43 protein-coding genes (1 of these 43 only partly in view) are annotated in these 57,671 nt (G+C 58.9%); 23 read left to right on the forward strand and 20 right to left on the reverse strand.

What is annotated here, in order from left to right:
• The 4 genes from cmk to P4G45_RS12690 form a co-directional block, all read right to left on the reverse strand.
• Positions 1 to 218: the beginning of a (d)CMP kinase gene (gene cmk, locus P4G45_RS12675; protein ID WP_348266842.1), read on the reverse strand. Its footprint begins 565 nt before the window's first position; 218 of the gene's 783 nt are visible here — the first part of the coding sequence; the start codon lies at positions 216 to 218; the stop codon falls past the left edge of the window.
• A complete protein-coding gene (locus tag P4G45_RS12680; protein WP_348266843.1) occupies positions 215 to 2,476 on the reverse strand; it encodes a hypothetical protein in 2,262 nt (753 codons plus the stop codon). The genes cmk and P4G45_RS12680 overlap by 4 nt, the downstream gene beginning before the upstream one ends.
• A gap of 571 nt (positions 2,477 to 3,047) precedes the next feature.
• A complete protein-coding gene (gene mutL / locus P4G45_RS12685) occupies positions 3,048 to 4,970 on the reverse strand; it encodes a DNA mismatch repair endonuclease MutL (RefSeq protein ID WP_348266844.1) in 1,923 nt (640 codons plus the stop codon).
• 105 nt (positions 4,971 to 5,075) lie between these two features.
• Positions 5,076 to 5,666: a PEP-CTERM sorting domain-containing protein gene (locus tag P4G45_RS12690; protein ID WP_348266845.1), complete on the reverse strand. Its 591-nt coding sequence runs from the start codon at positions 5,664 to 5,666 to the stop codon at positions 5,076 to 5,078.
• A gap of 343 nt (positions 5,667 to 6,009) precedes the next feature.
• Here P4G45_RS12690 and P4G45_RS12695 point away from each other — a divergent pair, with 343 nt between their 5' ends.
• Positions 6,010 to 7,365, forward strand: a complete 1,356-nt coding sequence (locus tag P4G45_RS12695) for a Gfo/Idh/MocA family oxidoreductase (RefSeq protein ID WP_348266846.1) — start codon at positions 6,010 to 6,012, stop codon at positions 7,363 to 7,365.
• Positions 7,358 to 8,413 carry a PmoA family protein gene (locus P4G45_RS12700; RefSeq protein WP_348266847.1) on the forward strand — a complete coding sequence of 352 codons (1,056 nt, stop codon included), beginning with the start codon at positions 7,358 to 7,360 and terminating at the stop codon, positions 8,411 to 8,413. Before P4G45_RS12695 ends, P4G45_RS12700 begins: the two co-directional genes overlap by 8 nt.
• Before the next feature lie 169 nt (positions 8,414 to 8,582).
• On the opposite strand, the gene pyk is transcribed toward P4G45_RS12700, so the two are convergent.
• The 3 genes from pyk to P4G45_RS12715 all read right to left on the reverse strand — a co-directional run bounded on the left by pyk (position 8,583) and on the right by P4G45_RS12715 (position 11,654).
• On the reverse strand, positions 8,583 to 10,112 hold the full coding sequence (pyk, locus tag P4G45_RS12705) for a pyruvate kinase (protein ID WP_348266848.1): 1,530 nt from the start codon (positions 10,110 to 10,112) through the stop codon (positions 8,583 to 8,585).
• Between the two features lie 77 nt (positions 10,113 to 10,189).
• Positions 10,190 to 11,089 carry a YihY/virulence factor BrkB family protein gene (locus P4G45_RS12710; protein WP_348266849.1) on the reverse strand — a complete coding sequence of 300 codons (900 nt, stop codon included), beginning with the start codon at positions 11,087 to 11,089 and terminating at the stop codon, positions 10,190 to 10,192.
• Between the two features lie 40 nt (positions 11,090 to 11,129).
• Entirely contained in the window at positions 11,130 to 11,654 is a 525-nt protein-coding gene (locus tag P4G45_RS12715; RefSeq protein ID WP_348266850.1) for a thioredoxin family protein, read from the reverse strand.
• Between the two features lie 342 nt (positions 11,655 to 11,996).
• On the opposite strand from P4G45_RS12715, the gene P4G45_RS12720 reads away from it, so the two are divergent.
• The 6 genes from P4G45_RS12720 to rseP all read left to right on the forward strand — a co-directional run bounded on the left by P4G45_RS12720 (position 11,997) and on the right by rseP (position 17,828).
• Positions 11,997 to 12,527: a helix-turn-helix transcriptional regulator gene (locus tag P4G45_RS12720; RefSeq protein ID WP_348266851.1), complete on the forward strand. Its 531-nt coding sequence runs from the start codon at positions 11,997 to 11,999 to the stop codon at positions 12,525 to 12,527.
• Positions 12,528 to 12,672: 145 nt separating this feature from the next.
• Positions 12,673 to 13,602, forward strand: coding sequence for a polyprenyl diphosphate synthase (gene uppS / locus P4G45_RS12725; RefSeq protein ID WP_348266852.1), 930 nt, complete (start codon positions 12,673 to 12,675; stop codon positions 13,600 to 13,602).
• A gap of 151 nt (positions 13,603 to 13,753) precedes the next feature.
• Complete coding sequence (locus P4G45_RS12730) at positions 13,754 to 14,617, forward strand: phosphatidate cytidylyltransferase (RefSeq protein WP_348266853.1); 864 nt, start codon at positions 13,754 to 13,756, stop codon at positions 14,615 to 14,617.
• 92 nt (positions 14,618 to 14,709) lie between these two features.
• On the forward strand, positions 14,710 to 15,066 hold the full coding sequence (locus P4G45_RS12735; protein WP_348266854.1) for a hypothetical protein: 357 nt from the start codon (positions 14,710 to 14,712) through the stop codon (positions 15,064 to 15,066).
• A 151-nt stretch (positions 15,067 to 15,217) separates the two neighbouring features.
• Entirely contained in the window at positions 15,218 to 16,432 is a 1,215-nt protein-coding gene (locus tag P4G45_RS12740; protein ID WP_348266855.1) for a 1-deoxy-D-xylulose-5-phosphate reductoisomerase, read from the forward strand.
• A gap of 40 nt (positions 16,433 to 16,472) precedes the next feature.
• A complete protein-coding gene (gene rseP / locus P4G45_RS12745) occupies positions 16,473 to 17,828 on the forward strand; it encodes an RIP metalloprotease RseP (RefSeq protein WP_348266856.1) in 1,356 nt (451 codons plus the stop codon).
• Between the two features lie 74 nt (positions 17,829 to 17,902).
• Here rseP and P4G45_RS12750 read toward each other — a convergent pair whose 3' ends face one another.
• On the reverse strand, positions 17,903 to 18,952 hold the full coding sequence (locus P4G45_RS12750) for a DUF2235 domain-containing protein (protein ID WP_348266857.1): 1,050 nt from the start codon (positions 18,950 to 18,952) through the stop codon (positions 17,903 to 17,905).
• 77 nt (positions 18,953 to 19,029) lie between these two features.
• Between P4G45_RS12750 and P4G45_RS12755 the strand changes: the two genes are divergently transcribed.
• The 9 genes from P4G45_RS12755 to P4G45_RS12795 all read left to right on the forward strand — a co-directional run bounded on the left by P4G45_RS12755 (position 19,030) and on the right by P4G45_RS12795 (position 31,718).
• Entirely contained in the window at positions 19,030 to 20,133 is a 1,104-nt protein-coding gene (locus tag P4G45_RS12755; RefSeq protein WP_348266858.1) for a glycoside hydrolase family 130 protein, read from the forward strand.
• A gap of 93 nt (positions 20,134 to 20,226) precedes the next feature.
• On the forward strand, positions 20,227 to 21,279 hold the full coding sequence (locus tag P4G45_RS12760) for an AI-2E family transporter (RefSeq protein WP_348266859.1): 1,053 nt from the start codon (positions 20,227 to 20,229) through the stop codon (positions 21,277 to 21,279).
• 199 nt (positions 21,280 to 21,478) lie between these two features.
• On the forward strand, positions 21,479 to 23,317 hold the full coding sequence (locus tag P4G45_RS12765; protein WP_348266860.1) for a phosphoenolpyruvate carboxykinase (GTP): 1,839 nt from the start codon (positions 21,479 to 21,481) through the stop codon (positions 23,315 to 23,317).
• Between the two features lie 293 nt (positions 23,318 to 23,610).
• On the forward strand, positions 23,611 to 23,946 hold the full coding sequence (locus P4G45_RS12770; RefSeq protein WP_348266861.1) for a BON domain-containing protein: 336 nt from the start codon (positions 23,611 to 23,613) through the stop codon (positions 23,944 to 23,946).
• A gap of 39 nt (positions 23,947 to 23,985) precedes the next feature.
• Positions 23,986 to 24,654, forward strand: a complete 669-nt coding sequence (locus tag P4G45_RS12775) for a general stress protein (protein ID WP_348266862.1) — start codon at positions 23,986 to 23,988, stop codon at positions 24,652 to 24,654.
• A 605-nt stretch (positions 24,655 to 25,259) separates the two neighbouring features.
• Complete coding sequence (locus tag P4G45_RS12780; RefSeq protein WP_348266863.1) at positions 25,260 to 25,406, forward strand: hypothetical protein; 147 nt, start codon at positions 25,260 to 25,262, stop codon at positions 25,404 to 25,406.
• A gap of 28 nt (positions 25,407 to 25,434) precedes the next feature.
• Positions 25,435 to 26,532, forward strand: coding sequence for a putative sulfate exporter family transporter (locus tag P4G45_RS12785; RefSeq protein ID WP_348266864.1), 1,098 nt, complete (start codon positions 25,435 to 25,437; stop codon positions 26,530 to 26,532).
• Positions 26,533 to 26,752: 220 nt separating this feature from the next.
• The gene (locus P4G45_RS12790; protein WP_348266865.1) at positions 26,753 to 29,920 is read left to right on the forward strand and encodes a carboxypeptidase-like regulatory domain-containing protein; all 3,168 of its coding nucleotides are present in this window, start codon (positions 26,753 to 26,755) and stop codon (positions 29,918 to 29,920) included.
• 112 nt (positions 29,921 to 30,032) lie between these two features.
• A complete protein-coding gene (locus P4G45_RS12795) occupies positions 30,033 to 31,718 on the forward strand; it encodes an MFS transporter (protein WP_348266866.1) in 1,686 nt (561 codons plus the stop codon).
• A gap of 33 nt (positions 31,719 to 31,751) precedes the next feature.
• Here the strand turns inward: P4G45_RS12795 and P4G45_RS12800 are convergent, their stop codons facing one another.
• Together P4G45_RS12800 and asnB are read right to left on the reverse strand one after the other, a co-directional pair.
• The gene (locus tag P4G45_RS12800) at positions 31,752 to 32,537 is read right to left on the reverse strand and encodes a hypothetical protein (protein WP_348266867.1); all 786 of its coding nucleotides are present in this window, start codon (positions 32,535 to 32,537) and stop codon (positions 31,752 to 31,754) included.
• A 321-nt stretch (positions 32,538 to 32,858) separates the two neighbouring features.
• On the reverse strand, positions 32,859 to 34,655 hold the full coding sequence (gene asnB, locus P4G45_RS12805; protein WP_348266868.1) for an asparagine synthase (glutamine-hydrolyzing): 1,797 nt from the start codon (positions 34,653 to 34,655) through the stop codon (positions 32,859 to 32,861).
• A gap of 422 nt (positions 34,656 to 35,077) precedes the next feature.
• Here asnB and P4G45_RS12810 point away from each other — a divergent pair, with 422 nt between their 5' ends.
• Complete coding sequence (locus P4G45_RS12810; RefSeq protein WP_348266869.1) at positions 35,078 to 36,154, forward strand: type III polyketide synthase; 1,077 nt, start codon at positions 35,078 to 35,080, stop codon at positions 36,152 to 36,154.
• A gap of 85 nt (positions 36,155 to 36,239) precedes the next feature.
• Here P4G45_RS12810 and P4G45_RS12815 read toward each other — a convergent pair whose 3' ends face one another.
• Positions 36,240 to 36,851, reverse strand: coding sequence for a PEP-CTERM sorting domain-containing protein (locus tag P4G45_RS12815; RefSeq protein ID WP_348266870.1), 612 nt, complete (start codon positions 36,849 to 36,851; stop codon positions 36,240 to 36,242).
• Positions 36,852 to 37,361: 510 nt separating this feature from the next.
• Between P4G45_RS12815 and P4G45_RS12820 the strand changes: the two genes are divergently transcribed.
• Positions 37,362 to 37,850, forward strand: coding sequence for a VOC family protein (locus tag P4G45_RS12820; RefSeq protein ID WP_348266871.1), 489 nt, complete (start codon positions 37,362 to 37,364; stop codon positions 37,848 to 37,850).
• A 52-nt stretch (positions 37,851 to 37,902) separates the two neighbouring features.
• Here P4G45_RS12820 and P4G45_RS12825 read toward each other — a convergent pair whose 3' ends face one another.
• From P4G45_RS12825 to P4G45_RS12860, 8 genes are all read right to left on the reverse strand, one after another.
• Positions 37,903 to 38,595, reverse strand: a complete 693-nt coding sequence (locus P4G45_RS12825) for an HIRAN domain-containing protein (protein ID WP_348266872.1) — start codon at positions 38,593 to 38,595, stop codon at positions 37,903 to 37,905.
• Positions 38,596 to 38,693: 98 nt separating this feature from the next.
• Positions 38,694 to 42,884: a DNA-directed RNA polymerase subunit beta' gene (gene rpoC / locus P4G45_RS12830; RefSeq protein ID WP_348266873.1), complete on the reverse strand. Its 4,191-nt coding sequence runs from the start codon at positions 42,882 to 42,884 to the stop codon at positions 38,694 to 38,696.
• Positions 42,885 to 43,073: 189 nt separating this feature from the next.
• A complete protein-coding gene (gene rpoB, locus P4G45_RS12835) occupies positions 43,074 to 47,561 on the reverse strand; it encodes a DNA-directed RNA polymerase subunit beta (protein WP_348266874.1) in 4,488 nt (1,495 codons plus the stop codon).
• A gap of 650 nt (positions 47,562 to 48,211) precedes the next feature.
• A complete protein-coding gene (rplL, locus tag P4G45_RS12840; protein WP_348266875.1) occupies positions 48,212 to 48,586 on the reverse strand; it encodes a 50S ribosomal protein L7/L12 in 375 nt (124 codons plus the stop codon).
• A 153-nt stretch (positions 48,587 to 48,739) separates the two neighbouring features.
• On the reverse strand, positions 48,740 to 49,513 hold the full coding sequence (rplJ, locus tag P4G45_RS12845) for a 50S ribosomal protein L10 (protein WP_348266876.1): 774 nt from the start codon (positions 49,511 to 49,513) through the stop codon (positions 48,740 to 48,742).
• Positions 49,514 to 49,607: 94 nt separating this feature from the next.
• Complete coding sequence (gene rplA, locus P4G45_RS12850; protein ID WP_373694201.1) at positions 49,608 to 50,306, reverse strand: 50S ribosomal protein L1; 699 nt, start codon at positions 50,304 to 50,306, stop codon at positions 49,608 to 49,610.
• 262 nt (positions 50,307 to 50,568) lie between these two features.
• A complete protein-coding gene (locus P4G45_RS12855) occupies positions 50,569 to 51,456 on the reverse strand; it encodes a 2-dehydropantoate 2-reductase (protein WP_348266878.1) in 888 nt (295 codons plus the stop codon).
• A 43-nt stretch (positions 51,457 to 51,499) separates the two neighbouring features.
• On the reverse strand, positions 51,500 to 52,507 hold the full coding sequence (locus tag P4G45_RS12860) for a hypothetical protein (RefSeq protein ID WP_348266879.1): 1,008 nt from the start codon (positions 52,505 to 52,507) through the stop codon (positions 51,500 to 51,502).
• Positions 52,508 to 52,645: 138 nt separating this feature from the next.
• Here P4G45_RS12860 and P4G45_RS12865 point away from each other — a divergent pair, with 138 nt between their 5' ends.
• Both P4G45_RS12865 and P4G45_RS12870 read left to right on the forward strand, forming a co-directional pair.
• Positions 52,646 to 54,094 (forward strand): glucoamylase family protein, encoded by a 1,449-nt coding sequence (locus P4G45_RS12865; protein WP_348266880.1) that lies wholly within the window; start codon positions 52,646 to 52,648, stop codon positions 54,092 to 54,094.
• Between the two features lie 424 nt (positions 54,095 to 54,518).
• Positions 54,519 to 55,550, forward strand: coding sequence for a radical SAM protein (locus P4G45_RS12870; protein ID WP_348266881.1), 1,032 nt, complete (start codon positions 54,519 to 54,521; stop codon positions 55,548 to 55,550).
• A gap of 61 nt (positions 55,551 to 55,611) precedes the next feature.
• On the opposite strand, the gene P4G45_RS12875 is transcribed toward P4G45_RS12870, so the two are convergent.
• On the reverse strand, positions 55,612 to 56,058 hold the full coding sequence (locus P4G45_RS12875; RefSeq protein WP_348266882.1) for a DUF3761 domain-containing protein: 447 nt from the start codon (positions 56,056 to 56,058) through the stop codon (positions 55,612 to 55,614).
• Positions 56,059 to 56,244: 186 nt separating this feature from the next.
• Between P4G45_RS12875 and P4G45_RS12880 the strand changes: the two genes are divergently transcribed.
• Together P4G45_RS12880 and P4G45_RS12885 are read left to right on the forward strand one after the other, a co-directional pair.
• A complete protein-coding gene (locus P4G45_RS12880; protein WP_348266883.1) occupies positions 56,245 to 56,433 on the forward strand; it encodes a hypothetical protein in 189 nt (62 codons plus the stop codon).
• A gap of 50 nt (positions 56,434 to 56,483) precedes the next feature.
• Entirely contained in the window at positions 56,484 to 57,407 is a 924-nt protein-coding gene (locus P4G45_RS12885) for a TerC/Alx family metal homeostasis membrane protein (protein ID WP_348266884.1), read from the forward strand.
• Positions 57,408 to 57,671: the final 264 nt, after the last annotated feature.

Consider the following 57,671-nt stretch of genomic DNA (forward strand, 5'->3'; position numbering starts at 1 on the left):
AGCAGAGGAGCCTCTTCGTCGAAGGCAAAATCGTTTTCGATCGCCTTGAGCGCGAGGGCGCGGTACATCGCCCCGGTTTCGAGATTGAGGAAGCCGAAACGGCGGGCGAGGTGGGCGGCCAGAGTGCTTTTGCCTGCGCCAGCTGGGCCGTCAATGGCGATGACGGGCCGCTGGCGTTTGCTGCGCTCAGGCTGAGAGGTAGCGGGGGATGGCGTCATTCGGCGGAGGCACCTTTTTCAGGTTTGAATTTACGCGCTGGCGCCCGTTTGCCGAAGGGTTTTTTGTTGCCCTTGAACTTATCGAAGGTGTTGGCCGGCTTGCCGGATTCGCCTGCAGCAGATCTGCCGTAGGGCTTTTTGCCGCCGAAGCTGCTGCCGGACTTTCCGGCGTAGCTTCCACCCGATTTGCTGTACGGCTTCTTCGCTCCGAAGCCGCCCGAGGGTTTGCCTGCGTAGCTGCCTGAACCTTCGGGGCGGAAGGGACGGCTGGGGCGTTCACCACGATCTGAGGAGAAGGGACGCGCTGGCCGATCCGGCCGGTCGGAAGAGAACGAACGAGCGGGACGGTCGGGACGATCGGATCTCTCCGGACGGTCGGAAGAAAATGGACGGGAGGGACGGTCCGAGAAGGGACGCGCAGGTCGGTCGCCCCGGGGTGCGTCGAATTTGCGGAAAGGCGGGCCGCTGGGGCGTTCACCGCGTCCGCTACGCTCGCCACGGTCATCGCGGTCGCGGGAGAAGCTCGGCTTGCCGCCGAAACGGGATGGGCCTGCGCCGCCTTCGCGGGGAGGGCGGGGGCTGAAGCTGCCGGTTGTGCGCGGACCTCCGAAGGCAGGCTTGTCGCCAAAGGTTCGGCGCGGGGGACGGGAGTCGCTGTCGCCCTCAGGACGCGGGGTGAACTCGCGGCGCGGCGGACGGGAGTCGCCAAAGTCACGACGCGGGGGGCGCGAGTCCCCAAAATCACGCCGAGGTGGGCGCGAATCGCCGAAGTCGCGGCGCGGGGGACGGCTATCCCCGAAGTCGCGACGGGGTGGACGGCTGTCGCCGCGATCAAAGGATTTTCCGGCGAAGCCTTCACGCTTGCGGTCGAAGGTTCCGGGTTTGGAGAAGGTACTGCGAGGCGGGCGAGAGTCGCCCGATTCGCCCTCGCGAGGGAATGGAGGCCGGCTGCTGGGACGGTCGCTGCGGAAAGCCGGTTTGCTGCCGAAGGACGGCTTGTTTCCAAAGGACGGTCTCGATCCAAAAGCAGGGCGTTTCCCTTCCCGGTCAAAGCTGGGCTTGCGGGTGTAGGGGCGAGGTGCGTCGCCGCTCGCCGCGTCTTCGCCGCGTACGGTCGAAGGTGTGCGCGATGCAGCGAGGCGGTCTGCCTTCTCCTCTTCCCAGGGCTTGGTGAAGCTGGGGCGGTCGGGGCGGTTGGACTCGCGGGTGAAGGGACGGCGCTCGCGGTTGGAGGTCTCAAACGGCTTGTTTACAAACCCTGTCCCGACCTTGCGAGGCTTGGGAACAAACTTCTTGATGCGGTCGGAGGATTCGGTTTCGCCTTCCGCTTCGGCGGCGATGGCAAATGCGTTGGCATCGTCGGGCGCGGGCGCGGCAATAGCGAGGAACTCGGGAAGTTCTCCGTTGACATGGAGGACGGTGCGGCCTTCGATGGCGATGGTTTCGAGCTGACGGGCCGACATGAGCGCGTGGACGACGTCACGGATTCGCGAACGGGCGGCTACAGGCGAGAGGAAGGTTTCTACGTCGTCTTCGGTGGCTACGATTGCCTGGCCAAGATAGAGAGAGGTGAGTGCCGAGAGTGCAGTCGGCTGGCCTGCGTTGGCTCCCGCCTTGATCTGCTTGGTGAAGCGCGTGGTGGTCAGCTCCCAGAGGGTAGCGGCACCATCGGACTGTGGGATAGGAATGACGCGGAGATGCTGCCAGAGTTCGGTAAGGGCGCGAAGGACGGCGGCCTCGGTGACCTCTTTGCCAAGCTGCGTTGCGAGGTCGTAGGCGCTCATAGTAATGCGCTCTACCAGCAGGTTGTAAGTGGCAAGGGCCAGCGGGGAGACTTTGGCCGCTCCGCTGGTGGTGGGAGGCTGCTTCCAGGCCTTGTCGCCGCGGAGCGTGAAGATGTAGGGGAACGCCAGGGGGGAGACGATGAAGTCTGGCGTCTCGGTGCCGGTGCCACTGGGAGTGCCAAGGAGGTTGAGCGGGATCGCTCCGCCGTCTGCGATGAGGCGGGCCAGGAGGCTGCGCGGCTCGTCGGTCTCGGCCAGTGTAGGCGCGGCGTTCGGTGTGCCGAGGATGGCCTCCACGAAGGTCGGCGCGGGCGATGGGATCTGCTGGGCGCGCGAGGTGTAGAGGACCAGGCCAGAGGCGTTGAGCCAGTCGCGGAGCATGTTGATGGTGAGAATGGGTTCGGCGTTCTGGTGCCAGTGGGTGAGGCGGGCGGCGGCGAGCTGGTCAGCCGTGGAGTTGCTTAGGTTACTCAAGGTGTTGCCTTCCTGCTGGGGCGAAACTACCGCGCGACAGCAATTCTCCAGCCTGAGCTGAAGAAGGACGATCTGATGATCTTTGGTTCGACGGGGAGGGTAGGCGATCTATTCGCTGAACCCCACCGCACATTTATAAGAATACTCAAGGTCGAGAGTCGGTCTGGGGGCGTTGAAGCCTTGGCAGGTATGTACCCCCCCTCCTACTTAAGTCCTAAAGTATTGGAACCAGAAGGTTTAAGTCTGGAATTCCATCCAGGCCATTTTTAAAACGAACACCCGGCTTGGCCGGGTCTCTGTCTTCTGTACTTGATTAAAGTTTACCAGCAATGTCAAGGATTGGATTGTGTGAACGGAGTAGGTTGCGGAATAAACCGTAGCCGAAAACCGTACCTCAGGGGCTAAAGCCCCATTCAGACAGAGCAGTTACGGCACGGCTGAAGCCGTGCCGTAAGCAAAGCTTGCTATTTGCGGTGAAGCCGTGCCCTTAAGCAAAACTGACTATTTCGCAGCCTGTGAAGGCGTGCCCTTAAGCAAAAGGGGAGATGGGCACTCTGCTCTGAGCACTGCCTTATATCCGCTGAAAGGCTTTAGCGATGTCTTTATGCGAGTAGCGCAGGGCGATGGGGCGGCCATGCGGACAGCTGGTGGGATGCTCGGTTTTTCCCAGTTCGGTGAGCAGCCAGTCGATCTTTGCGGGGTCGAGGGGCATGTTGATTTTGATGGCCGCGTGGCAGGCGATGCTGGCAGCGATGCGACGGCGGCGAGTCTCGGAGTTCTCCGCCTGCTGCTCGCGGTCGGGAACGGCGAGGACTTCTTCGAGCATTCGTTCGAGCTCCCTGCCTTCGAGGCCTACCGGAGCAGCCTTAATGGCGATGGTGCTGGGGCCGAAGGGTTCGGCTTCAAAGCCGTTGCGGTCAAGCTCGTCGGCAAGGCGGGCGAAGGTGACCATCTGTGCGGGGAGGAGATCGACCAGCACGGGCATCAGCAGACGTTGGCGCTGGACCTGCTCCACCTCACGGGCGCGGAGAATCTTCTCGAACAGGACGCGCTCGTGGGCGACGTGCTGGTCGACGATCCAGAGGCCTTCGTCGTTGACGGCGAGGATGAAGGAGTCGCGGAGCTGGCCCAGGGGCTTCAGTGTGGCGAGAGCGTTGAGGGTTTCGCTTTCGTTCGGCGATTCCTCAGTTTCGTAGCCGACGGGGATTTGCACTTCGGGGAAGGCGAGGCGGCCGGGGGATTCGGATACTTGGGGAGCAGCCAGATTGAAAGGAACGGTGTCGGCTGAGGTTGGATCGGCGTCGGATTGGGGCTGCCCATTTGGCTCAAAGACGGGTTGTGATGGGCCATCGCTCATGGGGCTTACATCAAGCAGCAACGAAGCGCTGGCGTGCGGAGTGTTGTGCAGAGCGGCGGCGAAGCTGGCCACAGGGCGGCTCTGCATGAGCGTGGTGCGGACGGTATCGCGGATGAAGTCGTGGACGAAGCTGGACTGGCGGAAGCGGACCTCGGTTTTGGCAGGATGAACGTTGACGTCTACCTCTTGCGGCGGCATTTCGAGAAAGAGGAGAACCACGGGAAAGGAGGTCGGCGGAATGATGTTGCGGTAGGCCTCGTTGAGCGCGTGGAGGACGAGCTTGTCGCGGACGAGGCGGTGATTGACGAAGACGTAGACGGAGTTGCGGTTGAGCTTTTGCAGCTCGGGCTTGGAGACGAAGCCGGTGATGCGGAGGTAGCCGGGATCGGGCGGCGTGTAGTCCTGCTCGCGCTTCCAGGGTGGAGGCTCGGGGAGACCAGCGCGGGTGAAGTCGAGCTCGGCGGTGGTGGGCAGCATGAGGTTCGAGGTCTCGCGGCCAAAGATCTGGAAGAGGCGGTCGGAGCTATTACTGACTGCGGGCGCTATGAGCAGGGCCTGAGTCGCGCTGTGCAGCTCGAAGTGTTTTGTCGGATGGGCAAGGGCGTAGTGAGTGACGAGAGCAGCGATGTGCGAGAGCTCGGTCTGCTCGGAGCGGAGGAATTTGCGGCGGGCGGGAGTGTTGAAGAAGAGGTCGCGGATGGTGATGGTGGTTCCGGCGGGCAGGCCCGCCTCTTCGACGCGGAGGATGTTGCCTCCGGCGATCTCGACCAGGGTTCCGGCTGCATCTTCCGCTGCGCGAGTTTCGAGGGTGAGTCGGGAGACGCTGGCGATGCTTGGCAGCGCCTCGCCACGGAAGCCAAGGGTGGCGATGGAAAGCAGGTCGTCGGAGGTGCGGAGCTTGCTGGTGGCATGACGCTCGAAGGCAAGCAGAGCGTCGTCCTTGACCATGCCGTGGCCGTTGTCGGCGATGCGGATGAGCTTGCGACCTCCGGCTTCGACCTCGATGCGGATGCGGGTGGCACCGGCGTCGATGGAGTTCTCAAGCAGCTCTTTGACGACTGAGGCTGGGCGTTCGACGACTTCTCCGGCGGCTATCTGGTTGGCTACCAGGTCAGAGAGGATTCGGATACGGCCCATAGAGTGCGATTGTACGGGAGCGCGGTGTGCGAATCCCGCTGGGATGGGGTGGGGGACAAAAAAGTGGCCGCCCCTGTGAGAAGGGCGGCCATAGGCGCTGGTTTGCTAAAGGGAGCGGATGGCCTGCGGCGCCATCCGGCGATAAAGGGTGGCTGCGGCGCCAAGAAGTCCGGTGGCGAACAGCAGAAGCGAAGAGGGCTCTGGAACCGGCGAAGGAGAGCCTGGATCGCCCTGGCCTGCGGTGAAGGTGCCATAGGAGGCAGCCTGGCCATTGTCGTAATAGAAGGCGTAGCCCGAGGTGGAATCGAGGGTGAAGCGGTTGGGAGTGGTTCCGATGGTCTCGGCGAAGGTGATGTCGTTGAGGTTCCCGTCAAGGAAGCGCACGAGGGTGGTTCCGTTCGCTCCAGCGAGGGAGAAGTTCTGGCCGTCGATATTGAAAGTAACGTCGAGCAGTTTGCCGTTGGCCTGGGTGTAATCGACCTGTCCGGTTGCGGGCGCGGCGCTGTCGACGGTGATGGTTCCGCTCCCACCGTAGAGCGAACCTGAGCCGGGGGTGAGGGTCAGGTCGTAGGTGACGGGTGAGGCGTGCAGGGTGGCAGGCGCGCCCAGAGCAAGAACGGCTGCGCAGAGGGTGATGAGGGTGGCTTTGATGATTGTTGCTTTGCGGTTCCGGCGAGTTCCAGGCAGAGAGTGCATTGAGAATCCTTCAAAAGAGATATGTACTGAATCACTGTCAACGTTCAGGTAGTAAGCATTTGGGTCGCCAAAGTTGCAGAAACGCTAATTTCAAAGAAAAGCTCAGTAAATGCAGATTGGGCTGTATTTGGCTCGATTTCCTGTCCCCTCATTTACCCACGTGTGCATTTTTTTGCCACTTCCAACCTAGACCGCTTGGTAGTTCCAAAAAATGGCTGGTGGCCAGACCACTTATAAGTTATGTACACTTCGCTGGCTGAGAACTCGATGATTTTGCACGGATCTATTTTTTGGCTGGAAAACGGTATGACCACGTCGATACGACACATCAGGGAGAGAATGCATGGCATCGCAGGACACGAACCGAAGGGATTTTTTGAAGATAGGCAGCTCGGCGCTGGCGGCTACGGCCGTCTCCTGGAATGCAACGAGCTACGCGAGCATTGTTGGAGCGAATGACCGGGTCAAGGTCGGGATTGTAGGCTGCGGCGACCGGATGAAGGGCGCCCTGATCCCTGCGTTTCAGGCAAATGCGAAGGACATGAACTTCGAGATCGTTGCGGTGTCCGATATCTGGAACCGGCGGCGGGAGGAAGGCGCTGCCTACATTCAAAAGCTGAGTGGCAACCAGATCGCGACGGTGCGGAACAATGACGAGCTTTATGCGCGCAAGGATGTGGATGCCGTTTTGGTAGCGACCGCTGACTTTCAACATGCTCGTCATGGGACGGAGGCTGTAAACGCCGGGCGCGATGCCTATGTTGAGAAGCCGACCGCCCACACGATGGAGGACGCTCGCCTGTTTCGCGCGGCGGTGCATAAGACGGGAAAGATCGTGCAGGTGGGTACGCAGCGGCGCAGCACTCCCAGCTATATGAAAGCTGCCGAGTACATCAAGTCGGGCAAGTTCGGCGACATCGTGATGGTGGAGATGACGTGGAATGTCAATCAGCCTGGGCGCTGGCGCAGGCCCGATGTGGTGCCGTTGTTGAAGGAAGAGGACACGGACTGGAAGCGCTACCTGATGAACCGTCCCTATGAGCCGTTCGATGCGCGGAAGTATCTTGAGTTCCGGCTGTTCTGGCCGTACTCCTCGGGGATACCCGACCAGTGGCTGGTGCACCAGATCGACACGGTCCACTGGTTCAGTGGATTGCCGCATCCGCGCAGCGTGGTGGCCAACGGCGGGATTTATCTGTGGAAGGACGGCCGCAAGAACTGGGACACGATGACGGCGGTCTTCGACTATGGCCCGCTGGATGATCTGTCGAAGGGATTTCAGGTGCAATATACTTCGCGCTTCACGAATTCAGCGGGCGGGGTAAAGGAGCTGTACTACTCGAATGGCGGGATGCTGGATATGTCGAAGCAGACGGTTACGCCTACGGGAGGCCTGACGGCGAAGTCGGCGGCCGAGATGAAGATGCAGCCGAATCTTCTGCCCAGCTTTCCGCTGGTGGAGCATGCAGAGGCGATGGAGACAGGCCTTGGCACCCACGTCGATTCGGAGACCTCGGCGAACATGCGCAACTGGATGGAGTGCGTGCGGTCGCGCAAGACGCCGAACGCCGACATCGAGGCCGGGTATAGCCACTCGATTGCGCTGTGCATGAATATTGCCGCCATCCAGACGGGGGAGAAGGTGACCTTCGACGATAAGACGCAGCAGGTGATGGCGGGGGGAAAGGTCCATGCATAAGTGGGTCTTGTGCGGCGTGATGGCTATGGTGGGAATGGGAAGTTCGGCTCAGGCTTTTGCAAAAACGGCGGAGAATGCTGTGAAGGTCACAGCGGATGAGGCGCAGCAGCGCGTCGATGTCACCATCGATGGCAAGCCGTTTACCTCGTACGTGTGGCCTTCGACGCTGAAGAAGCCGGTCTTGTTTCCGCTGATCGCGGCGGATGGCGTTACGGTGACCCGGGGGTATCCGCTCGCTCCTCGAGATGGGGAGCGGGTGGACCATCCGCACCATGCGGGTCTGTGGTTCAACTATGGCAACGTAAACGGGTTCGATTTCTGGAACAATTCGGATGCGATCAAGCCGGAGAACCGCGAGAAGATGGGCACGATCCATCAGGAGAAGATCGTATCCACCAAGAGTGGGCACGATCGCGGCGAGCTGGTGGTCGATTCAGTATGGGTTACGGGGAAGAATCAAAAGATTATCAACGAGACGACCCGCTACGTGTTTTCGCAGCATGGCGATGAGCGGGTGATTGATTTCATCACTACGCTTCATGCTTTGGATAAGGTGGTCTTCAACGACGACAAGGAAGGCGTGCTGGGAATTCGCGTTGCACATTTTCTGGAGTCGGCGACGGAGAAGGGCGGTATCTTTTCCGATGCCAGCGGACACCCAACCGAGGTGGCGGCTGGCAATACTGCGGGAGCGACTGGGGTCTACCTGACCAGCGAGGGCAAGAAAGGCGATGCTGTCTGGTCGACGCGAGGACGCTGGTGTGAGCTGACCGGCACCACGCCTGATGGCAAGACGGAGACGATCGCGATTCTCGACAACCCGACGAACCCGGGGTATCCGACTTACTGGCATGCTCGTGGATATGGTCTGTTCGCCGCGAACCCGCTGGGGCGGAAGATATTCGTTCCTTCGCAGACGGCGTTTGATTTCACCATCGATAAAGGGCAGAGTGCGACATTTCGGTATCGGGTGATTTTGCTCTCTCATGCTGCAACGGCCGAAGAGATGAATCGCGCGGCGGACCGGTTTGCCGCGGAGTACAAGTAGAACGTCGATTAGAGCGATTCTCCTCCAGATGTAGGTTGCGGTGATTCGAGCAAAACGCAGATTCCCTTCGGGAATGACAAACGAAGGAAGCTACACCTGAGAGGAAATAGCTATAAATAAATTGAGGGATGGGCTAATACCCATCCCTCAATTTGTTGTTTGGTTAAGATTACTTCTTCTTCAGCTTGGATTTGGGCTTGGCTTTAGCAGATCCAGTGTCGCGATCGCCGACCATATGTAGGCGCATGAAGTTGGTGGCGCCGGATTTGGTGCGAGTTCCGGCGACGATGCCTACAATCTGCCGAGGCTGAACGTGGCCGCCGCGTTCGAGGACCTCTTCGGCCATGTTGACCAGCTTGTCGGTGTCGCGGAAGCGGTCGCAGAGGATGGGATAGGTGCCCCACAGGAGCATCGACCGATTGATGACCTTCTCGAAGGGTGAGAGCGCGAAGATCGGCGGATCGGGATGGTACTTCGAGAGCAGGCGAGCGGTCATGCCAGTCTCGGTGAAGATGGCGATGGCGGCTACGTCGAGATCGTCGGCTGCGTGTGACATGCACTCGCAGATGGTCTCGGCAATCGAGAGCTGGACGCTGTGTGCGCGGCCAAGAGCGGGGCGAGGGTCGATGCGGATCTGGTGCTCGGTCTCGATGATGATCTTTGCCATCATGGCGATAGACTCGACGGGATACTTGCCGGCGGCGCTTTCGGCGGAGAGCATGACGGCGTCGGTGCCATCGTAGATGGCGTTGGCGACGTCCGAGGCCTCGGCGCGGGTGGGGCGTGGGTTGTCGATCATCGACTCGAGCATCTGCGTGGCCGTGATGACGGGCTTGCGATACTCGGCGGCGCGGCGGATGATGTGCTTCTGAATGGCGGGGACTTTTTCGGGTGGGACTTCGACGCCGAGATCGCCGCGGGCAACCATGATGGCGTCAGTGACTTCGAGGATGCTGTCGAGATGCTCGATGGCCTGTGGCTTTTCAAGCTTGGCGATGATCCATGCGTCGGACTTGAGAGCGGTAAGACGGTTCTTGACGTGGCGAACGTCGTCGGCGGTGCGGACGAAGGAGACGGCGATGGTGTCTACTCCCTGACCGACGGCGAAGATGAGGTCCTCTTCGTCCTTTTCCGTGAGCGAGGGAACCTTGACCGGGATTCCGGGAAGATTGATGCCCTTGTTCTCGCCGAGGGTGCCGCCATTGACGATGATGCAGGTTACGTCGCCGCCCTTGACCGATTCGACACGGAGTTCGATGAGGCCGTCCGACAGAAGGATGCGGGAGCCGGGTTCGAGGTTCTCGGCGAGGGTCTTAAAGGTGGTGCCGACGATGGCGGCGGTGCCTTCGATCTCGCGTGGAGTGATGGTGAGGCGCTTGCCTGCGACGAGCTGGACCGGCTTGTGACCCTTGAGCTTACCCGTGCGGATCTTGGGGCCCTGCAGGTCGGCGAGGATGCAGATGGGCTTGCCCTCTTCTTTGGAGACGGTGCGCACCATCTTGATCAGCTCGGCCTTCTGGGCGTGGCTGCCGTGGGAGAAATTGAGGCGGGCGACATCGAGGCCGGCGCGGACGAGCTGACGGAAGACTTCAGGGGTGCTGGATGCAGGCCCGAGGGTAGCTACGATTTTGGCACGACGGAGGCGTTCGGTACCGGTAAAAGAGGGGTCGTTCGAGAGGGGATTTGGAGAAGTGTTCATGAAATCGATTGCCGCATTCTTTCTAACCCCGCGTGGACCGCAAGGTATACCAGTGAGTTTTGCTACCGTTCGCAATTTTACCCGGTGGAAGGGCTCTGTGCGCCTGCGACGGTTGAATCAGCTTGAACAGATGGAAAAAAGTGGGCGTTGCACTGCGCGTTGAACTCCGCTCCGCAGAGCACGCTGAGCGAGATGATGTAAAGCCAGAAGAGCAACGCGATGCCCGCGCCGAGCGAGCCGTAGACCTGCGAGTAGTTGGCGAACCGGGTAACGTACCAGCCGAACGCCAGGGTGGTCAGGAACCACATGGCGGTGGCGAGGACGGCGCCGGGGATCGTCCGTTTCCATGACTGTCGCATGGGCGTGCCCATGTGGTAGATGAGAGCGATGATGCCGATGCTGCCGGTGAAGGCAATCATCCAGCGGGCGATGACGGCAATCACGTAGACCGGAGTGCGTGCAAAGGGCATCATGTGCATCGCCAGCAACGTAGTGATGAAGTGTCCAAAGACGACGAGCGTGCTGGCAATGGCAAGCGGGATGAGCGAGAGAGGGACGAGGACATAGGCCCGGACGCGGCGCTGCCAGAACGTCCAGCAATCGGGCGGAAGGCCGTGGGCGCGGCGAAAGCCTTCCATAAACGTGGCGATAACGCTGGAGGCTCCAGTAACGCTGACCAGGATGCCAATGATGATGGCGCGAATGGATTGCGGATTGTGACGCGTAGTGGCGAAGTAGCCCTCAAGAAGAGGAGTGACGTCAGAGGGCAGGATGCTGTCGAAAAAAAGAGAGAGCTGGAAGCGGAGTGGGGCCATGCCCGGAAGAAAGCCGACGAAGGCTGCGGCAATGATGAGCGCGGGAAAGAGTGAGATCATTGCTGAATAGGCTGCAGACTGGGCTACATTCAAGCAGTCGTGCGCCGCTATGTTGAGCAGTGTGCGGTGGAAGAGGGAGGAGATGCGAAGGAGTCTTCTCAAGATTGGCGCCGAGCAAGAAACGTGAGAGTGGGGCGCTGAATCAGCCCTTCCACTGGTTGAGGAACGCGGTGACAGCGCCCGAACTCATGTTGCGCATATTTTCGAACTGTCCCGTCTGCTGGGAGTAGAGCAGCTTGCCATGGGCGTCGAGAACGGCGAGCGCAGGGACGCCTTTGTTGATGGGAATCTCATATCTCTTTGGAACATCGAGGTTGCGATCCATGTGGCCGATGTAGATGTGGACCAGCACAAAATGTTTGGCAAGCAGATCGGCGTTGGGGCTCTGATGGAGATAGATGTCGAGGATCTGGCAGTCGCCGCACCAGTCGCCGCCGAAGTCGAGCAGGACGCGCTTGTGCTCGGCGCGAGCTTTCTTGAGGGCGGCGGCGATATCAGCGTTGGGGTTCGCGGTCTCGGAGTAGATCTGCTTCTTGACGAACGGCATGGTGAGAGGTGACTGGGCAGAGCCGGGAACAGCAATGGTGAGCGAGAGGATGCCCAACGCCACAAGGGCCATGCAGAGTTTGGAGATTCGGTTCGAGAGCCTTGAAGACTTCAAGATCATGGAGAAGTGCCTTCCTTGCAGCCGCTGCCGCGAGCGCGTGCCACTGTAACTGTAAATGATGCATGAAGCGGGCGGCGTGACGCAAAGTCTTCAGGCGCATATCTCCGGACGCGTATCAATGATGCCCAGTGGTGTCGGCTGCGAGAGCTCCAGCGGTCTCGCCATACCATACGGCGATGGCGCGCAAGAGCTTAAAGTTCTCAGTTAGATAACACCCGCTAATAATCAATGAGTTTCCTCTTGACTGTTCAGTAACCCGGTGTCATTCTAGGCACATCAGGCGTTCCGTTATCGGACGTGTGCTGCGGTCCTTGCTCTGGAATCCGCCCGCTACATACAACTATGGCAACCATGATGGCGCCCGTCGAACAACGTGAGGTATTGCGTTGCGATCATTGCAGCCTGGTGCAGTTTCGCCCGTCGAACGCACTTTGCCGCCGCTGCCACAAATGCCTTGAGGTCGAGGAGCCAGAACCGGTTCCCGCTCTCAAGATCGTTCCCCCACAAGCCACGCAAGAAGGTGGCATTCAGGTAGCTACTGCTGTTCGTGACCTGCGCCACGTGCGCAATTTGTCACAGCGTCAGCTGGCAGCGCGCATGAATGTGCCGCGCACCTATATCTCCAAGATCGAGAACGGCAAGGCTATGCCGACCTTGTCCTCGCTCGACCGCCTGGCAAAGGCGCTTCAGGTGGATATCTCTACCCTGCTGCGCGATTCCACGAACCGCCATCGCGACGAAACGGCTGTGCTGATGACCGATCCCTTCCTCGCCGAGATTGCCGAGTACACCTCGCAGCTCGACGCTCTGCAGCGGTCGATCTTCCTCAATCATGTCCGCGAGTTAGCTGCCGGACGCCGCCGCACCGCGTAGCCTGGGCCGACCTCGTGCCGCAGCGCGTTCCCTTCACGGGAATGGGTTGCGGCACCTCTCCTTCGCCCTGCGAACCTCTACCATAAGCGGCGTTCATTGCACACGCTAACTCAGTGTGCTAGCGTCAGTCTTTGCGAGGTTGTTTTTGCCGTCACCATCTCCCAATCGAGTCCCCAGCCGCCTTCACGAACTCTCCCCTGAGGAGCAGAGCGTTTATCGGCAGCTCGACCCCACCAAAATCCCCCAACATGTCGCCATCATTATGGATGGCAATGGCCGCTGGGCGGGTAAACGTGCGCTCAAGCGCTTCCTCGGCCATCAACAGGGAGCTGAGTCCGTACAGTACGTTGTCGAGACCGCCTCGCGTATCGACCTTCCCTTCCTGACGCTCTACGCTTTCTCACTGGAAAATAATCTGCGCCGCCCCAAGGCCGAGGTCAGCTTCCTGATGAAGCTGCTCAAGAGCTATCTCATCGGCAACGTTAAGCGCATGAACGACAACAACGTTCGCATGGCCTACATCGGCCGCACCTACGATCTCCCCACCGAGGTGCAGGAGACGATGCAGTGGGCCTCCGAGGCTACGGCAAAAAATACCGGCACCACCCTCACGCTGGCCCTCAACTACGGCGCCCGCTCCGAGATCGTCGACGCCTTCCGCAAGATTCTCACCAACCTTGCCGCCGAGGCGCACACTCGCGGTTGCTCGGTCGAAGACCTCCTCGGCGCAGGCGCGCTGGACTCGCTCGACGAGCCCACCATCAGCCGCGCACTCTACACGGCGCACATGCCCGATCCCGACCTGATCATTCGCACCAGCGGTGAGCAGCGCATCTCCAACTTCCTGCTCTGGCAGATCGCTTACTCCGAGATCTTCGTCACCGACCGCCTCTGGCCCGACTTTCGCGGCATCCATCTGCTCGAAGCGCTGGTCAACTATCAGGGCCGCGACCGCCGCTACGGTGGCCTCAGCGATGCCCACTCCGACGAGAAGATTGACACCCTCCAGCCCGTCTCCGAGCTGGAGACCGAGATTGCCACGGAACTCAACCCCCACGAATTGACCCGTCGTTGAGCTGGAATCTTTCTCTATTCCGGTTCGGGGGGCCTCATTCAGAGCGGTTTCTGCGATGGGTGAAAATATAAATCTCTCTCACGTTGCTCCTGATCTCGCATTATCGCGCTAAGCAAAAATTACGCTCTGACCTGTATTCTTTTCCATACTCATGAAACGCATCCTTACTGCCATCGTTCTCATCGCTGCCGTCTTCGCGCTCATCTTCTTCGGCCAGCTGTGGATGATCACGCTCTTCGCGGCCATTATCGCGGAGCTCGCTGCTTACGAATATCTCAAGCTCGCTGCCGTCGGTGCCGAAACCCATGGCGCGCAACTCCGCATCCCGCTGTGGTGGATGACGCTCGGCACGGCGCTCGCCTTCGTCGTCACGCTGCCCAACTTCCCCGTCGAGGCGCAGCTTCCGGTCCTCAGCGCGCTCACGCTCGCTCTCTTCGCCTGGAACGGCTTCCGTTCGCCGCTCATCCAGGTGCTGCCCGACACCGCACAGGGACTCTTCGGCCTCATCTACATCGCCTATCCGCTCACCCTGATTCCCCTTATCTGGAAGAAGGAGGACGGAACCGCTCTGGTAATCTTCCTGATGGTCTGCGTCTGGGCCGGAGATATCGCGGCGCTCTACATCGGCCGCCGATTCGGCCGCCACAAACTCGCCCCGCGGCTCAGTCCGGGCAAGACCTGGGAGGGCTCCGCAGCCAGCATCGTCGGCAGCATCATCGCGGCCTTTATCGTCATCTACCTCGGCGATGTGCTCAGCTCGCACGGCAACCTGGTGCTCCATACCTCAGAGCCGATGTGGCAGTCCCTCCTGCTCGCCGCTGTCCTCAACATTGCAGCACAGTTGGGCGACCTGCTGGAGTCCGCCATCAAACGCGGAGCCGGAGTGAAAGACTCGGGCACGATGCTTCCTGGCCACGGCGGGATGCTCGATCGCATCGACGCCCTGCTGCTTGCCGCCCCCATTCTTTGGTTTGTCCTCATCCTCAAAGACGCCTTCGGCATGGGACGTTTTTAAAAACGCCAACCCTTCATGCGCCATTTGAGTGAACCCAGGCATCAAACCGCTTGTGTCCGTTGTTCTTACACCGGCACCGCAAAGGAGAACGAATGAATCTCAGAAATGCTCTGCTTGGGATTGTGGCAGTAACGACGTTGGCGTTCGTCCCTGGATCCCTCATCGCGCAAGGACCGCCTCCGCCGGAATATCGGAGTGGATATGGCCCGCAGCAGCCTTGGGAGACGGCTCCGCCTGAATATCAGGAGATTGAACGTCGCGGCTTTCACGATGGCATTGAAGGTGCCCGCAAAGACTACGGAAACCATCGCCGTCCCGATGTAAATAATCGCGACGAGTACCGGCATCCGCATGTTTCGCGCCAGGATCGCCGGGCCTACCGCGAAGCATTTCGTCGCGGCTATAGTGTAGGAGTTGAGCACCTCATGAACGGCAACATGCGCCGCTAATCAGCGGGTATCCGTCGTGCAAAGAGCCCCGGCCAAAACCGGGGCTTTCGTCTTGCCGCTCAAGGAGTAACGTTATTTGCTACAAGAGTCTTTCTTCTCAATCAGAATCGAGATTTATGTATAAGCTCTATTGTCTGAGAAAATAAGGCTCGTGAAAAAACTCGCCATTTTAGGTTCCACCGGCTCCATCGGCAACAGCACCCTCTCCATCTGCGAGTCATTCCCCGATCGCTACCAAGTCGTCTCATTGGCCGCAGGCCAAAACGTCGAGATCGCCTTTGCCCAATGCGAACGCTGGCGGCCAAAGGTCATCTCCCTCGCCACCGAAGAACTGGCAGGCCAGCTTCAGGGCCGCCTCAAGGCAGCAGGGATCACTGGCATCGAAGTCGTCCACGGCACCGCCGGAACCGTCCGCGTCGCCACCCTGCCCGAAGTGGACTTCGTCGTCTCCGCCATCGTCGGCGTCGCCGGACTCGAAGCCACCTACGCCGCCGTCTGCGCGGGCAAGACCATCGGCCTCGCCAACAAGGAGTGCCTCGTAGCTGCCGGCGAACTCATCATCGCCGCCGCGAAGGAGCACAACGTAGCCCTGCTCCCTATCGACTCCGAGCACAACGCCGTCCACCAGGCCATGCGCGGAGGCACACCCGCCGAGGTCAAGCAGATCTGGCTCACCGCCTCCGGTGGCCCCTTCCGCAATACACCGTTGGCCGACTTCGAGCACATCACTCCTGCACAGGCGCTCAAGCACCCCACCTGGGTCATGGGGCAGCGCATCACCATCGACTCTGCCACCATGATGAACAAGGGCTTCGAGGTCATCGAGGCCTGCCGCCTCTTCGACCTGCCACCCGCCCAGGTCCGTGTCACTATTCATCCGCAGTCCACCGTCCACTCGCTGGTCGAGTTCGTCGACGGCAGCATCCTTGCCCAGATCTCGGTAACTGACATGCGCCTCCCCATCCTCTATGCGCTGGCCTATCCCGAACGCGTGGCCGTGACGGAAAAAGAGGCACTTACCTTCGACCTGACCACGCTTAGCCAGCTCGATTTCTCGCAGCCCGACCTCACCCGTTTCCCCTGCCTCCGCCTTGCCTACGAAGCCGCCGCCGCTGGTGGCAAAGCGCCCATCGCCCTCAACGCCGCCGACGAGATCGCGGTCGCCGCCTTCCTCAATCCTGACCCCGGTAGATCCATCCCTTTTATGGGTATTCCGCGTACAATTGAGGATGTGCTGATCGAAACCTCCGGCCCGCGTCCTGCCACCATCCAGCAAGTGCTGGAAGCAGACCTTGCCGCGAGAGAGTGTGCATGCGAAGTGATCGCCCGGCAGTTCACCGGCGGACTTCGGAATCGGCACAAGTAGCCACAACTTTCCTTATCAGCAACGAGGTCTCCACTCTCCCATGTCGACAGTCATTCAGCTTGCCATCGTCCTTGGCATCATGGTTCTGGTGCACGAATTCGGCCACTTCGCTGTCGCCAAGCTCTGCAAAGTTCGCGTCGAAGTCTTCTCCATCGGCTTCGGCACTCGCCTCTTTGGCTTCAAACGCGGCGACACCGACTATCGACTCAGCCTTCTTCCCCTCGGCGGCTACGTCAAGATGGCAGGCGAGATGCCCGGCGAAGCCAAGAGCGACGACCCCGGCGAACTGGAGAACCATCCCCGCTGGCAGCGCGTCCTCATCGCCCTCGCCGGCCCCTTCGCCAACTTTCTGCTCGCCATCGCCCTGATGACCGGCGTCTATATGATTCACAATGAGGTTCGGGCCTTCCTCAACGGCCCAGCCCACGTCGACTACGTCTCGCTTAACACACCCGCGGCCCACACCGGCATCCGCGGCGGCGACACCATCGTCCACTACGACACCATCGAAAATCCCACCTGGGATCAGGTTGCGGTTCGCTCGATGCTGAATCTCAACCAGAGCATCGCCTTCTCCTACATTCACGACGGCCAACGAACCAATACTAAGCTCTTCGTTGAAGCCAAAGGCGGACCGGAAAACTTCACCCTCGACACACTCGGGTTCGTCCCAATCATGCAGGACACGCCGGTCCAGGTCAGGAGTCTCGCAGGAGAGGAGAACCTCCCCGCCGCTCGCGCAGGCCTTCAGCCCGGCGACAAGATAGTGACTCTTGACGGACTTCATCTTCACTCCGTCGACGCTCTCCACGCCTATCTGCAGGACGAGGCTGGCAAGCCTGTCGCCCTTGTGATCGACCGGCACGGCGCCACCCTTCCCGTCACCCTGAATCCAGTCCTCGGAGATGCAGGAGATGGCACAAAGTATTACCAGTTCGGATTCCTCGCCGTTCAGCCACCGGTCACGGTGCAGCGTCTCCCCTTCGACAAGGCTGTAGTCGCGTCATGGCAATTCAATAAAAAAGGCTCGCTGCTCATCGTCGAAGTCCTCAAACGCATGTTCACACGCCAGGTTTCGGTGCGCAGCTTAAGCGGGCCCATCGGCATCGGCCAGCAGATCCACGAGGCCGTCGACATGCCCGGCTGGATGCCCATCATCGGGTTGATGGCCTATATCTCGCTGAACCTTGGCATCTTCAATCTGTTGCCCATCCCTATTCTCGATGGTGGCATGATCCTCTTTCTTATCATCGAAAGCATCATCCGCCGCGACGTCAATCAGCAGCTCAAAGAGCGCGTCTACCAAGTGGCTTTTGTCTGCATTATCCTCTTCGCCGCCTTTGTTATCTTCAACGACATTACCAAGCTTTCCATCTTCACAAAGGTCAAGCCGTAGATTAGCTCAGCGCTTCAGTCACACGAATCGACACAAACAGAAGAGGCTCCAGTCTCGCGATGTACTGGCGTCAATCACGCCAGCACATCGACCACTTGATATCCCTTTAACTTCCCCGCTTCTGTGAGAGTCAGATTCTCTGGCCGATACTCCGCCATTCCGTCCAATCGCATCTGCACCGTGTTGGCCATCGCCGCATTGGCAGGAATCTCTCGATGTTCCGGGAAACCCCAGGGAACCATCTTCCACTCATCATGTGCCGCGCCCAGTGCACTGCTCGGGTCGATCTTCAAATACCTCGACCTCGCATCCTCATCGAACACAAGACCGCATTTGATCGCATTTTTCAGCATCCAGCCCAACGTAATCTCTGATAACCGGCAGTCATCGTACCCTCCGCCGTCGTCGCAATGAACGCCCGAAAACCAAACCTGCTGCACCTGATCGTCGTTGTCCCGCGGCGACCCATCGGCATTCGTCCACAAGGTAGGCTTGAACGGCGCACGCCGCTCATCGATGCAGATCGCGTGAAAGGCACTCTTTACACAAGGATGCAGCGAAGTGTCCAGAAAGCCATACTTCTGCTGGTGCAGCACGCTGAACAGCAACCCCGGAACGCCCAGCGACCCGACCGTATCCCAGACCCCAATCATCCGCACATCTGCCGCAGTCAGCCTATACTCCGCATCGAGCGCGTCCTTCGCGGCAACCCGCAGCTTCGGATCGGTCTGGCGGTAGGCACTGAAGATCTTCTGCACCGTCCTGTTGTCGAAGTTCTTGGTCGGCACACCAAACCCGGCAATCATCCCGCCCAGGCTACGCGCCGTATAAGCTCCGCGGCTAAACCCGAAGATGTAAATCTGATCTCCCGGGTCCCACACATAAGCCAGAAATTCATAACCGTCCTGGACCTTCTGAAACAGCCCTTCGCCCATCGCTCCGCCTGCCAGATGGTCGATCGGCGTACCATCCGTGCCCACCCCGCTATCGTAGTAACGCATCTGATCGGGAGAGTCAGCGAGCGCGCAGTACAGTTTGCGGACGTTCGTATCATTCGCAACCGCTCCAATGCCATGGGGCGAGTTCCATGTCCCGTCCGTACAGATAATGATCTTCTTTGCCATCTGATCCTCCTGTTTGGGGCCCGGAGGCACAATATTACCTCTCACAGAAGCTCCAATTGAGATAAATTGACTGCACGATGACGCGCAACCACGAACTCCTCAAAATCGCCGGCACTCTCGTCCTCCTGGCCACGCTGGGAGCAGCCAAACCTTCCCACTGGCAGATTGGCCCCTTCACTCGTCCGACCAACGGCCCGGTGATCACGCCGGATAAAACCGCCGTCTTCAACGATCCCATCGCGAAGACTCCTATCCACTGGGAGGCGCTCCACACCTTCAATCCAGCCGCAATCGTCCGCGACGGAAAGATCGTCGTCCTCTATCGCGCCGAAGACGATACCGGAGCCATGGTGATCGGCGAGCACACCTCCCGCCTCGGCCTCGCCACCAGCGACGACGGCATCCATTTCACGCGCCTTCCCGAGCCCGTCTTCTACCCGGCCGAAGACGCCCAGAAGTCTCGCGAGTGGCCCGGTGGAGTAGAAGACCCGCGCATCGTCGAGAGCGAAGACGGCACCTACGTCCTCACCTACACCCAGTGGAATCGAGTTACCTATTCCATCGGCATAGCTTCCTCAAAGGACCTTCAGCACTGGACCAAGTACGGTCCTGTCTTCCTCGGCGCAGCCAACGGCAAATATGACAACCTGAAATACAAGTCAGGCGGCATCGTTACGCATCTGGTCAACGACCGCCTCATCGCCGCCCGGATCAACGGCAAGTACTGGATGTACTGGGGCGAAGGCGCGATTCACCTTGCCACCTCCACCGACCTTATCCACTGGACGCCGGTAGAAGACGCCAGCGGTAATCCCATCGAAGTCCTCACCAAACGTCCTGGCCACTTCGACAGCGGCTTCCCCGAGACCGGCCCGCCGCCCATCCTGACCGACGCCGGCATCGTCGTCCTCTATAACGGAAAAAACGATCCGACCAACGGCGATCGCGCCCTTGGCCCCAACGCCTACGCCGCAGGCGAAGCTCTCTTCGATGCTCACGATCCGACCCATCTCATAGCGCGAACTGAAGAGCCCGTACTCAAACCTGAAAAGCCTTACGAAAAGACCGGCCAATACGTCGCTGGAACCACGTTCGCCGAAGGTCTCATCCGTTTCCACGACAAATGGTTTCTCTACTATGGTTGCGCGGACTCCGAGGTCGGTGTAGTCGAGGCTCCTTAGAAAATTAACGCGCCGCGGGTCGCTTCCGAGATGCAGGCATCCTACTCACATCACGATGAAGGACCAGTAACTCATCTCACGGAGCAGCAGCCAATGGCAACCAGCAGCGAAGAAACGACATGGAAGCAGATCACGCTGTTCCTTCTGACTTTCAGCAGCGTCATCGTCTGCGCGCTGCTCCTCTGGCCCTTCTTCGGAGCAATCGTCGGTGCCATCGTCCTTGCCGTCATCACGCAGCATCCCTATGACTGGCTGGCCACAAAGATCCGGAACCGCTCCGCGGCCGCCGCTCTTGGGCTCGCACTCGTCCTGCTGGCTTTCGTCGTCCCGGGATTCTTTCTCGCACAAAATATCGGCAAGCAGGCGATCGCTGTTGTCAGCACAGTTCGCAATGATGCCACTCAGGAAAAGTTCAGCGAGTTCCTCGGAGGCCACCCCGCTGCCGCCTCCCGCGTCGAGGTCGTCTCCAACTCCATCGATCCCGGCCACGCCGCTCAAGCCGCCGCCGCTTACGTCGGAAGCAAAATTGGTGGTCTTCTCGGCAACTCCGTGCGCCTTATCACCCAGCTTGTGGTCATGCTCTTCCTACTCTTCTTCCTCTTCCGCGACCGCTCCCTCGCGCTGACTTTTCTTCATTCGCTTCTTCCTCTCCGTACGGAGGAGAGCAGCGAACTGCTCACAAGAGTCGGCGACACGATCTTCACCACCGCTCTCGGCAGACTGGCAGTTGCCGGAGTACAAGGTGTCCTTATCGGTCTTGCCTTCTGGGTTCTGGGCGTTCCCGGCGTCATCCTCTGGGCCTTCACCACAGCAGTCATGGCGATGATTCCCGCCTTCGGTACGCTCCTCGTCTGGGGCCCCATCGCCATCTATCTCGGGATCTCGGGCCATTGGGGAAAGGCTCTTCTGCTCGTCATCTGGGGAGGCGTCATCGTCAGCACCATCGACAACTTCCTTTACCCCATCCTCGTTGGCACTCGACTGCGCAGCCACACCGCGACCATTCTCATCTCGATCCTCGGCGGCATTGCTTTGTTCGGAATCATGGGCGTCATTCTCGGCCCGGTCTTCTTCACCATCGCCTCCACGTTACTCGAGTTCTGGCGCGCCCGCACCGGCAACTCATCCATTCAGATATCCAGTTAGTGTTTCGTAAGAGCAAGGAGTGTCATCTCGACAAGAGGGTGGCGCGCCTTTGTCACCGCAGGGAAAATGCATCGGTCAACCGAGAAATGTACTCAATGTCCGTAAACATTACAATCCGATAAACGAACAAATGTGCGATCTCCATTGACACCATCGCGCCAACAGGCGAAACATGGAAACCCAAGGAGCCTTCCTCCCTATGAAGACAGCACCCTCCACAGCCACTCCTCCCACAACCAATAAACATCTGATCCGCTGGGTGGAGAAGATGGCGGAGTTGACGCAGCCCGATCACATTCACTGGATCGATGGATCAAAAAAAGAGTACGACCATCTCTGCGACGTCCTCGTCGAAGCCGGGACATTCTTCCCGCTCAATGAAAAGCTCTGGCCGGGTTGCTTCTACGCCCGTTCCTCTCCCAATGATGTGGCGCGCGTCGAAGACCGTACCTTCATCTGCTCTCTCTCCAAAGACAACGCCGGCCCCACCAACAACTGGGAAGATCCCTTCACCATCCGGCGCAAGCTGAAGCAGCTCTTTCGCGGCAGCATGCGTGGCCGCACCATGTACGTCATGCCCTTCAGCATGGGCCCGGTCGGCTCGCCGATGTCACAGATCGGTGTCCAGCTCACGGACTCCGCCTACGCCGTCGTCAACATGCGCATCATGGCACGCATCGGCGCTCCTGTCTTCGCCGAGATCGACAAGGACATCAAGCGCGTGGTGCCTTGCCTGCACTCCGTAGGTGCCCCTCTGGCGCCCGGAGAAAAGGACGTTCCCTGGCCCTGCAACGACACCAAGTACATCGTGCACTTCCCCGAGACCCGCGAGATCTGGAGCTACGGCTCGGGCTACGGTGGCAATGCCCTGCTCGGCAAAAAATGCTTCGCTCTCCGCATTGCCTCCAACATCGCCCGCGACGAGGGCTGGATGGCCGAGCACATGTTAATCCTCGGCGTCGAATCTCCACCCGACAAGATGGGCAAGACTGAAAAGACTTACGTTGCCGCTGCTTTTCCATCAGCCTGCGGCAAGACCAACTTCGCCATGATGATCCCGCCCGCAGGCTTCGATGGCTGGAAGATCTTGACCATTGGCGACGATATCGCCTGGATCAAGCCCGACGCCACCGGCCAGCTCCGCGCCATCAACCCTGAGGCAGGCTTCTTCGGTGTAGCCCCTGGCACCAGTGCAAAGACCAACCCCAACGCCATGGCCACGCTGGCCAAAAACACTATCTTCACCAACGTTGCTCTCACTCCCGACGGCGGCGTCTGGTGGGAGGGCATGACCGACAAGCCGCCCGCCGAGTGTCTGGACTGGCAAGGCAACAAGTGGACCCCGGCCATCGGCAAAAAGACCGGCCGCCCCGCCGCGCATCCTAACGGGCGCTTCACCGCTCCCGCCAGCCAGTGCCCTACCATCGATCCCAACTGGGAGGCACCCGACGGCGTTCCTATCTCCGCCTTCATCTTCGGCGGCCGTCGCGCCACCACCATGCCGCTCGTCTATCAGGCCTTCAACTGGTCTGCCGGCGTCTACATCGGAGCCACCATGGGCAGCGAGACCACTGCTGCCGCCGGAGGCGCTGTCGGCAAAGTCCGCCGCGATCCCATGGCCATGCTGCCCTTCTGCGGCTATCACATGGGCGACTACTTCCGTCACTGGCTGCGCATGCAGCGCACCCTCTCCGCCACACCGCGCGTCTTCCACGTCAACTGGTTCCGCAAAGATGCGGAGGGCAAGTTCCTCTGGCCCGGCTTCAGCGAAAACATGCGTGTTCTTAAATGGATCGTCGATCGCGTCCACGGCCGCGCCCTGGGCAAAGAAACTCCCATTGGCTGGACCCCGCACTACGAGGACATCAACTGGAAGGGCCTCAACTTCCCTCGCGAAGCCTTCGACGAACTTCAAAAAGTTAACCGCACGCAATGGAGGCACGAGGTTATGAGCCACGAAGAGCTCTTCCTACTCGTTCACGACCACCTGCCCCCCGAGATGATCTACGAAAGAGAACTCCTCATCTGCAGACTCTGACAAGCGGCATCACTGACATGCAAGATGCAGGGAGATCTCCGCAAGAAAGTAAGCCCTTCAATCTATCTTCGACCTAGCAACCCGCTCTCGATTCCCGGCTTCTTACTAACTGGGAACGAGATTAGCCGCGAGTTTCGATCTGAGACTGTCTATCTCCCGTACGTAAGCCGCCTGATTAACCAAGCGTGGCTCAGACCAGCCCAGACTCATGAGGTAATAACGTGACATTTTTTCGCATTACACTCCCACGCATATCTATGATTGCGTGCTTAGCACTGACTTCTGTCCTATTGATGCCAACAACATCGTTCGGCCAGGACCAGACCAGTGCTCCCACTTCTACCAGTCCAGACAACACTGCAAGGAACAAAGCACACCACAATACCGCCGATCAGCAATCGAACGCGACCTCTGACCGCATGCTCACAAAGCACATCCGTCAGTCATTGATCGCAGACAAGTCGCTTTCCATGTACGGCCACAACGTCAAGATCATTACGCGCGATGGAATGGTGACATTGAAGGGGCCCGTGCACTCGGAGGAGGAGAAGCAGACCATTGCCTCCAAAGCAGCAGAGGTCGCCGGCGGTGCGGACAAAGTCACCAATCAACTTACGGTCAAACAGTAGGACCTGCTCGCTCATAAAGCGTTGCAGAAGGAGATTTATATGGCAGGGAAAAACACAGCAGCATTCGGCATTTACTCAACTAGAACGGCCGCAGAAGCCGCAGTCGATCAACTCACCGCAGCGGGCTTTTCGCATCAGGACGTCTCGGTTCTCATGTCCGATAAGCAGGGATCGAAGGACTTTGCCACCGAGAAGAACACCAAGGCTCCTGAAGGCGCCGCAACTGGCGTAGGCGTTGGCGGAGCAGTTGGCGGAACGCTCGGGCTGCTCGCCGGCATCGGCGCTTTGGCTATTCCCGGCGTCGGTCCGCTGATTGCAGCAGGACCGATCATGGGCGCACTCGCGGGTCTGGGCGTCGGCGGAGCAGTGGGTGGTCTTGTGGGAGCCCTGGTTGGAATGGGCATTCCCGAGTATGAAGCGAAGCGTTACGAAGGCCGCGTTAAGGATGGCGGTATCCTCGTCTCGGTTCACTGCGATAGCTCCGAAGAGGTCTCCCGTGCGAAGGATATCCTCAAGGAAACGGGCGGTGAGGACATCGCCTCCTCCGGCGAAAAGTCCGTCAGCACCCATGGTGTAGAAACCGACCGCCGGGATACGGAGCGCGTCCACACAAACACCCTTCACACCAACCGTCTGGACAACGAAGATGTCGATGGCAATGTGCTTGTCGAGCGCGATGTTGTCATTGAGCGCGTTAACAAACGGTAGAGCTCGCTTTAGAAGCGTTCCACCGTAGAGTACGCATCCTCAAAAGGGATGCGTACTCTCATTTAAGTCTCTCCGAATACTCCCAAAAAGGCTGATTTGAACCCTGATGACCTCGATCCCCGAAGTCGCTATCCCCCCGGATTCAAAGCCGTTCACCGTCTCGAACCCAGCTGATTAGGCCCCACAATCCGCTTGACTCCAGTTAGAATTCCTTCTATCTTAAGCAAATGGCTAGACTCCCTTCGGGTTGAGTCAGTCATAACGAAGTCCACCCACTTCGTTGCTTTACCGGAATACCCACGCAACAGCCCCCACCGCGCTGCGTGGGTTTCCTCTTTAAGATCCGCCATAAGTCCAACAATTTACTCGCTAGACCTTGACGCCTCCGCCCAAACCCTCTATCCTCACTTCATGGGATTGATGCACATCGCGGCTTGTACCTGTTGCCTCTGTTGTATGGGCAATGGCTGCTGCTGCGTCGGATCTTCCCCAACCTAAGCGAATAGTAAAAATTTCAGCTTAGACACTTCAGGAACCCACGTATCAGCGTAAATCGCGATACGTGGGTTTTTTCTTTTTCCGAACCAAGTGCAGGAGACGACATCATGGCAATCTCTCAAGACCACCACACACCGGCCAAACCTCACGCTGCCAGTCGGCTGTCCATCAATGTCGACCTGATCGCCGTCACCATTGCGCTCACCCTCGCGGCGCTCATCCGTTTCAACATCATTCCCTCCATCCCGTTTTAACCTGTTCCCTCGCCCCAGCCCTAACACAATGTCCACCCATACTCTACCCAACCCGACCGCCAGTCCGGCATCTTCCCCTGCCGCTCGTTTCGTCAGGACGATTCCCGGTATGGCGTTGCTCTTCGGTGTTGGCCTTCTGGGCAAGCTCTTCGAACACGTCATCGCCATCCTGCACGCCCAGCATCCTGCGTGGCCTCTTCCGCACATCGAGTACGTTCTCTGGGCCATCATCCTCGGCCTGGTCATCAGCAACACCTTCGGCGTCGCTCGCATCTTCCAGCCCGGCGTGGCTACCTACGAGCTTTGGCTCAAGCTCGGCATCGTTCTGATCGGTGCCCGCTTCCTGATGCAGGACCTCTTTCACATCGGCGGTATGACGCTCGTCCTCGTCGCCATCGAGCTCGTTCTTTCGCTCACCGTCATGACCCTGCTCGGGCGCATCTTCAAGCTCCCGCCCAAACTCACCAGCCTGCTTTCGATCGGCAGCAGCGTCTGCGGAGTCACCGCCATCATGGCCACCCAGGGAGCCATCGACGCCAGCGAAGAGGACACCTCGACCGCCATGGCCGCTATCCTCACGCTCGGCGCCATCGCTCTCTTCACCTTCCCTGCCATCGGCCACGCTCTCCACATGAGCCAGCAGTCCTACGGCATTTGGGCCGGGCTCGCCGTCGATAACACCGCCGAAGCGACCGTCACCGGAGCCATCTACGGCGACGCCGCCGGACGCTTCGCCGTCCTCTCCAAAACCGCGCGTTCGTCCTTCCTCGGCTTCGTCGTCCTCGGCTACGCCGTCTACTGGGCATCGCAAGGGAAGGCGGCCGCGGTCGAGAACAAAGCGCTCTTCCTCTGGCAGAAGTTCCCCAAGTTTGTCCTCGGCTTCATCGCCATCTCAGTGCTCGCAACAGCAGGCTTCTTCACCCACGGCCAGCTCAACAGCCTCTCCAATCTCTCCCGCTGGGCCTTCCTGCCCGCCTTCGCCGGTGTCGGCGTTCGCACGAATCTAAGAGACCTCGTCGGTCAGGGCTGGCGTCCTCTGATCGTCGGCATCCTCGGCGAAGTCTTCATCGCCCTCGTCACTCTCGGCCTCGTCTACTGGAGCTACCACCGCGGAGCGATCCAATGACGGCTCTTTCAAATACGACATCAAACGCCCGGGTGCCCCGTCCTTCGCAGCCTTACCGTGAAGGGCTGGATGTAAATTCTCGCCCCAGAATCATGCCCCAAAGCTGTTGTTGTTGCGCCTAAGCAAGAACCAGCTCCCCTAAAAAACTTAAAGAAGAACGCGCACCCTCGCACCTTAACCAACCAGCGAGGAGCGCTCCCACATATATTTCGGAGACCTTATGCACTACTTAATCACTAAAAAAATCCCGGTTATCGCCGCAATCCTAGCGATCTTTATCACCATCGCCGCCCACGCGCAGATCGTCGGTGGAACCCTCTCCGGCACCATCACCGACACCACAGGCGCGGCTCTCGCCAACGCAAAGGTCCTCGTCCACAACGACGAAACCGGCAACGAGCGCAATCTCACCACCGCATCCGACGGCCGCTACTCCGCGCCCTCAATCCCCGTAGGCACCTACACCGTCACCGCAGAACTCCCCGGCTTCAGCCCGGCACACCGCGCTGAAATCGCGCTCACCGTAGGCCAGAGCAAGCAGATCGACCTCACCCTCTCGCTCGACTCAGTAGCGCAGCAGGTCACCGTGCAGGAGACGCCCTCGGTCGTCAACACTTCTACTCAGCAGACCTCTGGCCTCGTCGACGAACGCCAGATCAAGCAGCTTCCTCTCAACGGCCGCAGCTACGACCAGCTCATCACTCTCAATCCCGGCGTCGTCAACTACACCGGCCAGCGCTCCGGCACCATCGGCACTTCAAACTCATCTGTCGGCAACATGTTCGCCATCTCCGGCCGCCGCCCGCAAGACAATCTCTTCCTGCTCAACGGTGTTGAGTACACCGGCGCCTCGCTCATCAACGTGACCCCTGGTGGCACCAGCGGTCAACTCCTCGGCGTCGATGCCGTCCGCGAGTTGAACGTCGTCAGCGACACCTACTCCGCCAGCTACGGTAAGCGCCAGGGCGCGCAGATTTCAATCGTAACCGCGTCAGGCACAAATCATCTGCACGGCTCCGCGTATGAATTCATTCGCAACTCCGCTCTCGACGCCCGCAACTACTTCGATCAGGCCGCCATCCCCGAGTTCCAGCGCAACAACTTCGGCGGCTCGCTCGGCGGCCCCATCAAGAAGGACAAGCTACTTCTCTTCGCCAACTACGAAGGCTATCGACAGAACCTCGGCCTCTCCGATGTCACCCTCGTCCCGGATAACGCCTCTCGCGCCGCCGCGGTAGCCAGCGTTAAACCTCTTCTCGCCTTGTGGCCCGCAGCAAACGGCCCCGAACTCGGCAGCGGTATTGCCCTCGCCTACTCCAGCCCCATGCAGCACATCCGCGAAGACTTCGGTACTACGCGCTTCGACTACAACATCAGCCCGAAAGACCTCTTCTTCAGCGTCTACACGATCGACGACTCCACCGCCAACACGCCCACGCAAAACCCCCTCTCGCTCATCAACGAGAGCCTGCGCGAACAGGTCCTCAGCGCACAGGAGCAGCACGTCTTCTCCGCGCAACTGCTCAACACCGCTCGCGTCGGCTTCTCGCGCGCCTCTTTCTTCTTCATCGGAGCAACGCCAGTGAATGTTCCCGGCTGGGTAGCAGGCAAACCCATCGGAGCCATCGTCATCGCAGGCAGCACCGCCAGCAACGGCTCATCGCAGATCACAGGAGCAGGCGGCAACGTAGGCTCCGATAACACCACCACCCGCAACCTCGTCACCTTCGACGATCACATCTTCTGGAGCCACGGACGCCACCAGATCGAAGCGGGCGGCTGGATTCAGCGCTTGCAATCAAACGACAACCTCGCTCAGAACCAATACGGGCAAGCCTCCTTCGCCTCGCTCGCAACCTTCCTGCAAGGCACCGTCAAGACCTTCACCGTAGTCCCCGCGCCCACCGAACTCGGCTGGCGCTCCTTCCTCGGCGCAGGCTACATCGAAGACACCATCCACTTCACCCCACGCCTCGAAGTTCGCGCTGGCTTTCGCTTCGAATCCACCAACGGCTTCAACGAAGCCCAGGGCCGTGCCTCTAACTACGCCTTTACCAACGGCGTCATCAACACCAATCCAACCACCGGCTCGGCAGCCCTCAGCACCAACCGCGCCAGGTTCCTCCCCGAACCGCGCGTCGGTCTCGCCTGGGACGTCCTCGGCAACGGAAAAACCGCCGTCCGCGCAGGCTTCGGCGTTCATCGCTCGCTGCTCGATAATCTCGACTACCGCCTCGACCAGTCCGCCCCCTACAACACCACACTCTCGCTCTCGAACGTCCCCGTCTCCAGCCTCAACATCAATGCGAACACCAAACCCTCAGCCAGTTCGCTCGTCTCCCCTTCCAGCGTTCAGCCCGACATCTACACGCCTACCGTCCTAAGCTGGGACCTCCGCGTCGAGCAGCAGCTAGCGCCCAACACCTCTCTCACCGTCAGCTACGTCGGCTCGCATGGTTATCACCAGATCCTCTCTCAAGATCTGAACGAACCGATCCCGGTCACGCTCCCCAACGGCACCGTCTTCTTCAACACCACGACGAAAGCCAACCCACTCGTAGCCAACACCACTTCATGGGTCTCGCAAGGCATCAGCAACTACAACGCCCTCGAAGTAGATCTGCACCGCAACTTCGCCAATGGCTTCCAGCTCCGCGGCAACTACACCTGGTCTAAAAATCTCGACAACGGCTCGGCATGGAACACCAGCGTCAGCGCCAACACGCCCGCCTTCACCATGTATCCCGCGAACCCCAACCTCGACTACGGCCCATCAGCCAGCGACATCCGCAACCTCGCCTCGATTAACGGCACGTACGATCTTCCCTTCGGTGCAGACCACCGCTTCGGAGCCCACCTCAATAACTTCGCCAACCGCACCGTCAGTGGTTGGACGGTCAGCGCCATCGCAGCCATCCAGTCCGGCTTTCCCTTTTCGCCGCAGCTCGGCTACAACCCCACTGGCAGCGGAGACACCCGCAACCCAGTCCGCCCCAATATCAACCCGAACTTCCACGGCAACCTCTACCCGCACACGCCGACCCAGTTCTTCAACGCAGCCGCCTTCAGCGCACCCGCCTACGGAACCTTCGGCAACCTTGGCCGCGACACCCTCGTCGGCCCCAACCTCACTAACCTCGATCTCTCGCTTCATAAATCAACCCAGATCAGCGAGCGCCTCCACGCCCAGTTCCGCGCCGAGTTCTTCAACATCCTCAACCACACCAACTTCGCTACACCCAACCCGGTCGTCTTCTCCTCCGGCCCATCACAGGGAACCACGGCCAACCAGAATGCACCCGTCGTCGCCAGCCCCACCGCCGGCGTCGTCACCTCCACCGCCACCAGCTCTCGCCAGATCCAATTCGGACTGAAGCTGCTCTTCTAGCCCCATCGCTAAACCAACCGAATCAACCCAAGTCCCCATCTTCGCGACAGACCACCGTCGCCAAGGTGGGGTTTTTGCATCCCACCCCAAAGTAAACTAACCCAAGCGCCTCATGCCCTTCGAAGCCCCCAACACCGGCCCGGCAACTCCTCCGTCAGAAAACCCCAGCGGCTTCGCGCCGCTCCGCATCCCACTGTTCCGCGACCGATGGATCGCCAGCACCATCTCCTCGGTCGGCACCTGGATGCAGGACACAGCGGGCACCTGGTTCATGACCTCGCTCACCGCGTCTCCTCTGCTCATCGCCCTGATGCAGACCGCGGCCAGCCTCCCCGTCCTTTTCTTCGGCCTCCTCGCCGGGGCCACCGCCGACATCTTCGACCGCCGCAAGCTCCTCATCTTCTGGCAGGCATGGATGCTCGTCTCCGTCGGCGTCCTCGCCATCCTCACCTTCCTCGGCTACGTCTCTCCGTGGACGCTGCTCGGTCTCACCTTCATGCTCAACATCGGCTCCGCCATGAACAACCCGGCATGGCAGGCCATCATCCCCGAACTCGTCCCCCGCGACCTCATCCCCGACACCGTCGCCCTCAACGCCGCCAGCAACAACCTCGCCCGCGCCCTTGGCCCCGCGCTCGGCGGATTGATGGTCGCAGGCTTCCAGCGCATCTACACCGGCGCAGGTTCGGTCTTCCTGCTCAACGCGCTCTCGTATGCCGCCGTCATCTGGGTGCTCGTTAACTGGAAGCGCACGCCGCTCTTCAAATCCGTTCTCCCCTCCGAGCGCATTGCCGGCTCCATCCGCTCCGGCCTTCGCTATATCCGGTACGCACCCGACGTCCGCGCCTCGCTCATCCGCGCCTTCACCTTTACCTTCTTCGTCTCGGCCATCTGGTCGCTGCTCGCCGTCGTCGCCCTGCGCGACCTCCATCAAGGAGCGCTCGGCTATGGCATCCTCAACGGCTCCCTCGGCCTCGGTGCACTGGTCGCAGCCACGTCGCTTCCCCGCATCCGCCGCCGCTTGTCGGCCGACAGCATTATCGCCTTCTCAACGAGCTACATCGTCGCCGATCTCCTCATCCTCGCCTTCATCCATATGCCCGCAGTCATCATCCCCAGCCTCATCCTCTCGGGCTTCGCCTGGACCAGCACCATGTCCAGCCTCAATACCTCCGTTCAACTCGCCGTCCCACCCTGGGTACAGGCTCGCGCCCTCGGAACCTACCTCATGACCTTCCAGGGAGGACTCGCTCTCGGCTCCGTCCTCTGGGGCGTTCTCGCGTCCCACTTCTCCACCACAACCTCGCTCACGACCGCCGCTTGCGGTCTTGCTCTCAGCTTCCCTCTCACCCGACGCTTCCACATCCTGCAAGGTCCCGTCCCCGACCACACTCCCTACCAATGGAAGCGTCCCGCGCCCCAACCCATTCCCTTCCCCAGCATGGACTCCGAGCCAGCCGACGACCTCAACTCCGCCGGTCCCGTCCGCATCTCCGTCGACTACCGCATCCCTGCCGAAGACTACGCCGAGTTCACTCAGGCCATCCACCAGCTACGTGGCGTCCGCCTCCGCGACGGCGCTATCCGCTGGGGAATCTATCGCGACGCCACTGACCCTGAGCACCTCAATGAAACCTTTGTCATGGAGTCGTGGCTCGACTACCTCCGCTCTCGCGAGCGCGTCACCGCCGCCGACGAACAGATCCGCGAGCGCGTCCGCGCCCTCCACCGCGGCTCCGAGCCACCCCGCGCCACCTTCCAGATCTACGCCAAAGAGATAACCGCCCCTGGCGACTAGCTACCGCAGGTTCACCGAATCAATGGCTCGCCACTAGTTGCTCCCATGAAGATGCATCTTCACCAACATTGGCATCAATCCAGACTTGCCACCCGCATCGTCATCACCGCCCGCTCCCTTTGGCCCCCATGTCCAGTAGAGCGACAGATAGGTATACGTCTCCGGCTGTCCCACAATGCTGCGTCCCGCTGCAAACAATAGATCAAACCCCGGCGTGAATTCATACGATCCCCCGAGATCGGCCATGGTCGAAGACCGGGTGCTCGTAGCAGCCTCCCCTTCAGCGCCATGCCCAAACAGCTCCATGCCAAGCATCAGCTTCTTGTTCACCTGCCTCTGGACCAACCACCCGGCAAAGGGATAGTTTTTGTATCCCGATTGAGGAACGACCGCTTCTCCACCGCCGCCATAGCTCGTCCAGGGACCCCAACTCTTCTGTATCCAAAGCGGCAGACGGTACCATGTGGTCCCCACCCCCAATCCATTCGCCGCACTTCCACTTGGCAACTCGACAAAAGGAAATATCCCAACCTCGGGCCCCCGCTTCGTTTCCTTCACAAATCGTGCCTTTATTCCCAGCTCCGTATCGCCAATCCCGTAATGCACCGGCCCGCCATTCGGCGGAAAATTTGCGCCCACGGGAACCACCAGGTGCAATTGAACATTCGGCACAACACCCCAATTCATCTCAAAGCTGGGCACCTCCAGCGTCGTCCCACCCGGAACCGTTCCATCAGACAGCTCAAATGCATACGCTTCAAAATGCCGGTAGGCTACGGGATCGGGATCATCCGTTTGAAACGGAGGCCCGGCAAACATCGTTCTCCCGGAGAGTGCGAACAGAGCCAATGCCCAGCCATACGTTCGTAGTCTTCCTGAACTACGAAGCCACCACTGAAAGAGCCCTCTTCTGTCCAGTTCCTTACGCAGACTCACTATGAGTCTGGCATTCTGCTGGTAGCCCATTCGCTCCTCCGCCGTTCGCTGTTGTTTGACTTAATCAGCTTCTCCGATTCGGATCGAATCGACAACCTATCGAAAATTCCGCTGCCAAGGCACTCAAAAGCTAAGAAGGCGCGGAAGAGATTTATGAGAAACAGGTTGAGCCCGACCGCGATGAGATCACTGTCAAACTTCAGTTCAGTAAGCTGGAGGCCACTGTTCTCTGTAGATCAATTTCGCCCAGGACCGTAGCCCTCTCTCCGGCTTCTCTTCTAAAGACTCCGCAAGCCATTCGCGAACGGGCACACCGAAGCCGGTCTTCTTCCGGTTCAGAATCGAGGGTGGCAATTCCTTGGATGGTGTGCTTGCCATCTCCAGTTTCGTCGGAGGGCGACGAGAGCGAATCAGCGGGGCTATCTGCCGAAGCAAAAACTGGTCCACGAATGGTGTTCTGATCTCAACGGAATGAGCCATACCTGCCCAATCGGCGTCCCGTAAAAGCTGGTTGCGCATATAGCGTGTGCTCTCCAGAAAACAAATCTGAAGATGCAGAGGAAATTCTTTCAGCCTCTCCAGTTCTTTTCTTTCAAAGTCAGACTGCTCCAGATCTCTCAAACCGGCTTCGGCCAAATCGGCACCCAGAACGCCAGGAAGCTCCCAAGGCATGAAGAGGCTTCGGCGAAGCAGATATGCGCCTTCCAGCGTCCCTCCATACTCCAGAATTCCAGCGTATTTCGGAGAGGTAATTCTTTTCAAAAATTGTTCGCTAAATTTCCTGATCGCACCTCCGAATCCGCGCGCCACCCCAAGTGCGGAAGCAATGTGCATCATCTTTGGAATCTGCCGGAAACTTCCATAGCCTCCAAAAAGTTCGTCTCCTCCAATTCCTGAAAGCGCGACTTTGAACCCGCACTCTTTCGCCATCTTTGCAATGAAATAGGTGTTGACCCCATCAATCGTGGGTTGGTCCATCGCATGAAGAAAGCGAGTGGATTCGGCCTCAAAATCGGCACGGCCCACCATCTTGACCTGCTGCCACACTCCGTAGTGCTCCGCAATTTGCGTTGCTTCAGCCGTCTCATCGCTCGACGTATCTTTGTAAGCGTCGAACCCGAGCGTAAGAGCTCTTAGCTCCTGCGGATTGAAGCTCTTTGAAGCAAGACCTAAAATCGTCGACGAATCCAGACCGGCAGACAAAAATACCCCAACCGGTACATCCGATATAAAGTGCGCCTTGACGCTATCCGAAAGAGCACTTTGCAGTTGAGTCCTGTTACCTCCGTCGGTTGCCAGGATCGAGCCTCCGGCCAGGGTTTCAGCGATGGAACAAAACTGCCTGTATTTTGGTTCTTTGCCTCTTTGTAACCAGAGCGAATGGCCACTCCGAAGAGAACGGATTCCTCGATACAGTGTGTGTGGCTCCGGAACACTGCCCCAAAGAAAAAATCCCGCATGGCCCGCCGGCTCAGTGGAGAGATCGATTCCTGGTACCTTCAGCAGTGACTTCACCTGAGAAGAAAACCAGACTCCGTCTGGCGTCTCTCCCAGATACAGCGGCTTAATGCCGTAGGGGTCGCGGGCCAGAAACAGTCCCTGATTACGCTCGTCCCAGATTGCAAAAGCAAACATGCCACGCAGAAATTCGAGTGCTTGCTCTCCGAATCGCTGGTACAGCGCCAGAATGACTTCAGTGTCAGAAGTTCCCTTGAATGGGTAATTCGGGAGCCAACTGCGCAATTCCGGTGCGTTATAAATTTCGCCATTAAACGTAATGACCAGGTTTCCATCATCCGAATGCATCGGTTGCGCGCCCGTCTCACTCAAGTCCTGAATAGACAAACGACGATGCATCAACACCGCCCTGTTGGCGGGCTGTTTCCAGATTCCGAATCCGTCCGGCCCCCTGCTCTGCAATGAATCCAAGACCGTCTGCTGGACCTCTACAACCGGTAATCCCCCACCACTGGCGCTATAAAATCCAGCTATCCCGCACATAACTCCCCGATTCTGTTTTTCGCGCTAACAAGATTCCTACAGCAATCGACATGCCATTATCGGAAATTGCTCCCATTAAAACAGTAGCATGCGCTTACTTAAGGCAAACTTAATGCCGAGAAGGCCCTGCAAGTCCCTTGATTGCAAATTTTCTCACCGAACAAAAAGCGAAACGAAAAGATAGCAAGAAAAAGGTTTACACATATTTAATGATCATGTAGAAAATCATCTAGGCACAGGCAACCTTTAATTGGTCTATACTGTGTGCATAGCCCCAAGCGGCCTCTCCTGTGCGCTGGATGTGATACTGCCAGCTCCCTCTCCACAGGTTTTTTTTGCAATCCTTCTGCCAAAAATTCACTTGCTGATGTCTGGTTGTCAGCGATGCAGTAATTCCAATCTCCTTATGAGGTCGTACAACTATGCGTATCGCATCTGTAGGCACAGCGTTTCCTGCTCATCGCTATCCCCAGGCAGTCATTACGGAAGCTCTCAAGGAGCGCATGCAGGACAAGTTGGAGATCCCTGCCGTAATGAATCGCCTTCACTCCAATTGCGGCGTGGATTTTCGCCACATCATGTTTCCCCTTGACACCCTGGGCACCCTCTCCGGATTCGGACCGACGAATGACCTGTGGATCAAGGGAGCGCTCGAACTTGGTCAGCAGGCCATTCAAAAGGCCCTCGATCGGGTCGGTCTCACTCCGTCGGATATCTCGGCCATCTTCTTCACCTCCGTCACAGGCATTGCCTGCCCCAGCATTGATGCTCGCCTCGTCAATCTGATGGGCTTCCCCCGCGACATCAAACGCACCCCGATCTTTGGTCTCGGCTGTGTCGCCGGAGCGGCAGGTATCTCTCGCGCAACCGATTATGTACGCGCCTACCCCAAACAATATGCTCTTCTCCTCTCGGTCGAGCTTTGCTCGCTTACCTGGCAGGAGGATGACTACTCCATGGCCAATCTCGTCGCCTGCGGACTCTTCGGCGATGGTGCCGCCGCCGTTGTTCTGGCGGGAGAAGAAACGCCGCTCGCCCAAAAGCCCACCAGCGTTGAAGAGCCATGCCCACGCGTCGTTGCCACCCGCTCTACGTTTTACCCCGATACGGAACACCTCATGGGATGGAACATCGATGACAGCGGCTTTAACATCGTCCTCTCCGCTGATGTTCCCGAACTCGTCAGCACGAAGCTTCGCGCCACGGTCGAGGACTTCCTCGCAGACAATGATATGAGCATGGGACAAATTTGCAGCTTCATCATGCATAGTGGGGGACCCAAGGTTCTCAAAGCCATGGAAAGCAGTTTGGATCTTCCCCCCAATGCTCTGGCCGCTTCCTGGAACAGCCTGCGCCAGCGCGGAAACCTATCCTCCGCCTCAGTTTTGACGGTAATGCAGGACTTTCTGCTCAACCGGCCGGGAAGCCCCGGCTGCTATAGCATGATGGGTGCAATGGGTCCGGCCTTCTGCTCCGAACTGCTTCTGCTTCAGTGGTAACTGACTTAGACTATTTAGGTTAAGAGCAAAACGGGAGCCAATTGCAGCTCCCGTTTTGCGTTTTACTAGACGTTGAGATTACTACTTAGACGTTGAACTTGCGGCGAGCCAATCCAACAACTCCAAGCAGACCGGTGCCGAAGAGCGCAAGCGAAGCTGGCTCAGGAACTGGGCTGGTTGAACCGGACGCGGAGAACGTGGTGACGGTTCCCGTGGGCTGCCCTGGCGAATACTGGGTCGTGAACAGGAAGGTACCTGGGGTCGGATCGAATGCATGGGCTCCGGTGCCTGTGAAGTCTCCCGTTCCTGTGACAATCAGGCAGGTGGCATCATTCGTGCATCCCATCGTACCGTTCGTCACATACATAGCATTATACGAAGCGATGTCGAAGCCGAAGGTCTCGCCGCCACCGGTAACCGTGAACAGCGGAGGAAGCAACGGAGGAGCAATGTTGTTTCCATTGGAATAAGGAAGCGGCCCAGGAATAAAGTTGATAGCATCGCCGTCAGCCAGATACGTAGCGAAGCTGCCGCCCAGAGCGCCTTGAACAGTGGAAGTGCCGGGAGCGAACGTGATGGTTGAAGTGGTGAAAGAATCAGATCCGCCAGCATTAATGAAACCATTGATGGAATCGGCGTGGGCAACAGCAACGCTGCTGAACGCCAAAGCAGTGAGTACAACGAGATGTTTGATCATATAGGTCTCCGGTAGAAAGATGATGTTGACGTTCGAGCGACTTCCTCGCCATTACTAGTAGCAGGTGGCGTGCCAACCTCAAGTGGAAAACCTTCCTCGCTTAATACCGTGAAAAGAACGACTTAATTTATCTTTTGCCCCTCAGGCAACCTGCAAAGAGCAAATATTTGCACAATAGGGAAAGTACTTTACCTAAAATGCCATCTTTATGCCCTTTCAACAGTAAGCAGCCCACCCCGATGGGAGAGACGATGGATTGGGATCATCGCCTGACCATGTCCATGCAAGTGAAGGAGGACCAAAGGTTGGCGTGAATCGGATTGGAAGAGCAACCTTCGCCTTTTGCCGTCCGTTGATAGCGAAGTCGGGGCAGAATCTTCGTCAAAGTTTCGTCAGTATGGAGAAGATGGGCCGGAAAGAGCCGGGCGACCCAAGCCTGGGAAGCGCCGCTAGCCATGCCGATGTCATGGACTTTGCGCACCGATGGTAGCCGTCAATCATCTAAGGGATATGAGTGAAGTAACAATCGATTCGGGAGCACGGATTGGGCATGTCCATTTGAAGGTTGCCGATCTGGAGCGAGCGCTGAAATTTTACTGTGGGGTGCTTGGATTCGAGTTGACGCAGCGATTTGGTAACTCTGCCGCGTTTATATCGGCGGGTGGATATCACCACCACATCGGGCTGAATACGTGGGAGAGCGCAGGCGGGGCTGCTCCGGCACCGGGAACTACGGGGCTTTATCATCTGGCGATTGTGTATCCGACGCAGGCTGCGCTGGCGGATGCTTTGCAGAGACTGATGAAGGCGGGAGTGCCTCTCGATGGCGCGGCTGATCATGGAGTGAGCGAGGCACTGTATCTACGCGATCCGGATGGAAACGGAGTCGAACTGTATTGGGATCGTCCACGCGAAGACTGGCCCAGAAGTGCAGACGGTGAACTGGCGATGTTTACCCGGCCGCTCAATTTGCAGGTGTTACTGGCGTCCGGTAGCTAATCAACTATCAATGATGCATTCCCACCCTTCGCGACGATTGACTACCCGCCATTCAACAACTATGAATGATCATGAACAGTAATGCTGCGAGGATAATGAAGAGAGCCATGCCCAAGGTTTTTCCCGGCGGCTGTGATTCTGCTGCATGCTTCTGAAATTTGTAATTGGGGTAATACTTCGCAAGGAACTCACTGCCGCTTATGCCTGAACCTAAATCCACACTACTGGAGGCATTCTTTAGTTTCACCATGCAAACTGTAACTCCCCAATTCTTAGTGTCAGCCGCATGAAGAACTCTGCGAACATAACACCGCCACGACACACCTTTGTTGAGACTGCGAGTTACCTCACCAGCTAGCCGTTCGTTAAGATAGCCTATTCCCAGACCATTCTGGGTGCACAAAAGGATTGCATTTGGGTCAAATTTATTCTGGGGTTCTTTGCGAAACTCCAGCTCTTGACACACGATGAGACTTTGGATCGTGTCTTGGCGACTAGAACTATCGGAATTCTGGAAACTGACGCCCACTACCTTCGTGTAGAAATGTTTATCAACTGAATTGCCCAGTTTACGGAACAAATTTCTTTCGTATGCAGTATTTTCCTGCACCACTTTGTTTACTGGTTTTTCTTTAGCTTGCTCCAAGAGTTCATTGTGTGAATCAAGAGCTTTCCTTAACCTGTTAGCGGATTTAGCAATCTTGAACACTTCGCGAGTGACTTTGAACTTTTTGTTACGGGCCATAGGGTCAGAGTAGATGACGTTTTAAGACAAAACAACGGCAGAGCCGAAGCTCTGCCGTTGTTGGTTTTTACGCGTAGCGTCGAGAACGGTACGAAGTACTATTCGGCGGCCATCTCTTCCTGTTCGCCTTCCATACGCATCTGTTCGAGTTCGCGCTCTTCGGCGTCGTGGGCTTCCTGTACCTCGGCCTGGACTTGGGCGGCCGCTTCTTCGAGCTCGGGGGAGAGCTGGACGTTGCGGTAGTACTCCATGCCGGTGCCGGCGGGGATGAGGCGGCCTACGATGACGTTTTCCTTGAGGCCGCGCAGCGTGTCGATCGAGCCATTGATGCTGGCTTCGGTCAGTACGCGAGTGGTCTCCTGGAAGCTGGCGGCCGAGATGAAGCTGTCGGTCGAGAGCGACGCCTTGGTGATGCCGAGCAGCAGCGAGCGGCCGATGGCGGGACGGCCACCTTCCATGAGGACGCGCTGGTTTTCGGCGTTGAAGCGGAAGCGGTCCGTCTGCTGATCGACGAGGAAGCTGGTATCGCCAACCTCTTCGATCTTGACCCAGCGAAGCATCTGACGAACGATGGTTTCGATGTGCTTGTCGGAGATCGCCACACCCTGCAACCGGTAGACTTCCTGAATTTCGTTGACGAGGTACTGCTGTAGAGCGCGCTCGCCGAGAACTTCCAGAATGTCGTGCGGATTGCGGGGACCGTCGATGAGAGCGTCACCGGCACGGAGGCGTTCGCCTTCCTGCACGTTGACGTAGACACCGCGGGGAACGCTGTACTCCTCTTCCTGACCGTTGTCGGCAGTAACGTAGACCTTGCGCTGGCCCTTGGAGACTTCACCGAAGCGAACGACACCATCGATCTTGCTGATGATTGCCGGATCGCGCGGCTTGCGGGCCTCGAAGAGTTCAACGACGCGGGGCAGACCGCCGGTGATGTCCTTGGTACGCGTGGTTTCACGCGGGATCTTGGCAAGGATATCGCCAGGGTAGAGCTCGTCGCCGTCGGTCACCATAAGGTGAGCACGCGAAGGCATCAGGTAACGCTTGTTGCCCTGCGCCGACTTGATGATGATCGCTGGTTGGCGCTTCTCGTCGGGAGAGTCGGCGACCACCAGACGGCTGAGGCCGGTGACTTCGTCGACTTCTTCGTTGAGTGTGACGCCTTCCTGCAGGTCCTTGAACTGAACCGTTCCGGCGATCTCAGTGAGCAGCGAGAAGGTATAAGGATCCCATTCGCCGAGCTTCTCGCCGATGCCAACCTTCGCGCCCTCTTCGACCTTGAGCTTGGCGCCGTAGACGATCGCGTAACGCTCTTTCTCGCGGCCCTTCTCGTCGATGATGGCAACCGAACCGTTGCGGTTCATCGCCACCAGGTCGCCCGACTTCGAGCGAACCGTGACCAGGTTGATGAAGCGAACAGCACCGGCGTTCTTGGCCTCGAGGTGCGAGGCGTCGGAGACGCGGCTGGCCGTTCCGCCGATATGGAAGGTACGCATAGTGAGCTGCGTGCCCGGCTCGCCGATGGACTGCGCCGCGATGACACCGACGGCCTCGCCCATCTCCACCATCTTGCCGGAGCCAAGGTTACGGCCATAGCAGAGGATGCAGACGCCGCGCTTGGACTCGCAGGTGAGCACGGAGCGGATCTTGACCTTCTCGATGCCGGCAGCCTGGATTGCGCTGGCGAGATCTTCGTCGATCTCCTGATTGACTTCGACGATGGTCTTGCCTTCGAAGTCCTTCAGTTTCTCAAGCGATACGCGGCCAATGATACGGTCGCGCAGAGGCTCGATCGTCTCGCCCGCTTCGATGATCGGCGTCACGTAGATGCCTTCGACCGTTCCGCAGTCGTTGTGCGAGATGATGACATCCTGCGCAACGTCGACGAGACGGCGAGTGAGGTAGCCCGAGTCCGCGGTCTTGAGTGCGGTATCGGCCAGTCCCTTACGTGCTCCGTGAGTCGAGATGAAGTATTGCAGCACGGTGAGGCCTTCACGGAAGTTCGCCGTGATGGGCGTTTCAATGATTTCGCCCGAGGGCTTGGCCATCAAGCCGCGCATACCGGAAAGCTGACGGATCTGCTGTTTCGAACCGCGAGCGCCCGAGTCGGCCATGATGTAGATCGGGTTCATGATGCCATCTTTGTCGTTCTGCTTCATGTTGTTGAACATGTCGTCAGCGACGCGCTCGGTCACGGTCGACCACATCTGAATGACCTTGTTGTTACGCTCACCGTTGGTGATCGCTCCATCAAGATACTGCCGCTGAACGTTGATGACCTGCTTCTCCGCCTCATGCACAACGGTGTACTTCGAAGCCGGGATCACCATGTCGTCGAGGCCGACGGAGAGTCCGGACTGGGTGGCGTACTTGAAGCCAAGGTCCTTGATCTTGTCCAGCGTCTTGACGGTAACTTCAAGGCCGAGGTTCAGGTAGCAATAGTTGATGAGCTGCCCCATGCCCTTCTTCTTGAGCAGGCCATTGACATAAGGCATACCCTCGGGAAGCGCATCGTTCAGGATGGCACGGCCAACCGTCGTCGAGATGAACTGACGATTGAACTCGACCGGCTCCGTGTGGGTAAGGTCCTGATCGTCGTACGCCGTGGTCATGTCGAGGACAGGGCCGGTGTAGCGCAGACGGATCGGGGTGAGCGTCTCGACCTGCTTCGCTTCGAGAGCCATAAAGACCTCTTCGATGTTCGCGAAGACACGGCCTTCACCCTTGGCATTGATCTTCGCCTTGGTGAGGTAGTAGATGCCGAGCACGAGGTCCTGCGTCGGCACGGTGATCGGCTGGCCGCTGGCGGGCGAGAGGATGTTGTGCGAAGCAAGCATCAGCACGCTGGCTTCGATCTGCGCCTCGGGCGAGAGCGGAATGTGGACGGCCATCTGGTCGCCGTCGAAGTCCGCGTTGAAGGCGGTGCACACGAGCGGATGGATCTTGATCGCCTTGCCTTCGACGAGCACCGGCTCAAACGCCTGGATACCAAGGCGATGGAGCGTCGGAGCGCGGTTCAGCAGGACGGGATGGTCCTTGATGACCTCTTCGAGGATGTCCCAGACGATCGGGTCTTGCATCTCGACCATCTCTTTGGCTTGCTTGATGGTGGTGCAATGGCCGGTCTGCTCGAGACGGTGATAGATGAACGGCTTGAAGAGTTCGAGCGCCATCTTCTTGGGAAGACCGCACTGGTGCAGCTTCAGCTCTGGACCAACGACGATGACCGAACGGCCGGAGTAGTCGACGCGCTTGCCCAGCAGGTTCTGCCGGAAGCGGCCCTGCTTGCCCTTGAGTGTATCGGAGAGCGACTTCAGCGGACGGTTGTTCGCGCCACGCAGCACGCGGCCGCGACGACCGTTGTCGAACAGAGCATCGACGGCCTCCTGCAACATGCGCTTCTCGTTGCGGACGATGACCTCAGGCGCGTGCAGGTCCATCAGCTTCTTGAGACGGTTGTTGCGGTTGATGACGCGGCGATAAAGATCGTTGAGGTCTGACGTGGCGAACCGTCCGCCATCGAGCGGCACCAGCGGACGAAGCTCAGGCGGAATGACCGGAATCACGTCGAGAATCATCCACTGCGGCAGGTTGTCGGACTTACGGAAGGCTTCGACAATCTTCAGGCGCTTGGAGTACTTGAGCTTCTTCTGCAGCGAGGTCTCAGTCTTCATGCGCTCGCGGAGTTCGATCGCAAGCTCCGTGACTTCAACACGCTTGAGCAGCTCCTTGATAGCCTCGGCACCCATCATCGCCTTGAATCCGGAGGGACGGTACTGGGCATCGAGTTCGCGGAACTTGGTCTCGTCCTTGATGACCTCGCGCTCCTTGACCGGCGCATCGCCTGGATCGACGACAACATAGGACTCAAAGTAAAGGACAGCCTCAAGCTCACGCAGCGAGATGTCGAGCAGGTGGCCGATACGCGATGGTAGGCCCTTGAAGAACCAGACGTGCGAGCACGGGCTGGCGAGCTCGATGTGGCCGAGGCGCTCGCGACGGACCTTCGAGAGCGTGACTTCCACGCCGCATTTGTCGCAAATGACGCCGCGGTGCTTCATGCGCTTGTACTTGCCGCACAGGCACTCCCAGTCGGTGATGGGTCCGAAGATGCGGGCGCAGAAAAGGCCATCGCGTTCCGGCTTGAACGTGCGGTAGTTGATAGTTTCGGGTTTGGTGACTTCGCCATGCGACCAGCTGCGGATCTTCTCGGGGCTGGCGAGCTGGATCTTGATGGCGTCGAAATCGGCGATGGGACCGGTCAGTTCGAAGGGGCTGGAGCGGAACATATTGGGCGTCTCCCTTGTGTCCTGCGCGTGCAGGTTGCAGCATGTCGCTGCGGTTACTAAATCTCTTTGCGATGACTTGTGGCGCATCGCGTTGCCGGTAGTTCTGGTGCTGTTGCTCGTCTTTCAATTGTCTTGCCACTCGAAAGTGGCGGCCCGGAGAGGAAAAAATACTCTCCGGGCTTTATTGCATTAGTCGGCTGCTGCGATCTCAGGCAACGGATGCTTCTTCTGGTCGGCTTGCTTGATCAGTTCCACATCCAGGCAGAGCGACTGGAGTTCGCGGATAAGCACGTTGAACGATTCAGGCACACCCGGCTCGATGGCTGCTTCGCCCTTGACGATGGCCTCATAGATCTTCGTACGGCCAAAGACATCGTCGGACTTCGCGGTAAGCAGCTCCTGCAGAATGTAGGCCGCGCCGTATGCTTCGAGCGCCCAGACTTCCATCTCACCGAAGCGCTGTCCGCCGAACTGCGCCTTACCGCCCAGCGGCTGCTGAGTGATGAGCGAGTACGGTCCGATCGAACGAGCGTGGATCTTGTCGTCGACAAGGTGCGACAGCTTCAGCATATAGATGTAGCCGACGGTGGCAGGCTGTTCGAACTCGTCGCCCGTCATGCCATCGTGCAACTGCGACTTACCCGAGCTGGGCAAACCAGCGGACTTGAGAAGCGCCTTGATCTCCGTCTCGCGCGCTCCATCGAAGACTGCCGTGCCGAACCAGATACCGCGCTTCATGCCGGCGGCAACGCGCAGGGTCTGCTCGTCGTCAAGGTCAAGAAGCTGGTTGAGGGCGGCAGTATTGGCGAAGCGTGCCTTGAAGAGCTCACGAACCTCGTTGGCCGACTGCATGGTGGCGGCAAGTTCGGCAACCTGCTTGCCAAGCTCGTGCGCCGCCCATCCAAGGTGCGTCTCGAGGATCTGACCGACGTTCATACGAGAAGGCACGCCAAGCGGGTTGAGGACGATCTCGACCGGCGTTCCATCGGGGAGGTACGGCATGTCCTCTTCCGGCAGAATGCGGGCGATAACACCCTTGTTACCGTGGCGTCCGGCCATCTTGTCGCCGACCGACAGCTTGCGCTTCATGGCGATGTAGACCTTGACCATCTTGATGACGCCGGGCGAAAGCTCATCACCCTTCGACATCTTGCTGATCTTCTCGTTGGTGATCTTGCGCAGAACATCGATCTGGCGCGAGGTCATCTCTTCGATCTCATCAATCTGCTCGTTGACGCGGGGATCCTTGTCGGCGTAGCGAATGCGCTTAAGATTACGCGTGCTGATCAGCTCAATCGTGTCGCGGTCGAGAAGGTCGCCCTTGTTCAACAGCTTCTTGTTGGTGCGCTCGTCGTGCAGGTCGGCGAGAACTTCCTTCGCGCCGAGAATCGCTTCGAGACGCTTGAGCCGCTCGTCGGTGAGAATACGAATCTCATCGGCAAGGTTGCGCTCGAGCTTCTCAACCTGTTCCTGCTCGATCTGCTTGGCGCGCTCGTCCTTCTCCTGGCCCTTGCGGCTGAAGATGCGAACGTCAACGACTGTGCCTTCGATACCCGGAGGGCACGTCAGCGAAGCGTCGCGAACGTCGCCCGCCTTCTCACCGAAGATGGCGCGGAGCAGCTTCTCTTCCGGCGTCAACTGGGTCTCGCCCTTCGGCGTTACCTTGCCGACGAGGATGTCGTTGTGGCTGATCTTCGCGCCGATGCGGATGATGCCCGACTCATCGAGGTCACGCAGAGCGTGCTCGCTGACGTTGGGAATATCGCGCGTGATCTCTTCCGGCCCCAGCTTGGTGTCGCGGGCTTCGATCTCGAACTCCTCGATGTGGATCGAGGTGTAGTAGTCCTCGCGGACCAGCTTCTCCGAGATGAGGATCGCGTCCTCGAAGTTGTAACCGCGCCACGGCATGAAGGCCACCAGCACGTTGCGTCCAAGGCCAAGTTCGCCCTGCTCTGTGCAAGGACCGTCGGCGATAACCTGACCCTTGATCACGCGGTCGCCCTTGCGAACGATCGGCTTCTGGTTGATGCAGGTGTTCTGGTTGGAACGCTTGAACTTCGTGAGCTGATAGATGTCCGAGCCAACCTCACGCGACAACTGCGTGGGGTGGTGCTCGCCTTCGACGCGCACGATGATGCGTTCGGAGTCGACCGAATCGATGATGCCGTTACGCTTGGCCAGAATGACGGCGCCGGAGTCGCGGGCAGTGACGCCCTCCATTCCGGTTCCGACGAACGGTGCCTCCGCGACAAGCAGAGGAACCGACTGGCGCTGCATGTTCGCACCCATCAGAGCGCGATTGGCGTCGTCGTGCTCCAGGAACGGCACGAGCGATGCGGCAACCGAGACAAGCTGCTTAGGCGAAACGTCAACGTAATCCACCTCGGCCTTGTTGACGAGCACGAAGTTGCCCTGACGTCGCGCATCGACGACATCCTGAACGATGTTCAGATGCTCATCGAGTTCGATGTTGGCCTGCGCGATCGTGTGGCGGTCTTCTTCCCATGCCGAAAGATAGAAGCTGAAGGGAGCAAGATCCATGGTGCGCTTCTTGTCCTTCTTCAACTGCTCGTTCAGCTTGCGCGACTCGGAGATTTCAAGGTAATCACCTTGACGCAGACCGGACTCGCCGGCGTTCACGACCGAGACAAAGTCGAGAGCCCGGCCATCCTTCACGCGGCGATAAGGAGACTCGATGAAGCCGTATTCGTTAATGCGTGCAAAGCACGAGAGCGACGAGATCAAACCGATGTTCGGGCCTTCCGGCGTCTCAATCGGGCAGATGCGGCCATAGTGAGTCGGGTGCACGTCGCGGACTTCGAAGCCGGCGCGCTCACGGGACAGACCACCGGGCCCAAGGGCCGACAGGCGGCGCTTGTGCGTAATCTCCGAGAGCGGGTTGGTCTGGTCCATGAACTGCGAGAGCTGCGACGATCCAAAGAACTCGCGGATCGCGGCCATCACTGGCTTCGCGTTGATCAGGTCGTGCGGCATCGCCGTCGACATCTCCTGATACACCGACATCTTCTCCTTGATGGCGCGTTCCATACGGACGAGGCCGATGCGGAACTGGTTCTCCATCAGCTCGCCGACCGCGCGAACGCGGCGGTTACCAAGGTGATCGATGTCATCGACGTTACCGATGTTCTTGCGCAGCTTGAGGAGATAGCGAATCGTCCCGTAAAAATCCTCGGGCGTCAGCGTGCGCTTGTCGAGGCCGGAGGCGTCCTGATTCTCGTAGAGCTTGATGTTGAACTTGAGACGGCCCACGCGCGAGAAGTCGTACTTGCGCGCATCGAAGAACATGCCTTCAAAGAGCGCAGTCGCAGTGTCGAGCGTCGGCGGGTCGCCGGGACGCAGCTTGCGGTAGATCTCGATGAGAGCTTCCTCAGGCTTGCGCACCGAGTCACGGCGCAGCGTGTTGGTGATGATGTTGCCCACGTCGTCGCGCTCGGGGAAGAAGACCTCGAAGCTGGCAACGCCGGACTGCAAAATCTTGTGCAGCTTGTCGGCAGTCAGTTCCTGGTTGGCTTCGTAAAGCAGCTCGCCGGTGGACATGTCAACCACGTCGGCGGCAGTCATCGCGCCATCGAACTCGCTGGTCTCAACTTCAATCGACTCGATCTTGTGGCTGCGCAGCCCCTTCAGCGAGTGCGCCGAAATCTTGCGGGTCGCCGGAGCAATCTCTTCGCCCTTGACCGTGACCGCAGTAGCAGGACGCGTTCCCTGCAGGTTGCTCGGCGTGCCTTCTGCAGCAACCTTCCAGCTCAGCTTGCCTTCCTTCACATTGATCGTATCGACGGTGTAGAAGGTCTTGAGGATCTCTTCATCGGTACGCAGGCCAAGAGCGCGCAGGAAGATGGTTCCCAGGAACTTGCGCTTGCGGTCGATGCGGACATACAGAGTGTTCTTCTGGTCGTACTCGAACTCGACCCAGCTACCGCGGTACGGAATGATCTTGCCGAGGAAGTAGGTGCGGTTGTTCGCTGTCTCGAAGAAAACGCCGGGCGAACGGTGAAGCTGCGAGACGATAACGCGCTCGGTGCCGTTGACGATGAAGGTGCCGTTCTGGCTCATCAGCGGAATGTCGCCAAAGAAGACTTCCTGCTCCTTCATGTCGCGCAGGCTCTTGACGCCGGTCTCGGGGTCCTTGTCGTAGATCTTCAGGCGGATCGTGACCTTCAACGGTGCAGAGTAGGTCATGCCGCGCTCTTCGCACTCTGCCTGGTCATACTTCAGCTGCAGGCCGACGGGATCGCCGCACTTGGTGCAGAAGTCAGGCGTGTTCTTGTTGTACGTTCCGCAGAAATTGCAAAGCACATCGCCCGGATGAAACGGGTCGGTGATGACCATGTGACCGCAATGCGAGCAGGCGGTGCGCAGGTGGTTCAGGCCCTTGAGGTAGCCGCATTTGCACTCCCAGTTGCCGATGGAGAAGTCGACAAACTCGAGCTCCGACACGTTACGGAAGTCCGTGATCGGAAATACCGAGGTAAAGACCGACTGAAGGCCGTTGTCCTCGCGCTCCTGGGGCAACTTATCCATCTGCAGGAAGCGCTCGTAGCTGCGGCGCTGCACCTCGATGAGGTTGGGAATCTGAATGGCGGTTGGGATCTTGGAAAAATCAAGACGGCTACGGATCGCGCGCATTTCACTGTTGTTGGACTGACCAGACATGCTCTCTCCTGAATACTTACCTTCGAGGTCCTCGCTGAAGCTTTGACTGCCCACCGAAAGGCCCGTCAACGCTGGCGAGGGGAGGGTTGGGTACGGCCCTCCGGGTTTGGTTCTGCTTGCGCAGTTGCTGATGTTTTGAGCCCTGCTGCCCTCGATTGCTGCAGGTCCCGTGCGCAGAATGTCTTGCCGTATGCAACCTTCGGCACTCAATCAAACTCGTAACTCATGAAACTTTTACTGTTCGCCGATGCTAGGAACTGCTATAAAGAACGCGTACTGAAGTTCTGGGCGTCCGCAAAAAGCGGAAATGCCGATAAACGCGGCAAAGCGCTCGAAAGGACAGCGTGTCCCATGAGCGCAAAGGTCGACTTGTGCACTGTTTCTGTCGTTGTGGTGTAGATGCCTGCCGCCGTTTGAGGCTCGCCGTGCCCCAAAGTTGCTGCGCTCGCTTGTCCCATGACACTATGCGCTTCTGCCGCTCGAAACACATAATGGCCGACTCCTTAGCCTGTCTTGCTAACAGGATGAGCCGGATTTACTGCCAATAGCCTGCCGGTTTTTACCGTCCGCCAAACAGCACGCTAAGGCGGAACGAATCTTCTCTGTTAGAGAATATCGCGTTCTGCCTCAGCGTGCAAGTTTGTGGCCAATTACTTGATTTCGACGGTTGCGACGCCTTCGAATTTCTTCGCGATAGCAGCTGCATCATCCTTCGAAATGTTCTCCTTCAAGGGCTTAGGAGCTCCATCGACCAGGTCCTTGGCTTCCTTCAGCCCAAGCGCGGTCACTTCGCGTACAGCCTTGATGGTGTTGATCTTATTCGCGCCGGCATCCTTCAGGATGACGGTGAACTCGGTCTTCTCTTCAACCGGTGCCGCTGCTGCTGCGCCGCCGCCTGCTGCCGGGGCCGCAACTGCTGCCGCTGCCGAAACGCCGAGACGCTCTTCGAGCTTCTTGACCAGAGCCGAAGCCTCGAGGAGGCTGAGGCTAACGATTGAATCTTCCAACTGCTGGATGTCTGCCATTTTATTTCTCCAATATAAGTCTGAACTTTAGTAGTGCCTGCTGCCGATTACTTCTCCGAAACCCGACTGCGCTCCGGTTGCCTATGCCCTTCCGGGTTTCCGTTGCGCCCAGACCAGCGCACCCAAAAAGACCAGGCGAAACTTGTCGCCCACTTAGCCTTCGACGGGGTCTGTGGTCGCTGCTTCCCCACCCTGAGTTGCAGTGGAGTTCTCCGGCTGCACTGCTCCGGAGGGCTGTTCGCCTGCTGCAGCCTCTTCGATATGCGCCTCGGCGACCTTCTCGCCCGCAGAAGCCTCGGATTCGTCCTTCGCAGGAGCTTCCTTTTCTGGCTTCTCTTCCGCCTTTTCAGACTTCTCTTCTGCCGCAGCTTCCGCCTTCGAAGGAGCAGACTGGGCCGGAGCCGCAAACTTCTCCTTCTCCACACCCTGATTGATAACCACAGCCAGATCGCGGCCAGTAGCGTTGATCACCGTAGCCAGACGCTGCGCGGGAGACTGAATCAGGAAGAGGAGCTTCGAGAAGAGCTCTTCCTTGCCCGGCATGGTCGCCAGTTCGCCAATCTCGCGAACGTCGATCACCTTGCCGTCAATAATGCCTAGCTTGAAGGTAAACTCGGCGTTATCCTTCACCCAGGTCGAGAGCGCCTTTGCCAGCGCCACCGGGTCGCCCGAGGTGTAAGCCACCGACGAAACGCCCTTGAGGCCCTTCAGCGCGGCCTCGATCTTGGTTCCCTCAGCCGCACGCGCGGCCAGCTTGTTTTTGACGACGTGATAGCTGCCGCCTGCACCGCGAACCGCCTTGCGCAGCTCGAAATCCTTCGATGCGGTCAGACCGGAAAACGTGCCGATGATAGCCGAGGTCGAGCCTTCGAGCTCGCTCGCCAGCTTCTTAACCTTGTCCGTCTTTACTGCTCTGGTCAATGCCATGACTGAATCCTCTTCGCTTTCGCTGCCCCGCTCCTCGCTTAAGCGGCCAGAAGGGGCTTACTTCTATAAAAAATTAGTAAACCTAAAATATTGCTTAGGCTTTGCCGGCTGCCTCAGCAGCGGCGTAATCGAGCTGGATGCCAGGGCCCATCGTCGAGCTAAGCGTTACCGCCTTGATGTACTTACCCTTGGCCGCCGATGGCTTCGCCTTGACCACACTCATGATCACGGTCATGGCATTATCAACCAGCTTCTGCGGATCGAACGACAGCTTGCCAACCGGAACGTGGACCAGAGCAGTCTTGTCGGTGCGGAACTCAACCTTACCCGCCTTGATCTCTTTGACCGCAGCCGCGACATCGGTCGTAACCGTGCCAGTCTTCGGGTTCGGCATCAGACCCTTCGGACCAAGCACCTTACCCAGACGACCGACCGACTTCATCATGTCCGGTGTAGCGATCAGCGCATCGAAGGCCGTCCAGCCTTCTTTCTGAATCTTCTCGACCAGCTCTTCGCCGCCGAAGAACTCAGCGCCGGCAGCCTCGGCATCGCGGACCTTGTCGCCCGAAGCGATGACGGCAACGATCTTCGACTTGCCCAGGCCGTGCGGCAGAACAACCGTGCCGCGCACCATCTGGTCGGCGTGCTTGGGGTCAACCCCAAGACGCATCGTCAGATCGACAGTCTCGTCGAACTTCGCATACTTTGCTTTTTGTAGGAGCGGAACTGCGTCCGCCAGAACGTAAGGACGGGGCTCAACCAGCGCGCGCGCCTTCGTCAAATTCTTGGAGATCTTCCTTGCCATTTTCCCTCGTCTCCCACCCCTCTGGAACTGTTCCTCCGGGCGTGGTTCTCGACTGGCCCCAACTGAGCGTTGAGACACTCTTATAAGTATGCCGGAAGGGGCGATCAACGTCAATAAATTAAATGCTGCATTGATATATGAGTGCCGATTGATATCTCGTAGCTAGCCACAATCTAGCTCGCGGTTGGGGCAGTCGCAGCAATGGCCTAGCTCGCCATCTAGGCTTGCAAAGCTAGCGGCTTTCTGCAACTCATAATGTCCTGGGATCTGCAATACTCGCTTCCAGAAGCGCAACCGCCATCTGATTACAAGGCGTGGGAATCCCATGCTTCTTTCCCAGCCGCACAATCACCCCATTCCGCGCATCGATCTCCATCGGCCGACCCGCCAGCCGATCGGCATGCAGCGAATTGACCCCATCCGCAGGCGCTACCCGATAAGCCCGCAAAACCGCCTCCGCAACATCGTCGTCCAACCGCGCACCCTCTGCCCGTCCCACGGCTGCGCACTCGCGAACAATCTGCAGCGCCGTTTCGCCAATGGCCTCGCCGCGCAGCACACCCGACGGCTGCAACAGCAGCGCTGGCAATACTCCCGCCGCATTATGGCAAAGCTTTCTCCACGCGACCGTCACAAAGTCTGACACCACCACAGCATCCGCCGCCGTCCCGGCAAACAGCTCCACGAACGCCCTGCCCAACTCGCCCTCCGTGGCCTTCAGATGCATCACCCCACGCTGGCGAACCCTCTCCGGAGACTGCCGCTCTGCCGGGCAATCGACGATCACCGGCAGAATCGCATCCATCGGCACATACGGCACAAACCGCTCGCGATGCTCCACCCCATTCTGCAAAACCGCCACCGGAGCACCCTCGGCACGAAGCCGCTCCAGCCACTTCGCCGCCCCCGCGACATCGTACGCCTTGGTCGCCACCAGAACCCAATCGACCGCACCTACATCCGCCGGATCGGTCGCCACCGTGGCCTGCACCTTCACCGGCCCATCAGGCGTATCTACTGTCAGCCCCGCCAGCGGACGCCGCACACACAGCACCACCTCATGCCCGCCCGCCTGCTGCAACAGAGCGGCAATCACGCCGCCAATCGCTCCCACTCCAATAATCGCTATCCGAGCCACGCAAACACCTCTTCTGGCGATGTTAGCCCAGAAGCAGCCAGCTTCAGAAACGGTACCCCGGCTTCAACTCACACCGATAAACCGTCGTCTTGTCCTTCTCGTTATTGGTCCGAGCGCTACAATTCGCCCAGCTCAAATAAAGGTCCGGCCCCAGCGGAAATACCATCGGAGCGCCATCAATCTCGCCCTCGAGACTCACGCCCTCCTGCGTAGGCGGCAGCGTAAAGTTCAGCGTCCGGCCAAAGATCACAGGGTACGACTCGCGCACATTGGAGCTGATCGCCGTATGAAACACCTCGGCCTCCAGCAGAAACGTCGCCGTATTCGACCAGTCCAGCGCTGAGACGGTGATATATCGTCCACCATGCTCAAACCCGCTCGAGTCGATCGACGTAAACGGACACGGCCCCGCAATACACGAAGCGCGTACATTCCCGAACGAGTTATCCTGCCCCGCATCAAGCGACGCCGATCCCTTCGACGCCTTCCACTTCTTGTCCGGCGAACACGGAAGATGCTTCTCGCAGGGAACGTTGCCCTGATTGACCACCTGAAACGTCCGCACCGCGCTGCCCACGTTCTTCTCCGTCCGCGAGTTGATCGTGTAGCGCACTCGTATGTTCGAAACCACCGACTCCTTGACGTTAGTCTTCGCGAGTTCCGGAACCGGCTCCATGGCCACGACATGCAGCTTGTCGTCGATCAGCAATCGACCCGCCTCAAGATTGAGATCGAAAGGCTCGAAATCAGCATGCTGAAAGTGCACCACGATCGGCTGCCCCGACCACACCTGCCTCTGGAGTTCGAGCCTGAAGTACCCCGACGCATCCGACTCGGTAGAGGCGCTCACCACACCATCGGACGCAGTGACGGCGACATTCTCGATTGGCAACTCTTTTCTCGTATCGGGGTCGCGCCGTATCACCGCACCCTCGATCGGAACCGTTCGCCGTATCGACGGAGGCTTGTGCCAATGCGCGCGCACCAGCAGCACAGCCACTATCGCTACGGCAACCGCGATCATCGTCCAGACAAAATCTTTACCCTTCATTCCTCACCGGTAACTCCTCATTGGACGCGCGAGTTGCGCAATCCGCTGCTCAACGCTCATGATTGTCTCCGACATGCATCTAACTCATGCAGGGTATGTCCAGTATCGAACTCCTGGGCGAATTTATGGAAGAGATGAATGAGTGTGGATGAGAACGAAGAAATAAACAAGCGGATTCGCCAGATCACCGGACAACTTGGCAAAGGCACTTCAAGACGAAAACTGCTCCATCAAATGGCCGGCATCTCTCTCGCCCTGCCGCTCGCGCAATGGAGTGCGCTCCCTCTGCTCGCGAAGCCGCTTGCGCAGAAGGCCGCCCCGGAAAAAACGACCGGACCCCATACCGAACAGCCCCATACATCCCCCGCCCCGCCCCCGCTGGCCAGCGCCCTCTCTCCCGAAGACGACAAGCTTCTCGACGAGATCGAACGCGCCAGCTTCCTCTTCTTCTGGGAGCAAGCCAACCCGCAGACCGGCCTCATCAAAGACCGCTGCAACACGCGCATCAAAGACACCAGCAACGTCGCCAGCATCGCCTCCACCGGCTTCGGCCTCACCGCCATCTGCATCGCGGAAAAGCGCGGTTTCATTCCCCGCAACGAAGCCCGTCTGCGCGTCATCAACACGCTTGAATATCTATGGAAGAAGCTACCCACCCATCGCGGTTTCTTCTACCACTTCGCCGACATCAACTCCGGCGAACGCATCTGGGACTCGGAGATCTCCTCGGTCGACACCGCCATCCTGCTCTGCGGCATCCTTACCTGCCGCCAACACTTCGACGACCACGGCGTCAACGGCCTCTCCGAAGCCATCTTCAACCGCGTCGACTGGACCTGGCTCTCCGAAGACACCTCTCTTCTCCCCATGGGCTGGACGCCCGAATTTGGTTTCCTCTCCTCCAAGTGGGACGGCTACAGCGAACTCATGATGATCTACCTCCTCGGTCTCGGCTCCTCTTCGCATCCGCTCAAGCCCGAGACCTGGACCGCCTGGAAGCGCACCACCTTTGAGTACGACGGCCTCCGCTACATCGGCTCTTTCGCTCCCCTCTTCGTGCATCAGTATTCGCAGGCCTGGTTCGACTTCCGCCGCAAGAAAGACAAGTACGCCGACTACTTCCAGAACTCCGCCATCGCTACCGACGTCCACCGCCGCTTCTGCGTCGAATTGGGCAAAGTCTTCCCCGACTACAGCGACGATCTCTGGGGCATCACCGCCTCCGACTCCGACAAAGGCTACGTCATCTGGGGCGGGCCTCCCGCCATGGGCCCCATCGACGGCACCGTCGTCCCCGCTGCCGCCGGAGGCTCGCTGCCTTTTCTTCCAGACGCCACCATGCGCGTCCTCCACAACATCAGGAAGAATTACCCGCAGGCCTGGTGCCGCTACGGCTTCGTCGACGCCTTCAACCCGCTCAAAAAGTGGTACGACAACGACGTGGTCGGCATCGACACCGGCATAACCATGCTGATGGCCGAAAACGCTCGCACCGCCTTCATCTGGGAGACCTTCATGAAAAACCCCGAGGCCCAGCGCGGCATGGCCAACGCAGGCTTCAACTCGTACCAACCCACCGTCATCTAAAAAGTATTTTGCGGTCGTCGTTCTTTAGAGAACTTGCGGTAGAGGATTTTCGGTCGTTATTCTTTCCCCAACAAGCCACAACTTACGGGTGCCCCATTCATCGCGCACTTTGCGATGAGTGGTGACGTAGACATTCAATCCGCCGCGAACTTGTCGTTGCTTTTGTCCTGCCGTGGCTTTTGCCCTTGCCGGCGTCTTTGCTCTTGCCGTTTGGCCTTGCGGCCAGGTAAAGCGAGGCTTCAGCCTCGCGTCTAGCAAACCGCCGCGAAGCGGCCTCCGCTCTGCCGAAGGCCGGAGTGAAGGCGAAGTCGCAACGACTGTATCTGCCTTTGCTTTTATTCTTGCAACTCGTCTTGTCACCATCACAAATTTTCACTTGACAGCGACAAAAGGCAGGATTAACGTCATCCCAAGAGGCGAACAAATGGCGAAAACAAACAACACCGAACCCCTCTTCCCCATCCTCCCCCAACCCACAGGCATCGCCCGCCTCGCCTCCCATGCCGAGCACGCCGACGACGGCCACCTCATCGAATTCAAATCCCTCGAAGTCCGCAGCATCCTCAACAAATCCGTCTCCAAGCGTCTCCGCTGGATCTCCTGGAGCATCAACCCCTACCGCGGCTGCGAGTTCGGCTGCAAATACTGCTACGCCCGCTACACCCACGAGTTCCTGGAGCTTCGCGACCCCCTCGCCTTCGAGCGCCTCATCTTCCTCAAACAAAACGCCGCCTGGCTGCTCGAACAGGAACTGCGCAAGATCGACCCCACCGACGAGATCGCCCTCGGCACCGCAACCGACCCCTATCAGCCCATCGAGCGCCGCGCCCGCATCACCCGCAGCCTGCTCGAAGTCTTCGCCCGCCGCCGGGGCCACCACCTCGGCATCGTCACCAAATCAACGCTGATCACCCGCGACATTGACCTGCTCACCGAGATCGCCAAATACAACACCCTCACCCTCCACATCACCATCACCACGCCCAACACCGAACTCGCGCGCCTGCTCGAACCCCGCGCCCCCCGCCCCGACCTTCGCTTTCAGACGGTCCAGAGGTTGCGCGAAGCCGGCCTCCGCACCGGAATCCTCTGCTGCCCCCTGCTTCCCGGCATCACCGACACTCAGGAGGCGCTCAACGAGATGGCCCGCCGCGCCGCCGCGGCCGACGCCAGCTTTCTGGCCGCCAACCCACTCTTTCTCAAGCCGTGCTCACGTCCTACCTACCTGAGCTTCGTTCGTGAGCACTTCCCCTCGCTTGTAGCCGACTACGCCAGGCGCTTCGACCACGCTGACTTCGCCGCTCCACCCTATCGCCAAAAGCTGGCACTCATGGTCGAGCAGGCCCGCCGCCTCCACGGCCTCTCGCAACGCCCCCTCGACGTCCTCCCCGGCGACAACGCCCGCCGCCCGGCGAAAAGTAGCAAACCCACCGTTCAGCAGAAGCTCTTCGCATAGATTAAAAACAGCGGCGACACAAACCTCTGTGCCGCCGCTCTCTTCTAACCGGACCCAATCTCTATTTGCTGCACGCAGTCCCATGGTCCGCGCGCGCGCCCGAAGCCTTTGCATCCGCCTCAGACATATACTTCCCTTCCTTGGTCTTGCCGTAATACTTCGTTCCCGGGCAGTGATAGACCTTCGTCGAAGTATTGACCCAAACCATCCCCGGACCGCCGCCTGCTGCCTGCTGCATCGAAGACGTGGATGGCTTCGAACTCTTGGCTGGCGCATTCATGGGAGCCATCGGGGCAGCCGCAGGTTTTGACGCTGCAGCAGGAGCCGACTCAGCGGCCAGCCACGTCTGCACGCCCTTATGTCCCCGGCAGGCGCCCTGCTTGCTGGGAGCCGTTGTGTACGTGCCATCCTTGCACTGACCGGTCGCTCCCGGCGGTGCCTGTGCCAGCGCGACATTCACGGCAAGCAATGCCGCAGCAACCGTCAACAAACGAGTACATATCTTCATAAATTCTCCAGGAACTAAAGAAATCTGCAACTGTAGCCGAAATACGGACTTATGCTACGCCAAGCCCAAATCGCTGTCATCCATATTCCCGTTCCGCCTCCCCCAAACGGGTCACGCTCTCACCCGTTTCAGGGATAGCAACCGCTCAATTCCCGCCCCTACCCTGAAAATCAACGAGGTAGCACCATGCACGCGCCTACGCTCCCCTCCACCTACGATCATTCCGCCGCACAGTCCCAACGCTCTACAGCAGCAGATTTCCTACTCACCCATCCGCTCCTGCCCATCCTCCGCAGCGTCTTCTTTTCCTCGCTTCTCTGGGTCTTCCTCGCCCTGGCTCTCTACGGCGTCTATAGCCTGATCGCGCCCCATTAAGCAGCCTCTTAAGCATCCCGGTCTATTCTCGCGATAGCATCGTAGGACAGATGCACGCCACCCCCATCAGCCATTGGATCGGCTTCCACCTCTTTCTCCTCGTCCTGCTCGCCTGCGAGCTCTTCTACGCACGCCGCCGCATCCCCGCGCCATCCCCCGCCAAGGCTCACCGCACCGCCGTCGTCTCCACTATTCTCTGGATCGCCGCCGCCCTCGCCTTCGCTATCTTCGTCTTCTACTCCCTCGGCAGCGAGTCCGCCGTCCAATACCTCGCCGGCTACGCCATCGAAGAGTCGCTCTCCATCGACAACCTCTTCGTCTTCCTTCTCCTCTTCCGCCTCTTCCAGATCCAGCCTCTCAAGCAGCCCCGCGTCCTCTTCTGGGGAGTCCTAGGAGCCATCCTCATGCGCGGTGCCTTCATCGCCGCCGGCCTCAGCCTCCTCAACCGCTTCGCCTGGATCAGCTACGTCTTCGCCGCAATCCTGCTCATCGCCGCAATCCGCCTCGTCATGCCCTCCTCCCAAGGCGAGGAGACCCCGGTCTGGATACGCTGGCTCTCCAAAGTCCACCCCGTCAGCCTCACCCAGGACCACTTCTTCGTCGTCGAAGACAACCGCCGCATGGCCACCGTCCTCTTCCTCGCACTGGTCGCCATCGAGCTGGCCGACGTCGTCTTCGCCCTCGACTCCATCCCCGCCGTCCTCTCCATCACCCGCCACCCCTTCCTCGCCTATACCTCGAACATCATGGCGGTCATGGGCCTGCGTTCGCTCTACTTCCTGCTCGTCCACTTCCTGGTCAAGCTCCGGTTTCTGCACTACGGCCTCGCCGCTGTCCTCGCCTTCGCCGCATTCAAAATGCTCTCCGGCCACTGGATCGAGATCGGCCCGCTGCTCTCGCTTGGCGTCATCATCGTGCTGCTCGCCATCACTGTCTCTGCCTCCCTGCTCGCCAAGCCATCACCACAAGTGTGAATATCCAGAAAATCTACATCCTCGCCGCCGGCAAACTTTGCATCAAAATACTCTGTTCACGCCTCTAAGTAGATGTAGCGTCATCGACGCCACTTAGGTGGAGTCCGATTACGAGGAGCGTTGAAAGGGCATGGCTTTGGCCATACCGGAGCTCGCCCACAAATATCCGGGGTTTTAGCCCCTGAGGGAAAGCTCTCGAATTTGAACTTGATTTTCCCCAACAGAAACGCGCTTGCCTGCTTGCGCCAAACCCAGTCGAGGATG

The organism is Edaphobacter paludis (assembly GCF_039993895.1).
Classification (GTDB): domain Bacteria; phylum Acidobacteriota; class Terriglobia; order Terriglobales; family Acidobacteriaceae; genus Edaphobacter; species Edaphobacter paludis.

Coding starts and splice junctions, on each gene's coding strand:
- rpoB (WP_348266874.1), bottom strand. CDS start 47,561: ATGTCTGGTCAGTCCAACAACAGTGAAATGCGCGCGATCCGTAGCCGT.
- P4G45_RS12770 (WP_348266861.1), top strand. CDS start 23,611: ATGCCAACAACATCGTTCGGCCAGGACCAGACCAGTGCTCCCACTTCT.
- P4G45_RS12880 (WP_348266883.1), top strand. CDS start 56,245: ATGCACGCGCCTACGCTCCCCTCCACCTACGATCATTCCGCCGCACAG.
- P4G45_RS12695 (WP_348266846.1), top strand. CDS start 6,010: ATGGCATCGCAGGACACGAACCGAAGGGATTTTTTGAAGATAGGCAGC.
- P4G45_RS12865 (WP_348266880.1), top strand. CDS start 52,646: ATGAGTGTGGATGAGAACGAAGAAATAAACAAGCGGATTCGCCAGATC.
- P4G45_RS12780 (WP_348266863.1), top strand. CDS start 25,260: ATGGCAATCTCTCAAGACCACCACACACCGGCCAAACCTCACGCTGCC.
- rseP (WP_348266856.1), top strand. CDS start 16,473: ATGTCGACAGTCATTCAGCTTGCCATCGTCCTTGGCATCATGGTTCTG.
- P4G45_RS12775 (WP_348266862.1), top strand. CDS start 23,986: ATGGCAGGGAAAAACACAGCAGCATTCGGCATTTACTCAACTAGAACG.
- P4G45_RS12715 (WP_348266850.1), bottom strand. CDS start 11,654: ATGATCTTGAAGTCTTCAAGGCTCTCGAACCGAATCTCCAAACTCTGC.
- P4G45_RS12765 (WP_348266860.1), top strand. CDS start 21,479: ATGAAGACAGCACCCTCCACAGCCACTCCTCCCACAACCAATAAACAT.
- rpoC (WP_348266873.1), bottom strand. CDS start 42,884: ATGTTCCGCTCCAGCCCCTTCGAACTGACCGGTCCCATCGCCGATTTC.
- rplL (WP_348266875.1), bottom strand. CDS start 48,586: ATGGCAGACATCCAGCAGTTGGAAGATTCAATCGTTAGCCTCAGCCTC.
- P4G45_RS12800 (WP_348266867.1), bottom strand. CDS start 32,537: ATGTTTGCCGGGCCTCCGTTTCAAACGGATGATCCCGATCCCGTAGCC.
- P4G45_RS12825 (WP_348266872.1), bottom strand. CDS start 38,595: ATGGCCCGTAACAAAAAGTTCAAAGTCACTCGCGAAGTGTTCAAGATT.
- pyk (WP_348266848.1), bottom strand. CDS start 10,112: ATGAACACTTCTCCAAATCCCCTCTCGAACGACCCCTCTTTTACCGGT.
- P4G45_RS12790 (WP_348266865.1), top strand. CDS start 26,753: ATGCACTACTTAATCACTAAAAAAATCCCGGTTATCGCCGCAATCCTA.
- P4G45_RS12820 (WP_348266871.1), top strand. CDS start 37,362: ATGAGTGAAGTAACAATCGATTCGGGAGCACGGATTGGGCATGTCCAT.
- P4G45_RS12735 (WP_348266854.1), top strand. CDS start 14,710: ATGAATCTCAGAAATGCTCTGCTTGGGATTGTGGCAGTAACGACGTTG.
- mutL (WP_348266844.1), bottom strand. CDS start 4,970: ATGGGCCGTATCCGAATCCTCTCTGACCTGGTAGCCAACCAGATAGCC.
- P4G45_RS12785 (WP_348266864.1), top strand. CDS start 25,435: ATGTCCACCCATACTCTACCCAACCCGACCGCCAGTCCGGCATCTTCC.
- P4G45_RS12815 (WP_348266870.1), bottom strand. CDS start 36,851: ATGATCAAACATCTCGTTGTACTCACTGCTTTGGCGTTCAGCAGCGTT.
- P4G45_RS12795 (WP_348266866.1), top strand. CDS start 30,033: ATGCCCTTCGAAGCCCCCAACACCGGCCCGGCAACTCCTCCGTCAGAA.
- P4G45_RS12875 (WP_348266882.1), bottom strand. CDS start 56,058: ATGAAGATATGTACTCGTTTGTTGACGGTTGCTGCGGCATTGCTTGCC.
- P4G45_RS12860 (WP_348266879.1), bottom strand. CDS start 52,507: ATGAAGGGTAAAGATTTTGTCTGGACGATGATCGCGGTTGCCGTAGCG.
- P4G45_RS12720 (WP_348266851.1), top strand. CDS start 11,997: ATGGCAACCATGATGGCGCCCGTCGAACAACGTGAGGTATTGCGTTGC.
- P4G45_RS12690 (WP_348266845.1), bottom strand. CDS start 5,666: ATGCACTCTCTGCCTGGAACTCGCCGGAACCGCAAAGCAACAATCATC.
- P4G45_RS12750 (WP_348266857.1), bottom strand. CDS start 18,952: ATGGCAAAGAAGATCATTATCTGTACGGACGGGACATGGAACTCGCCC.
- P4G45_RS12730 (WP_348266853.1), top strand. CDS start 13,754: ATGAAACGCATCCTTACTGCCATCGTTCTCATCGCTGCCGTCTTCGCG.
- P4G45_RS12810 (WP_348266869.1), top strand. CDS start 35,078: ATGCGTATCGCATCTGTAGGCACAGCGTTTCCTGCTCATCGCTATCCC.
- P4G45_RS12755 (WP_348266858.1), top strand. CDS start 19,030: ATGACGCGCAACCACGAACTCCTCAAAATCGCCGGCACTCTCGTCCTC.
- asnB (WP_348266868.1), bottom strand. CDS start 34,655: ATGTGCGGGATAGCTGGATTTTATAGCGCCAGTGGTGGGGGATTACCG.
- P4G45_RS12870 (WP_348266881.1), top strand. CDS start 54,519: ATGGCGAAAACAAACAACACCGAACCCCTCTTCCCCATCCTCCCCCAA.
- P4G45_RS12885 (WP_348266884.1), top strand. CDS start 56,484: ATGCACGCCACCCCCATCAGCCATTGGATCGGCTTCCACCTCTTTCTC.
- P4G45_RS12700 (WP_348266847.1), top strand. CDS start 7,358: ATGCATAAGTGGGTCTTGTGCGGCGTGATGGCTATGGTGGGAATGGGA.
- rplJ (WP_348266876.1), bottom strand. CDS start 49,513: ATGGCATTGACCAGAGCAGTAAAGACGGACAAGGTTAAGAAGCTGGCG.
- P4G45_RS12760 (WP_348266859.1), top strand. CDS start 20,227: ATGGCAACCAGCAGCGAAGAAACGACATGGAAGCAGATCACGCTGTTC.